Here is a 56,613-nt window from a genome sequence, read left to right on the forward strand (position 1 = left end):
TCACTGCCGTTACTGGCCCGAAACAAACGTAGGAGCGAGCCTTGCTCGCGATGCGCCGCGCGGGCGGCGCTCGATTTGCGCCCCCCACAAATCCCAAGCCAGCCCCAAGAGCAGCCCCACACCTCATGCCTGTTCGTCAGCCGGACGCGCCCCCTCCTGCACCAGCACCATACTCTGCGGCGAAGACAGGGAAATCCCTTCGTCACGCAAGCGGCCCAGGATGGTGAACAGCAGATCACTGCGCGTCCCCGACACCTGGCGCGGCCCCGCTACATAGCCACTGACCGCGATCACCATGCCGCTGGCCGTGAGATCCTTGAAGGTCACCGAACTGGCCGGCGCATCCAGAATCGACTCGTGCTCGCGATACGCCGCCAGCAACAACTCACGCACCCGATTGGCATCGGTCTCCAACGGCAGGGTCAGGCTGATGCCGACCACACCCAGGGCATTGCCCATGGTGACGTTACGCACGTTCTGCGAAATGAACTGCGAGTTGGGCACGATCACCGTCGAACGGTCAGACATCTGGATTTCGGTGGCGCGCACGTTGATACGGCGAATATCACCCTCGACCCCAGCCAAGCTGACCCAATCACCCACCTTGACCGGACGCTCGGTGAGTAGAATCAGGCCAGATATGAAGTTCTGCACGATCTGCTGCAAGCCGAAACCGATACCAACCGACAGGGCACTGACTACCCAGGTCAGGCTGGTCAGGTTGATGCGCAAGGTCGACATCACCAGCATGGCCAGGAACAGGAAGCCCAGGTAACCGACCAGGGTCACCAGGGACGCGCGCATGCCGGCATCCATGTCGGTCTCCGGCAGCAGGCGCTCGCTCAGCCAACGCTTGACCACGCGGATACCAAACAGGCCGCCGAAGAACATCACCAAGGCCAGCAGGATGTCTTGCGGCACGATGTTCAGGTTGCCCAGCACCTTGCCGCCCGTGCCATCCCAGTCGCCCAAGCTCAACAGCAGCTCGCCCGGGCTGGTGCCCGATGGCATCAGCGCCAGCAACAACGCCAGGAACAACAGCGCGGTGCGACCGATACCGGCCAGGATAGTGCTGGCCTGGGCCTGGTGACGCGGCGCAAGGCCCAGCGCCGAGGCCAGGGCCAGGCCGCCAGGCTGGCGTGGCGACAGCAAGGTTTCGCAGAGGTCTCCCAGGAATGTGGTCAGCAGGTAGGCGCAGGTGGCGACCACGCTGATCCACAGCAACTTGGCCGTGAGGAAATAGGCCAAGGTCAGGTAGCCGGCGAGCAGCGCCAACAGAATCAGCCCCACCCACACCACGATCACGAAGGGTATCAACCCGGCCAAGCCGGTCGGGCGCTCCAGCTCATGCTTGCGCAGGGTACGACGGTAGCGCAGCAGCGCTGCCGAGAAGATCAGCGCCACCACCAGCGCGGTCAGGCCGTTGGTGGCGACGGTCAGCGCCAGACTGGAGCCGATCACGCTGTTGATGCGCTCCTGGGTCAGCATCACCATCAGCGCCAGGGCCAGCAGCTTGGGGAACCAACCCAGGGCACTGGCGACTTCGTCGTGAATCGGCGGCAAGCGCCAGGACGGGCGCTGCAGCATCAACATGGCGCGGCCCAGTCCCGAAATGAAGGCGCTGAACACGACCAGGGTGAGAATATGATTGGTCAGGCTGGCCAGGTCCGCGCCCAGCTCGGCGCTGCTCTCAAGGCCCCAACGCAGCAGCGAGACGGAGCCTGCGATGGTGCCGAGGGTGGCCAGGCTCACACTCAAGGCCAACGCACTACGCCGCAGACGCCCTTCCGGCAACCAGCGGACCATGGCATCGGCAAGCAGACGTTCGAGTACGCGACGGACCAGCGTCCAGACCAGAATCGCAGCCACCAGACTGGTGATGAACAGCCAGCGATGCTCGGCGCTGAAGGCACTGGCCACCGCATCGGCCGCTTCGCTGCGCAGGTCGCGAAGGCGCAGTACGTCCTCTTCGGTGGGGCGGATCAGCGTTTGCCAGAAAGCCGGGCTCAGTGGGCTGGCAGCGCGACTGGTGACCTGCGAGTTGAACTGGCTGCGGCGCAGGTTGACGATCTGCGTGGACAGGTCACGGGCCGACTGGGTCAGCTTGGTGGCTTGCTCCTGCTCGGCGAGCACTGCCTTGTGCTCGGCTTCGAGCTGCTTGCGCTGCTGGGCAAGGCTCTGGGGTTCATCGGGTTGCGCGGGGCCGATGACCTTGAGCTGGTCGTCGAGTTTCTGCACATCGGTGGCCCGCTGAGAGCTCAGGACATCGGCTTGACGCTGGACCTGAATGGCCGCTTGGCGCAGCTGCGACAGCAAGTCATCGTTGGCGTTGCTGGTCACGCCCTGGCGAATGAAGTCGAGCCGTTCGTTCAATTGGTCAAGGCTGGCGTCTTCAGCCAACACCGGCAATTCACCGCCCGCCAGGTTCGAAACCGGCGTAGCCGGTGCCGACCAGGCTGGGGTGGCCAGCGCCAGCATCAGGGCGATTACGCCCAGGCAATAACGGGCAAGGCTTACACGCCTCATCGAAAATTCCTCTTCACAACGCGATTTGGCGGGGGATTCTACGCTGCTCCAGGCAATCAGGAGAGTGCCGTTTCTCGCGTCAACAACTGGACCTTGCGCTCCACTCCCCAGCGGTAGCCGCTGACATCACCGTCGCGGCGCACTACCCGATGGCACGGAATGGCCACCGCAATGCGGTTGGCGGCGCAGGCCTGCGCCACGGCGCGCATTGCCTTGGGCGCGCCAATGCGCTCGGCGATGTCGGTGTAGCTGACCCGGCTGCCCGCCGGAACTTCGCGCAGGGCCTGCCAGACCCGCTCCTGGAAGGCCGTGCCCTGGACGTCCAGGGGCAATGCCAGGCCGATGGAAGGGGCTTCGACGAACCCCACCACTTCAGCGACCAGTCGTTCGAATTCGCTGTCGCCGCCGATCAGGCTGGCCTTGGGGAACTGGTCCTGGAGCTCATGCAACAGCGCTTCGGGGTCGTCACCCAGCAAAATCGCGCAAATACCCTTCTCGCTTTGCGCCACCAGAATCGCCCCCAGTGAACATTCACCCAGCGCGAAGCGAATCGTCGCGCCAGCGCCGCCAGCCTTGTAGGCCTTGGGCAGCATGCCCAGGCGCTGCCCGGCGGTTTCGTAAAAGCGGCTGTTGGAGTTGTAGCCGGCCTCGTAGATGGCCTCGGTCACCGAGCGTTGCTCATCGCCCAGTTGCTCGCGCAAGGCGCGGGCACGAAATGCGGCGGCATAGGCCTTGGGAGTAAGGCCGGTCTCGGCCTTGAACAGGCGATGCAGGTGAAAAGGGCTGACGGCCAGTTGCGCGGCAAGCTGATCGAGGTTGGCGGCACTGTCGCCAGCTTCGATCAGGCGACAGGCCCGGGCGATCAGCTGGGTGCGCCGAGCCGCTGCAGCGTCATGGTCGACGCCGCAGCGGCGACAAGGTCGGTAGCCGGCCGCTTGAGCCGCTGCGGCATCGTCGAAGAACACGACATTCTCACGCTTGGCCATGCGCGATTTGCAACCAGGGCGGCAGTACACCTGGGTGGTGCGCACGGCATAGACGAAATCGTCGGCGGCTGCGCTGTCGCGGCTTTGAACGGCTTGCCAGCGTTGGGCATCGGTGATGTAAAGGCTCATGATTTCCTCTGTCTGTTCTTGCCTGCCGCTGGCTTTCAAGCCCGCCACAGGTACCACGCAGCTACCGTCCGATAGGGGCTCCAGGCGCCGCCGAGCGAGCGCAGCTGTGCGGGCGTCGGTGCCTTGTCCCAGCCTTTGAGCCGGCGGTAACCCTCGCGCACGCCGAAGTCGTCCACCGGCAGGATATCCGAGCGCTCCAGGCAGTAGATCAGCAACATTTCAACGGTCCAGCGCCCTACCCCACGCAAGGCGACCAGACGCTCGATCAACGCATCGTCGGTCAGGCTCAATGCTTCCTGCCGGTCAGGAATCACGCCGTCCATCCTGGCCTGTGCGATGCCATGGATGGTCGCCAGTTTGCTGGCAGAAAAACCGCATGCACGCATCGCCTCCGGCGTGGTCGCCAACAGTTGGCTCGGTTCCGGAAACGCCACATCGGGAAACAACGCCAGCAACCGCGCCAGAATCGCCTCAGCGGCGCGGGCATGCAGTTGCTGGTAGGCGATGGCCCGCACCAAGGCTTCATATGGCTCGCGTTCCGGTGTGGCCTGGTGCAAGCACGGGCCGGTGGCGGCAATGTGGCGTGCCCAGTCAGGGTCGAGCGATGCCAGGTAGTCGGTGGCCTCACTAAAGGCTTCGGGTGAAAGGTCGGCCAGAATCATTGGGGGCTCCAGAGGTCCGCTGCGGGTCCAGCTTAGTTCAACCGTCGATCAGGAAAACGCCGGATCTTGCGCGGCTAATTCCGGGACTGCCATTGCCCTGCGCCCAGATCCCCGCATAGAATTGAGAACCATTAACAGTCGCACCTCTTTCACGAGACCGGGCCTTCGTCACGATGCAGATGAACGACACGCTCAAGCCTACCGAGGTCGCGCTGCTCTATCAGTCGCACCATGCCTGGCTTCGCGGTTGGTTGCGCAGCCGGGTCGGTTGCCACGAACACGCCGCCGACCTGGCTCAGGACACCTTCGTGCGCCTGCTGCGTGCGCGCCAGGTTTCACCGCTCAAAGAACCCCGCGCCTACCTCAGCAGTATCGCCCGGGGCCTGATGATCGACCAGTTCCGACGCCGGGCATTGGAACGGGCCTACCTGGAAAGCCTGGCCACCCTGCCAGAGGCGGAAATACCCAGCGAAGAGCACCGGCTGGTCATCCTCGACACCCTCGAACGCCTCGACCGCGCTCTGCAGCAGCTCAAGCCCAGGGCGCGCCAGGCCTTCCTGTTGGCCCAGCTCGATGGCCTGAGCATTGCCCAGATCGCCCTGCGCCTGGACGTATCGCGTGCCACCGTCGAACGCGACCTGGCCAAGGCCCTGGGCGTTTGCTACCGGTTACGCTATGCCGACCTCTGACAGCACCCCGAATCAAGCCCAGGTCGACCAGGCCATCGACTGGCTGGTGCGTCTGCGCTTCGACACCCCCTCCCCGCGCACCCGGCAACGGTTCCAGCAGTGGTTGGCCAGCCATCCGCACAACGCCCATGCCTGGGAACGCGTCAGCCACCTCAGCGATGAACTGGCCGGGCTCCCCAGCGAACTGAGCCGCCGTACCCTGGAGGGCAGCCAGCGCATCAGCCGGCGCGACCACCTCAAGCTGCTGGCCGTTCTGGCGGTCGGTAGCAGCCTGGGCTGGGCCGCGCGCGAGCCCCTGGGCTTGCCGGCGCTGTTGGCCGACACCCACACCAGCACGGGCGAACGCCGTCAACTGCTGGGTAGCGATGGCAGCCGTATCCAGCTCAACACCGCCAGCGCCATCGACCTGCGCTACAGCGACACGCAGCGCGAACTGAAGCTGGTGCATGGTGAAGTCAGCCTGGCCTGCAACGCCAACGACAACCGTCCGTTCCTCCTCGGCACGCGGATCGGCGCCTTGTCCACCCGCGACGGGCACTTGCTGCTGCGGGAGAACGACCAAGGTGTATTGCTCGCCGTGCGCAGCGGCGAAGTGACGATGTTCCCCGATTCGAGCGCACCACGCCGGGTGCAGCCCGGCGAAGTGCTTCAGGTTGCTTCGGCGGCTAGCTACGCGCCGGCCACCCTGTATGCCGATCCGTGGGGCTGGACCGATGGCGTGCTGAGCGTGCAGCAGATGCCGCTTGGCGAGTTCGTCGCCGAACTGTCGCGCTATCGCCCTGGCTTGCTGCGCTGTGCGCCTGAGGTGGCGGGCCTGAAAGTGTCCGGCACCTATCAGTTGGCGGACACCGAGCGAATCCTGCTGCTACTGGCGCGCAGCCTGCCTGTGCGCGTCGTTTACCGCACGCGTTACTGGGTCAGCATCGGCGCCGTGTGAAAAAACTCAAAAAATAATGAGGTGGAATCTCATTCTCGTCCGGCCTGAAGGAACAAAAGCCCCAACAGTGGTCTGTGAAACCTTCAGGAGCCGTCCATGATTCACCCGTGTTCCCCTCGTAACGACAGGTTGCGCCATGCCGTGCGCGCCGCGGTGTTGGGCCTTGGCCTGGGCGCTGGCCTGGCCGCTTCGGTGACGGCATTGGCTGCACCGGCCAGCCAGCGCCAACAACTGGACTGGCGCATCGCGGCGGGCCCATTGGCACCGGCACTGGACCAACTGGCGCGCCAAGGCGGCCTGAACCTGTCGTTCGATGCGAACAGCCTGCAGGGAAAGACCACCCAAGGGGTGCAAGGCCGTCATGACGCCGCCCAAGCCCTGTCGATCCTGTTGCAGGGCAGTGATGTGCAAGTGCAGCAGGAAGGCGACAACAGTTTCCTGCTGATCCCGGCCATGGACGTGGGCGACGCGCTGGAGCTCGGTGCCACCAGCATTTCCAGCAATCGCCTGGGCGAGACCACCGAGAACACAGGCTCGTACACCACAGGCGCGGTCACCATCGGCAAGATCCCGCAGTCGTTGCGCCATACGCCGCAATCGGTGAGCGTGGTCACTCGCCAGCGGATCGACGACCAGAACATCACCAACCTGACCAACCTGCTGGAGCAGACTCCCGGCGTGGTGGTCAACTACACCGACAGCGAGCGGGTCCAGTATTTCTCCCGTGGTTTCCTGATCGATGCCATCCAGTACGATGGCGCCACCGTGGTGCAGAGCAGTGGCGGCGGCTCGTTCATCCAGAGCGATTCGGCCTTCATCGACCGTGCCGAAGTATTGCGCGGCGCCACCGGAATGCTGCGTGGCGCGGGTAACCCATCGGGGACCGTGAACCTGGTGCGCAAGCGCCCGACCCATGAGTTCCAGGCTTCCGGCACCGCCACCCTCGGCTCATGGAATGCCCAACGTTACGTCGCCGACATCTCCGGCCCGCTGACCGACACTGGCAACGTGCGTGGCCGAGTGATCGCCGTGCACGACGACCGCGACCTGTTCCAGGACTCGCGCATGGAGCGCAAGGAGGCCTTCGGCGGCTCCCTGGCCTTCGACCTCGATGACAGCACCACGCTGACCACCGGTTTCGAATGGACCAAGCTCGATGCCACCGGCGCCTGGGGCAACCTTCCCGCCGACTATGACGGCTCGCCCCTGCCACTGGGCCGCAGCACCTACCTGGGTGCCGACTGGAACCGCTGGGACCGCAGCAACCTCAACACCTACGCCGAACTCGAACACCATTTCGACAACGACTGGACGCTCAAGCTGATGGCGCTGCGCAGTCATTTCGAGCTGGATGACAATGGCTTCAAGCAAACCTACATGACGCGCGCGCCCGCTCGCTTGAACCCCACCAACAACCCTTACCTGATGCAGTACCAGGTGACCGAGGGCGATGGCGGCGAAAGCCTGCAAAACAACCTCAGCGCCACGCTCAACGGCCCGTTCGACCTGTTTGGCCGCACCCATGAGCTGATGCTCGGGGTCGAACGCATTCGCAACGACTCCTATGCCTCCGGGACCAATCGCGTGGTGTACTCCGACGTGGTCGATATTCGTGACTGGGACCCCAGGACCAGCCTCGACGAGCCGACCATCACCGATATCCCCCACCCGGTGCGCACCCGCACGACCCAGCAAGCCGTGCACGCCACCTGGCGCATTTCGCTGGCCGACCCGCTGACCGCCATCATCGGCGCGCGGGCCAACTGGTACGACTACGAGCAGGAGAACAATGCAGGCGCCAGCGGCAAGTTCAGCGTCGACGAAAAGATCGTGCCTTATGCCGCGCTGATCTACGACCTGAACGACAACTTCAGCGTCTATGCCAGCTACACCGAAATCTTCAACCCTCAGACGGTGGTGGACAAGAACAACAAGGTGCTCGACCCGATCGTCGGCGAAGCTTATGAAACAGGCATCAAGGGCGAGTTTTACGATGGCCGCCTGAACACCTCGCTGGCGTTCTTCCGGATCAACCAGGTGGGTACGCCCATCGACGACACGTCGGTCCCGATCGGCTGCAACGGCAGCACCGGCTACTGCAAGATCGCCTCTGGCAAGAGCCGCAGCGAGGGCATCGACCTGGAAATCTCCGGCGAAGTGCTGCCAGGCTGGCAAGTTACCGGGGGCTACACCTACAACACCACCGAATACGTGAAGAACACCGCCCAGACCAATGGCGACGCGATCCGCACCACCGACCCCGAGCATATGCTGCGCGTGTTCACCAGCTACCGCCTGCCAGGCACGCTCGATGCCTGGACCATCGGCGCCGGTGTGCAGGCACAAAGCGACATTTATTCGCAAAGCGGCAGCGCGAAGGCCACCCAGGCGGGTTATGCGGTGTACAACGGCCTGCTCAAGTACCGTATCAACGACAATTACTCGGTGCAGTTGAACGCCAACAACCTGTTCGACAAGCATTACTACCGCCAGATCGGCACTACCGCGACCGGCTACTACTGGGGCGACCCGCGCAACGTGTCGGTGACCTTGCGCGGAAGCTTCTGACCTGGCCTGCAAGACCTGATCGCTGACGCCTGCAGAACCTGCAGGCGCCGCCTTGCCGGCGACAGGTCCATCAATCAGCGAGCGCCCGCAGCTTCCCTGCCCGTCGGTACGACTGCCGGGCGAAGCACACGAACATACCGGCCATCAGCGCCAGCGCCATGGGCAAACCATGCGGTGCAACGTCCATCGCCGCGCCACTGACCAGCGGCCCGACCAGGCTACCGACACCCCACAGCAAGCCCACACTGGCATTGGCCGTCACCAGGTCCTGCCCCTTGAAGCGCTGCCCGATCAGCACCAGCGCCAGGGTGTAGATGCCCCCCGCCACCGCGCCCAGCAACACCAACAGCGGCCACAGCAACCAAGTCATCTGCAGCAACCACGGCAGCGCGATACCGATGGACATCGCCACCAGCCCACAGACCAGATGCAGCCCGGTACGCTCGACCCGGTCGGCAAGCCAGCCCAATGGCAGCTGGAAGACCATGTCGCCAGCGAACACCACCGTCACCATCAAGGCTGCCACGCCCACGGCAAAACCATGGCTGGTGGCATACACCGGCAGCAACGACAGCACCACGGCATCGAAGAACGAGAAGAACAGCACCGCCACGCACAGCGCCGGGGCGACGCGAAAGAAGCCGGCCAGGCCGAAGCTCTTCTCGCCTTCGTCGCCATGCTCGACGTGATCGTTGGGTACGGTGAGCAGAATGCACAGCAAGGCCAGGCCATAACAGGCGGTGACCACCCCGGTGATCCACGGGCTGTTGGCACCGATGATCGCCAGCATCGCCGGGCCCAGCACCTGGAATCCGGTGAAGCTGGTGGCGTACAGGGCCATGATCTTGCCGCGGTTGTGGTCCGGGCACAGTTCGTTGACCCACGACTCGCCCAGGATGATGGCGATGCCCATGCCGACACCCAGCCCCAGGCGCAGCAGCGCCAGCCACAGCATCGAGTCGAAGGCCCACTCCAGCAAGGCGATGCTCAGCGTGCACAGGCTGAAGCTGAGCAGGTAGATGACGCGACGGGTCAGGTGCCGGCAGCAGGCATCGACTAGGAACGCCGAGAGCATCATCCCCGCAGCGGGAATGGCCGAGATGATGCCGATCTCCAGGGTTCCGGCACCTGCTTCATGCAGGCGCAACGACACCAGCGGCAGGCTGGCCCCCAGGCTGAAGCCCACCACCGAAACGGCGAACAGAAGGCCCGCCAGCAAACGCATGTTCATGTACCACTCCTTGCAAACCGAAAAGACGCGCAAACGCAGGCGCCCAGGCGCACACCGGGACGGTGGACGACGCAGGGGCGCGGATCAGTTCAGTGCAGGGTGTGGCGAGAAGGTGAAGGCGAACAGCACACTGCGCCGACGCTTGAGCACCGTGTCGCTCGGCCACGCGCGACGCATGGCCTGAAAGGCAGGCGGGCGTGCATGAGGGAGGCTTTGGGTACGGCGCATTGCTGAGACTACTACGCAGGTGTGTCGAAAAAAGAGGCGGCACTCTAGGCCAAGGCGAGTTGGTTCGTCAAATACCCAGGTGGGAGAGGCCTTGTGTCGCGAAAGGGCTGCAACGCAGCCCCAGCGTTCTCAACGCTTACCGGTATTGGGCAAGAACACCGCCAACAACCCGAACAACGGCAGGTACGAGCACACGCCATACACATACTCGATACCGCGCAGGTCAGCCACATACCCCAGCAGCGCAGCGCCAATTCCACCGAAGCCAAACATCAGCCCGAAGAACACCCCGGCAATCATGCCCACGCTCCCCGGCACCAGTTCTTGGGCATACACCACGATGGCCGAGAACGCAGACGCCAGGATGAAACCGATCACCACACTCAGCACGGTGGTCCAGAACAGGTCGGCATAGGGCAACGCCAGCGTGAACGGCGCCACGCCCAGGATCGAGAACCAGATCACCGCCTTGCGCCCAATACGGTCGCCGATCGGCCCGCCAAAGAAGGTGCCAGCGGCCACCGCGCCAAGGAACAGGAACAGATGCAGCTGCGAGCTGGCCACCGACAGGTCGAATTTCTCGATCAAGTAGAAGGTGAAGTAGCTGGTGAAGCTGGCCATGTAGAAATACTTGGAGAACACCAGCAGGCCAAGCACGATCAGTGCCGCGATCACCCGCTGGCGCGAGATGCCATGGGCGGCCTGCACCGCCTTGCGCGCCTTGGCCTGACTGAGGTGGTCCTTGTACCAACGGCGCAGCATCAAGGTCACGCCGAAGAAGAACAGCCCCGCCAGGCCGAACCAGGCGACGTGACTCTGGCCGAAGGGAATGACGATGGCCGCTGCCAGCAACGGACCGAATGCAGAGCCTGCATTACCACCGACCTGGAAGGTCGACTGCGCCAGGCCGAAGCGTCCCCCCGAGGCCAGGCGGGCGATCCGCGAGGTTTCAGGGTGGAAGGTCGAGGAGCCGATACCTACCAGCGCCGAAGCCAGCAGAATCATCGGGAAGCTACCCACGAACGCCAGCATGACGATGCCCACCAGGGTACACAGTGTGCCCATCGGCAGCAGATTCGGCGTCGGCCTGCGGTCGGTGAAGAAGCCTACCCAAGGTTGCAGCAACGACGCGGTGATCTGGAACGTCAGGGTGATCAGGCCAATCTGCGCGAAGCTGAGGTCGTAATTGGCCTTGAGCATCGGGTAGATCGCCGGCAGTACCGACTGGATCAGGTCGTTGATCAGGTGCGCCAGGGCACAGAAGGCGATGATGCGCATCACCAGCGGATTGGCGTGGGAAGCCGAGCCGCTGGCAGAGGCGGTTGAGGCGCTGCTGGTGGCCATGAACTGGTGTCTCCGTCGGCAGGTTGGGATCCGATTATCAGGAAACGAATAGATACATAGCTACCTTTTTATCACCCTATCGGCGCACGCTTGTAAATGGTTCTCAATATATTTAGCATCCTCACGCTCTATCCCTGTATTCGTTGGGCGAACCCGCCCTCTTCGTGAACTGATCGACACCATGAGCCCGATGCCAGCCCAGCAGACCCAGCGCGAGGCCCAGCAACAAGCGCTGGAGTGGTTCTCGCGCATGCGCCAGCCTGGCTGCGACGACATCGAGCGCCGCGAATTCGCTGCCTGGTGCCAAGACCCGCTCAACGCCCATGCCTATGCCGAACTCGAGGCCCTCTGGCAGCACCTGCAACCACCACAGGTTCGCCCGCGCCCCCTGCCGGCGAAGCCCCGTCGCAGTCACCTGGGCAAAGCGATGGCGCTGTTGTGCCTGTTACTGGCCGGCGCCCTGGTCTACCTGTACTGGCCGTTGATGCAACGCTGGGGCAGCGAACTGCATACCGAGGCCGGCGAACGGCGCAGTGTGCGCCTGGCCGACGGTTCGACCCTGCACCTGGACAGCGCCAGTGCGATGAACGTCGACCTGCGCAGCCGTACCCGCCAACTGCAGCTGGTGCAGGGCCAGGTCTACCTGGAAGTGATGCTCGATGGCCGGGCCATGGACCTGCAGGTCGATGACGCGCGCATCCAAGTGTTCGGCAGCCGCCTGATGGTGGCGCGCCGCGCGGACCACGACGAAGTGGTGGTGATCAACGGCAAGGCCATGGTCATTCAGGGAGGGGACCAACGAATGGTCTCTTCGGGCGAGCGCGTGACCTTCAACCAGGCACGCATCGACACGGTGCAGAAGGTCGACATCGACCGCGCTACAGCCTGGCGCAGTGGGGCTTTGCGCGTCACCGACATGCCGCTGGGCCAGGTACTGGAACGTCTGGCCGGCTACCAGGGTAGGCGCGTGTGGTTGATGGACCAGCAGGCCGCCTATCGGCGCATCAGCGGCGACTTCAGCCTCGACCGTGCGCAAGACAGCCTGGACAAACTCGCCGCCGCGCAGCGATTGACGCTCAACGGCCTGCTTGGCCACTGGCTGATCGTCCGCTGAAACCGGGCTTTGCGGCTAAGTTTTTGAAAGCGTGCAAATTTTTTTTGAAATGAGTGTTGACACAGGGTCATCACAAGGGAATAATGCGCGCCATCGGCTACATAGCTCAGTTGGTTAGAGCATAGCATTCATAATGCTGGGGTCCGGGGTTCAAGTCCCTGTGTAGCCACCAAACAAGTGAAAGGGCTTACCGCAAGGTAAGCCCTTTTTCTTTGCCCGCGACACATCTCCCCGCTCAGCGCACACCGCTGATTGCAACCGCCAGCCCCAGCCCGATCAGCGCTACACCTATCATTCGGTCGACCATCCGCTGACGCTCGATCATCGCCCTGCGCAAACCTTCACTGGAAAAGAACACCGCCACCAGACTGAACCAAGCCCAGTGGGCGAACGACATGAACGCGCCGTAGGCAAAATCCAACTGCAATGCACTGCCCGGTTTCACCACCTGGGTATAGGCGCTGATCACAAACAGCAGGGTCTTGGGGTTGAAGGCGTTGGTCAGAAAACCAGTGCGCATGGCCTGCAGCATACCCGCACGACTGCTGCCACCTTCAAGACGGATCCGGCGGGTGTTGGTCAACGACTGGTAACCCAGGTAGATCAGGTACCCCGCCCCCAGCACCTTCATCCCCATGAACAGCGTTGGGCTGCGGCTGATGATCACCGCGATTCCCAGCACCGTGTACAGCACATGCACCTGTACGCCCAGGGCGATACCCAAGGCGGCGGCCAAGCCCGCCTTGCGGCCCTGTGCATAACTAGTGCGCGTGACCATGGCGAAATCAGCGCCAGGGCTGATGACTGCCAACACGGTGAACACGGCGATAGCGACCAATTCATTCACGGAACAACTCCTCGATAAGCGATGAAAATGCACGGATGCGCGATTATCGAGGCCTGATGCCCTGGCGAAAAATCGATTTATAGTGAAGGAAATCTGATAGTTTTCCTGTCAGATTTTTATGGCCTTTCATGAGCAACCGTCCTTCTACGGGGTCAGCGCCAACCTTATGAAGGGTGATGCATACGCCAAGGCGCAGGAATGGATAACGACCCTTCGATGAAACTGCCCCCACTCAATGCATTGCGTTACTTCGACATCGCCGCCGAAACCGAAAACTTCGTGCGCGCCGCCGAACGCCTGCATGTCACCCATGGCGCCGTCAGCCGCCAAGTACGCCTGCTGGAGGAAAGCCTGGGCATCGAGCTGTTCGAACGGCGCAACCGGGCCATCTTCCTCACACCTGCAGGCCGCGCGCTGCACGGCACCACCCAAGCCATCTTCGAGCAGCTCGAAGGCGCGGTGCAGCGCCTGCGGCAGCAGGAAAGCAACAACGTACTGGTGCTGTCCTGCGAGCCCACCATTGCCATGCGCTGGCTGATCCCACGCCTGCCCCGCTTCCACGCCGCCCACCCCGACCTGCAACTGCACCTGGTGGCAGCGGGCGGCCTGCCGGACTTCACTCGCGGGGGCATCGACCTGGCCTTGCGCCGCGACGACTTCCACTGGGACCACACGCTGCACAGCCTGAAAATCTGCGAGGAATGGATCGGCCCGGTAGGCCACCCCACCACTGCTGACAACCAGCGCCTGCTGCACAGCGGCACTCGCCCCAGCGCCTGGCCGACCTGGCTGCGCCTGAGCGGCCAGCGGCTCGGGCACACCGAGCGCAGTGACTACGAACATTTCTACCTGTCGATCCAGGCCGCCAGCGCAGGCCTGGGCCTAGCCATCGCCTCAGCCCTGATGGTGCAAGACGAACTGGAAAGCGGGCAGCTGAAAGCCCCCTTCGGCTTTCTGCGCGACGGCTCTGCCTATCACCTGCTCAGCCCCCATCCGCTCAACGCTGGCGGTAAACGCCAGCGCTTCGCCCAATGGGTGGCCGATGAGTGCCAGCGCGGCCTGACTCAACTGGGCTTGATGCAGAACGACGAACCGGCACCACCATCCCCACCCCAGGTGCGATAGCCTGCGGTGTCGATGTGGATACGCCCCGTCGGATAGCGCCCCAGGCCCATGTTCCAAGCCTGGCCATGCTGTTGCCAGAAGCGGCATAGCGGCTGGGGATCAGCCCAGCGCGGCAAGAGGATGTCGACCGCGAACGCACGGGTATGCGCACTGCCCACAGCGCCACCCGCACAGGCATTGAGGCCTGGCTCGCGGTAGGCCGAGACCACCTCGTACTGACGCAGGATGCCTTGCTGGTCGAGGGTCTTGAGCAGCGACAAGGTGGAGCGCACCGCCGGCCAGTGACTGATTGGCGGCACGGCGAAAGGCGACGCCCGGCATACCCGCCAGTCCGAGGCCGAGCGCAGCAACTGCGCGATCGGCACCACACCGTACAATCGGGCATCGACCAGCATCTCGCGAAACGGTCGGGTCTGATGATCCCCCGCCCATTGCGCGAACATCCACACGTCCCGCTCATCGGCCTGTGCCACGCCGCCCGCCATCGCCGCCATCAACACCCAACCTGCCCTTCTCATCGCCACGCTCCCTGCCCCAGTATTAGCACCGGCCGCCGGATCGGGCGGCAATGACAAGGAGTTAAGCATGCACAAGATTGCCTTATCGAGCCTCGCCGTCGTCGCCTTCAGCAGCCTGGCCCTGGCTGACGCGCATATCGACCTGGGCGATAGCCAGCGCGTCACCCGATTGTTCGCCTACCCCAACAACTGCAACGTGGTGTGCTACCGCAACTGGTCGCTGGAACAGACCGTCGAGCACTACCTGACCCAGAGCGTGCGCCGCGACGGCTATGCCGATGCAGGGGTGCACGTCAGTCGCGACAACGACAGGCTGTACGCCACTATCAGCAAGGTGCCCGCCAACTACGTCGCGCCACTGCGCCAGCTGCTCGACAGTGGTGAGCTGGCCTACGATGGCGCCACACAATTGAACAAGGACGGCAAATGGTCCTACGACTGGTACCTGTTCCTGCCGCTGGGCATGGCCCTGCAGAACCGTCGCAGCATCGAGCTGCTGCACTTCCCGCCTGACTATTCGCTGACCCAGGCCCAGGACTACCTGCGTTCGAACACCACCGACCGCTGGGCCGAACTGCTGACGTTCAACGGCGTCGCTACCAGCCAGACCCCGGCCTACCAGACCATCATCGACATCGCACCCATCGCCGCCCCCGCCAGCGCTGGCGAGTCATTGAAGGACACCTATAGCTACTTCAAGGACTACCAGGTCCGCATGGTCCGCGAGATGACCCTGCAAAACCCCGCCAAACCCCTGCCGATGGTCGCCTTCGGCGCCCCGGTGCGCAGCTGGATCCAGCAGCAGTACGGACCGCAGGTCGGCGTACTGGGCCTGGTCGGCATCAGCCCGCAAAAGGGCACGACGGTGCCGGTGCTGGGGGCCAACCACCCCAGTGCGATCTGGTATGCGGCGGACAAGGCCAGCCATGGTGGCGATCAGGATGCAGCCGATACGGCCGGGCTGAAAATGATGGGGCAGGACCTGACGGCGGCCTGCTGGCAGGCCGGGATGGGGCGCAACCCGGCGGCAGAGCCGAAACTGACACTCGAGGCCTGTGCCACCAAGTGGCAAGTCACGCAGAAGAAACAGACGTGCGAGCTGTTCTTCCGCACCGTACGCAAGTACACGCCGGAACAAGCAGCGGCGAAATGCAACAGCGCGGCGGTGACCCGATCGCTTCGGGACCTGAGCAAGCCCGTCGAGGCGCTGCCTCCAGCGCTGTGATCGACATACCGGCCTCTTCGCGGCGCGAGCCCGCGCCCCCAGGCTTCACGCCACGATCGAGGCCGGCTCAGGCCTGACCCAGGCTCACTCTTCGAGCAGGGTACAGGCCATCACCAGGGCATCTTCGCGCCCACCGGCGATCGGGTAGTAGTCACGTCGGCGGCCAATCTCGTTGAAGCCATAGCGCTCGTACAAGCGATAGGCCGACTGGTTGCTGGCCCGCACCTCCAGGAAACACTCCCGGCCATTGAGCTGGTAGGCACGTGCCATCAGGTGCTCCAGCAGGCGCAGCCCCAGGCCACGGCCCTGGTTCTCCGGCTTGACGGTAATGTTGAGCAGGTGCGCTTCGTCGATGATCACATTGATCACGCCATGGCCGACCTGCTGCTGGCCATCGAACATCAGCCAGACTTCGTACGACTTGAGCGCATCCTGAAAGATCCCACGGGTCCAGGGATGACTGAACGCTGCATATTCGATTTTAAGCACGGCATCCAGATCCGCCTCGGTCATCAGGCGGAAGCTGATCGAGTCACTCATTCAACGCTCTTCCAGCGCGCCATCAGCTGGCGCATCGCTTTCCAGACGTCCGCCTTGCGTTGCGGCTCGTCCATCAACAGTTCAAGGCCCGGCAACGCCCAGGCATCGCCCAGGCCTTCGACCTTCAGTACTTGGTAATACGCATCGGCGTCGGCATTGGCGGCAAAACGCAGCGCCGGCATGCCGACCAGCCAGAGGCAGGCGCCCGGCACTTCTTCGAGGCGCGCCTGGAGGAAGCCCTGGACGAAGTCCCGAGCGGCATCCGGGCCCTGATCCATGTTGCCGCGCACCAGCAGCGGCCAGCGTACCGGCTCGCCGATGATCTGCGGCGCATCGGGCAGACCGGCGGCACGCAGCATGTCCTTGAGCAGCAGGTAGGACGGATCGCGGCTCTGGAACGGTTGGCCGGTGGCCAACTCGATCAACAGCAGGCAACCGCCAGCGCGCAGCAACTGCAGCGAGAATCGTGGCGGCGGCACCGGAGCCGGACGTGGCGCCGGGGCGGCCTCTCCGGCCTCCACCGCCTTGGCGACAGGTTTGGGCGCACTGCCCGGCCGCGGAATTTCGATCTTCGGCCGCTCGACGGAACGGGCCTGGGGCGCAACCGGCGTCTCGCTGGCGACAGGCGCGGATGGCCTGGCTTCGAACTCGAGCGCCTCCACCGGCACCTGTGGCAATAACAGCTCTGGGCGCGACGGTGCGGCGAACGGCAGTTCGGCACGCGGCAGCCAGTGCACCACTTGCATGGCGGAGAGGTAGGCGCGGCGGCGGGGTTCGGTCAGCAAGGCACGGGTATCCGGGTCGAAACAGTGGGCCATTCTAACGTTGTTGGCAGGCATGCGCTGCAACTGGTCAGCGGATTTTTGTCGCCTGACCAGGGCCATCGCAGGTAAACCCGCGGCCACAGGTTTCCCCTGCATTTCGACTAGGCCGCAACACCTGCAGGCGCCGGCGTGCCGGCGAACTGGCCAGTGAAACCCCCAGAAAAGCCAGGGTTATCCCTCATTACAGACCAAGGGGTGAAATCCTCCCCCAAGGATGCAGTACAATCGCCCCCTTTTATTTGGCAACGAGTCGACGCCAATGATCGAACCCAAGCGCGTCCTGCGCGCCCTAGCCGAACACTGGGCCTTGATCGAGCCGCTGTGCGAGCGTTTCGACCAGGGCACCCTGAGCCTGGTCGAACTGCGCCAACAGCTGGCCCGCCAGCAGGTCGAGAGCACCCCGCAGGACATCACCCAGCTGCTCGACGTGTGGATCCGCCTGGATATCCTGGTCCCGGTGGCCAAGAGCCCGAACCGCTTCGAGCTCAACGCCCAGATCCACGACTTCCTCGCCTACCTGCGCCGCGAGCACCGCCTGGGCCTGTGCCTGGAGATCGAGGCTTACCTGCGCCACCTCGAACGCCTGGCCGGACATATCCAGGACGCTTTCGACAACCGCGACAGCGATGACCTGGCGCGCCAGTTGCGCCTGCTCGACATGCGCGTGCGTGACGTCCTCAAGAAGCTCGACAACGACGAACAGGCCCTGGTGGCCGTGGCCGAGCGGGCCAAGACCAGCAACCGCCAGATCCCGCTGCGCCAGCGCTATGCCGAGGTCCTGGCGACCTGGGACGAGTACGTCGAGCCAATGATCCAGTTGGTCAACGCCGACGGTGCCTTCGAACAGGGCGTGCGCAAGGTCGAGACCGTGCTGCTGAAACTGCTCGGCGAGCAAGCCCGCCTCGGTCACCTGGTCGACGACGACATGCTGCTGCGCACCCATGCGCGCATTCTGGAAATGCAGACCAGCGCCCAGCTGACGCTGCGTCATGCCCGCGAATTGCTGCTGCCGCTGCGCGAAGAAGCACGTCGGCACAACGCCGTGACCCGTGGCGCGGCCCTGGCGCTGTCGGTGATCCGCCGCAAGGGCATCGACGCCGTGCCCCACGCCGCCATGCCACTGTTCACCCGGCCGCAGAGCACTTTCCTGGGCAGCGCCAGCCAGGTCGAAGCGTATGTCTACGCCCTGGCCCGTTTCGAGCCCAAGCCGGCGCGCTTCCCCAAGGCGCACAAGACCCAGAAAGGCCCGCTGCCGCGCGCGCCACGCACGGTCAAGGAAATGCTCGAACGCTGCGAAGACGCCCTGCCGCTGCCCGACCTGATGGTCTGGTTGTTGGAGCAGGAGCCCGAAGGCGCCACCGACGAATTGCTGTACTGGTTCTCGCGCCTGTCGCGGGAAAAACGCTTCAAGCGTGAGCGCCTGGAACGGCGCGAGTACACCACCCAAGAACACCTGGTCAGCCTGCGCTCGTTCGCCCTGACATCCAGCCGCGAACCATCGCCTGAAACCAACGCGAGCCCAGCCAATGCATCTTGATCTTTCCGAACTGTCCCAGCTCGCGCCGATCTTCCGCGAGCTGTTCAAGGGCTTCCACGTCAGCCGCCGTGACCCTGAAATGTACGGCCAGCTGTCGAACTTCCAGGACCAGTACCGCACCCTGTTCAAGGCCCTGGGCTTCGAGCTGGTGTGCGACACCCGTGGTTTCTACTACTTCGTCCCCGAGCAGGCCGCCGCGCAGGTCAACAAGACTGCCCAGCGCTTGTCGCTGTTCACCTTCATCCTGGTCGAGCACCTGGCTGACCAGGGCCGCGACCCGATGGCCGTGCTTGACGGTGGCAGCATCGGTCGTGACGAACTGCCCTCGCTGCTGGACAAGTACCGCGACCTGTTCCTGCAGGCCGAAGTGCAGACCGTCGACGAGCTGGAAGAAAAGATCATGCGCCGCATGACCCAGCTTGGCTTCGCCCACGAGGAAGGCGGTATCTACCGCTTCCTGCCGCCCATGCACCGTTTCCTCGACGTGTGCCTGTCGGTCCAGCAGGACCGCGACCTGGCGGCCAGTCTGCACAGCGACTTGCCACTGCCGACGCCGGTGCTGGTCGAGGAAGAGAGCCCGGAAGCACTCAACCGCACCGACGACCCGCTGGATCTGGCGCCGTTCGACGACGAGGAAAGCGAGGAACAGGCCCTTGCCCGGGCCATCCGCGAAGAGCAACAGGAGAATGAAGCATGAGCCAGGAACGCTACGGCATCCGCCGCTTCGCACTGCTCAACACCGCCGGCTACAGCCTCGGCCTGTTCCCGCTGGAACACCCGCTGTCGGTCTACGGTGCCAACAACCTGGGTAAATCAGCGTCGATCAACGCGCTGCAGTTCCCGATCCTGGCGCGCATGTCGGACATGAGCTTCGGCAAGTACAGCCTCGAACAGTCGCGTCGCTTCTACTTCGCCAGCGACACCTCGTATATCCTCTGCGAACTGAACCTGCCCCATGGCCCCCACGTGATCGGCGTGGTCGGCCGGGGCCCGGGCGGCGGCTTCGGCCACCAGTTCTTCGCCTACAAGGGCGAGCTGGACCTGGCCCATTACCAGAAGAACGACACCTGCCTGCGCCAGAAAGAGCTGTTCACCAACCTCGAGCGTCTGGGCCTGAAGGCCTACGAGCTTAAGCCGGACGAACTGCGCCGGCTGCTGGTCGGTGGCCACACCTCGGTACCGCTGGACCTGACCCTGATTCCGCTGCGCTCGACCAGCGAGCAGAGCCTGAAAACCTTCCGCGCACTGTTCATCAACCTGCTGCACATGCGTGAAATCACTGCCGCCAAGCTCAAGCAGCTGTTCCTCGATGCTTTCGAGCACAGCCTGCGCTCAGGCAGCGTCGACTACATCGCCGCTTGCGAAGAGGCGTTCCGCGATGTGCGCCGTATGGAGCAGGACTACAACGCGCTGGTCGCGGCCGGCCCACTGGTCGAAGCCCTGGCCGGCGGCGTGGCCCAGCGCGACATCCTGCGCGGCAAGCTGCACCGCCTCTCGCCCCTGCTCGACAACCTGCTGGGCACCTGGCAGGACTACGCCATGGCGCGCAAGGAAGAGCTGGTCATCCAGGCCGAGCACTACCGCAGCGAGCAGGACAGCCTGCAGAACGACCAGCGCAGCGGCACCCAGGAATTGATGCGCCTGGAGCGCGAGATCACCGGTATCCAGCGTTGGCTCGGTGAGCTGTCGGTGCTCAAGCACCGCTTTGCCCTGGTCGATGACGTCAAGGTCCTGGAACAGCAGCTGCTGGCGGCCAAGGACGCCCACGACGAGCTGGCCGGTGCCCTGGCCCAGTCGCGCCAGTTCTCCGCCGAAGACCTCGACGAGCGGGTGCGTGACCTGGAAAAACGCCTGAAGCAGGTCAAGCAGCAGCTCGAGCACGCCGACAACAACAGCTACGCCCGCCTGCGCGAGGAGTTCTCGCAGCAGGATGTCGACCGCCTGATGCGCCTGTTCAACGGCGCGCTGTTCAGCCTGCCGCTGGGCGAGCGCGGCATCGAGCTGGACGACAGCAACCTGTGGGTGAAGTCCCTCGAAGCCGTGCTCGATGGCTTCAAGGGCGAGCGTTTCGAGGCCCCTGGCCTGTCCATCGACCTCTCCCACATCGAACCGCCAGCCCTACAGGCCCTGGCCGACCGCGCCGCCCTGCGCGACCAGAAGGACCGACTGGAGCGTGAGCTCAAGCAGCTCAAGACCCAGCAGGCCGTCGCCGCCGACCGCTTGGCTTCGAAAGCCCAGACCGAAGCCCTGTACCAGCAGGTGCTGGATGCCCAGAAAGCCCTGGAAGACTTCCGCCGCACCGAGACGCTGAGCGCCGAAGAGCCCGAGAAGATGGAGCAGTTGGCGCAACTGGAAGCCGCCCAGGACGAACTCAAGCGCTCCAGCGACGCCTTCACCGAACGCGTCCAGCAGCTGTCGGCCAAGCTGCAACTGGTCGGCCGCCAGATCGCCGACCTCGAAGCCAAGCAGCGCACCCTGGAAGACGCCCTGCGCCGCCGCCAACTGCTGCCCGCCGACCTGCCCTACGGCACGCCGTTCATGGAAGCGGTCGACGACTCCATGGACAACCTGCTGCCGTTGCTCAACGACTACCAGGACAGCTGGCAGAGCCTGCAGCGCGTCGACAACCAGATCGAGGCGCTGTACGCCCAGGTTCGCCTCAAGGGCGTGGCCAAGTTCGACAGCGAAGACGACATGGAGCGCCGCCTGCAACTGCTGGTGAACGCTTACGCGCACCGCACCGACGAAGCCCTGACCCTGGCCAAGGCACGCCGCGCCGCAGTCACCGACATTGCCCGGACCCTGCGCAACATTCGCAGCGACTACGACAGCCTCGAGCACCAGCTGGCTTTGTTCAACCGCGAGATCAACCGCCGCCAGGTCTCCAACCTGGAGAGCTTCCGCGTGGTGCTGGCGCCGAACAAGGAAGCGCTCAAGCACATCGACCAGATCATCCACAGCGCCGGCCAGTACGAGGAGGGCGAGACTCTGTCGGTGTTCGACCTGACCCAAAGCGCCGAGCAGGATCACAAGAACGAAGAGGCCAAGGAGTACCTGGCGCGGTTGGTGGCGGCCAACCACAACCAGCTGGGCCTGAAAGACCTGTTCGAGCTGGCCTTCGAGATCACCAAGGTCAACAGCCAGCCAGTGATCCATGCCGACATCGACGGCGCCGCCTCCAACGGCACCACCATGACCATCAAGGCGCTGACCAACATGTACCTGTTGCTGCACCTGATGGACCGTGACCTGGCCGGCCGCATTCGCCTGCCCTACTACCTCGACGAGGCAGCGGACATCGACGAACGCAACCAGGCCGCGCTGCTGGAGACCAGCCTGCAGCTGGGCTTCGTGCCGATTCTGGCGAGCGTGAAGCCGCAGGTATCGGCGCGAGTTGCGATCGACCTGGAAGGTGGCAGCGGGCCGAATGGCATCTACATCGACGAGGCGGACTGGAAGTTCATCAGCCGTCTGGATGTGGAAAAGGCGATCGTGCGTGAGGATCAGGCCGAAGAGTTGGCCTGATTCGGTGTGACGGGGCCGCTTTGCGGCCCCTACGCGGGTTTTGCACACGCCCCAACGGCAGTGGAGTGCGTGCAGGAGCGGGTTTACCCGCGATGGAGGCCAAAGGCCTCCCAACTACATCAATGCGCCCAAGGCAGGATCGGGATCGCCGTCACCGCATTCTGCGGGCTGCCTTCGATCATGCGGTCGCTGTACACCAGATACACCAGCGTATTGCGCTTCTTGTCCAGGAAGCGCACCACCTGCATGGTCTTGAACACGAGCGAAGTGCGCTCCTTGAACACCTCCTCGCCATCCTTCAACTCCCCTTTGAAGTTGATCGGCCCAACCTGGCGGCAGGCAATCGAAGCTTCCGCCCGATCCTCGGCCAGCCCCAAACCACCCTTCACACCGCCTGTCTTGGCACGCGAGAGGTAACAGGTCACCCCCTCGACCTTAGGATCGTCGAACGCCTCGACCACGATACGATCGTTCGGCCCAAGGAACTTGAACACAGTGGACACCTGGCCGATTTCCTCGGCGCCGGCGAGCACGGGCAGCGCCAGCGCCGCCACGGCTACAAACCGCTTGAGCAATCTCATACCAGCACCAGGTTGTCGCGGTGCACCAGTTCGGGCTCGGCAATATAGCCAAGCACGGCTTCGATGGCGTCGGACGGCTGGCCAATGATCTTCTGGGCCTCCAGTGCACTGTAGTTGGCCAAGCCACGGGCGACTTCAACACCATCCGGGCCGACACAGACCACCATCTCGCCACGGCGGAAGCTGCCCTGCACGGTCTTCACGCCCACCGGCAGCAGGCTCTTGTTGGCCTCGCGCAGCGCCTGCACGGCGCCTGCGTCGAGTACCAGCGTGCCGCGCGTCTGCAGGTGGCCGGCCAGCCACTGCTTGCGCGCGGCGAGCATGCCGCGCTCAGGTGACAGCAGCGTGCCCAGGCGTTCACCGGCCTTCAGACGGTCGAGCACGCGCTCGATGCGCCCACCGATGATGATGGTGTGCGCGCCAGAACGGGCCGCCAGGCGCGCGGCGCGCAGCTTGGTCTGCATGCCCCCACGGCCCAGGGCACCACCGGTACCCCCGGCCACGGCATCGAGCGACGGGTCATCGGCGCGGGCCTCGTAAATCAGTTGCGCCTCGGGGTTGTTGCGGGGGTCGGCGTCGAACATGCCGTCGCGGTCGGTGAGGATCACCAGCAAGTCGGCCTCCACCAGGTTGGCCACCAACGCCGCCAGGGTGTCGTTGTCGCCAAAACGGATCTCGTCGGTGACCACCGTGTCGTTTTCGTTGATCACCGGTACCACGCCCAGGTCGACCAGGGTGCGCAAGGTGCTACGGGCGTTCAGGTAACGCTTGCGGTCGGACAGGTCGTCATGGGTCAGGAGAATCTGCGCGGTGTGCTTGCCGTGCTCGCCGAAGCTCGACTCCCAGGCTTGTACCAGGCGCATCTGGCCGATGGAGGCCGCGGCCTGCAGCTCGTTCATCGCGCTCGGTCGCGAGGTCCAGCCAAGCTGGCTCATGCCGGCAGCCACGGCCCCGGAGGAGACCAATACCAACTCCACGCCCGCTTCGCGCAGCGCCACCATCTGCTCGACCCAGACAGCCATGGCGCCGCGGTCGAGGCCCTTGCCATCGGCCGTCAGCAGCGCACTGCCGATCTTCACGACCCAGCGCTTGGCGCCTGTCACCTTGCTTCGCATCTTCTCTTCCAACCTATGTCGAATCTGTAGATACCGTAGATACCAAAACGCCGCTTGAAAAAGCGGCGTTTAGTGTACTGCAACCGGTCAGTCGCGCACGTAAATGATTTCCGGACCGTCTTCGTCGTCCTCGAAATCATCATCCCAATCGTCATCGTCGCCGATGTCGTGCACGCTCTTGACGCCGGTGCGACGCAGGGTACGGGCGTCGTCCAGGGCCTGCAGCTGAGCACGGGCTTCGTCTTCGATACGCTGATCGAGGTCGGCCAACTCTTCGGCGTAGGCCGGGTCGTTCGCCAGGCGATCGGCGCGCTCTTCGAGGTAGCGCATCAGGTCGTGGCTGAGCTGCTCGGTACCCTGCTTGGCGATGGCCGAGATCATGTAGACCGGCCCCTCCCATTGCAGGCGCTCGATCACGGCCTTGGCCCGCTCGTCGCGCTCGTCGTCCATCAGCATGTCGCACTTGTTCAGCACCAGCCAACGCTCGCGCTCGATCAGCGACGGGCTGAATTGCGCCAGCTCGTTGATGATGACTTCGGCAGCATCGGCAGGGTCGCTGTTGTCCAGCGGTGCCAGGTCGACCAGGTGCAGCAGCACGCGGGTACGGGCCAGGTGCTTGAGGAAGCGGATACCCAGGCCAGCACCGTCGGAGGCACCTTCGATCAGACCGGGGATGTCGGCGATGACGAAGCTCTTCCAACGGTCGACGCTGACCACGCCCAGGTTCGGCACCAGGGTGGTGAACGGGTAGTCGGCGACTTTCGGCTTGGCGGCCGAAACCGAGCGAATGAAGGTGCTCTTGCCAGCGTTTGGCAAACCGAGCAGGCCAACGTCGGCCAGCACTTTGAGCTCCATCTTCAGGTCACGTTGCTCGCCCGGCTTGCCCGGCGTGGTCTGGCGTGGCGCACGGTTGGTGCTGGACTTGAAACGGGTATTGCCCAGGCCATGCCAGCCGCCCTGGGCGACCATCAACTTCTGGCCCGGAGCGATCAGGTCACCGATCACTTCCTGGGTCGAGGCGTCGATCACGGTGGTGCCGACCGGCACCCGCAGGATCAGGTCATCGCCCTTCTTGCCGGTGCAGTCGGTGCTGCCACCGTTGGAGCCGCGCTGGGCTTCGTGGTGACGGGTATAACGGTAGTCGACCAGGGTGTTGAGGTTTTCGTCAGCCACCATGTAGACCGAACCGCCATCGCCACCGTCGCCGCCGTTGGGGCCGCCGTTCTCGATGAATTTCTCGCGGCGGAAGCTCATGCAACCGTTACCGCCGTCACCGGCCTTGACCCGAATGGATACTTCGTCAACAAACTTCATTCAAAACCGCCTCTCGTCGGACGACGAGCTGAATACTAAAAAACCTGAGGCTCTTGCAAAAATGAGCGCGGCGGCCCCGTACGACCGTAGAAACCAACGCCGGCAGCCCATACAAACAGCTTTGCAAGAGGCTCACCACAAACGAAAAAGCCCCGTCGCATGACGGGGCTTCTGGAGCGACGTCGCGATTAGGCTGCGACGATGCTCACGTAACGGCGGTTGAACTCGCCTTTCTTCTCGAACTTGATCACGCCTTCGATCTTGGCGAACAGAGTGTGATCCTTGCCCATGCCAACGCCGTAGCCGGCGTGGAACTGGGTGCCGCGCTGGCGGACGATGATGTTGCCGGCCTTGATGACCTGGCCGCCATACATCTTCACGCCAAGGCGTTTCGATTCTGAGTCGCGACCGTTACGAGTACTACCACCAGCCTTTTTGTGTGCCATGGTTCAATTCTCCAATAAATTCAGGGGATCGAGGGGATTAAGCCTGGATACCGGTGATTTTGATTTCGGTGAACCACTGGCGGTGGCCCATACGCTTCATGTGGTGCTTACGACGACGGAACTTGATGATGCGGACCTTGTCGTGACGGCCTTGCGAAACGACTTCGGCTACAACTTTAGCACCAGCGACGACTGGAGCGCCGATGGTGACGTCGTCACCATTGGCAACCAGCAGAACGCGATCGAAGGTCACGGATTCGCCAGTAGCGACTTCCAGTTTTTCGATCTTGAGGAATTCACCTTCAGCGACTTTGTACTGCTTGCCGCCGGTAACGATTACTGCGTAAGACATGGGTATTTCTCCGATAATCCTGCTCACCCAGCGCTTTATATGATGAGTATTGGCTGGCATGGCTGCATGGGGCTGGAACGGCCCTGTGCAATTGCGTAAGGCAGGTGCTGCCCAGGAAGTTAGGGTGCGCGATTGTACGCAACCCAGGTTTTGCTTGCAAGTGCCGCCCCAGGCCCGCAGGTACCGCGCCTTGACACACCGGGACCCGCGACCTAGCATGCCGCGCAACCTCAATGGAGCAGCCGATGCAACCCCAATCCTTCTACCGCGCGGTGGCTGACGATTTCAGCGCCGTCGACGAGATCATCAAGAAGCAGCTGACCTCGCGCGTGCCGCTGGTATCGAAGATCGGCGACTATATCACGTCCGCTGGCGGCAAGCGCCTGCGCCCCCTGCTGGTGCTGCTGTGCGGCAAGGCGCTGGGCCGTGAAGGCAACGACCTGCGCCTGCTGGCCGCCACCATCGAGTTCCTGCACACCGCCACCTTGCTGCATGACGATGTGGTCGACATGTCCGGCATGCGCCGTGGCCGCTCCACCGCCAACGCCCTGTGGGGCAACGCACCGAGCGTGCTGGTGGGCGACTTCCTTTATTCGCGCTCGTTCGAAATGATGGTCGAGCTGGGCTCGATGCCGGTCATGAAGATCCTGTCCCAGGCCACCCGCGTCATCGCCGAGGGTGAGGTGCTGCAGCTGTCGCGCGTCCGTGATGCCAGCACCACCGAGGAAATCTACATGGACGTCATCCGCGGCAAGACCGCGATGCTGTTCGAAGCCTCGACCCACAGCGCAGCGGCGCTGGCGGGCGCCACCGAGGAGCAGCGCGAAGCACTGCGCACCTTCGGCGACCACCTGGGCGTAGCTTTCCAACTGGTCGACGACCTGCTCGACTACGAAGGCGATGCGCAAGCCCTGGGCAAGAACGTCGGCGACGACCTGGCCGAAGGCAAGCCGACCCTGCCGCTGATCTACACCATGCGCGAAGGTACGCCCGAGCAGGCGGCCCTGGTGCGCAAGGCGATCCAGAAGGGTGGCCTCGATGATCTGGAGCAGATCCGTGAAGCGGTCAGTGCATCGGGCGCCCTCAAGTACACTGCCGAGCTGGCCCGTGACTACGTCAAGCGTGCCATTGCCTGCCTGGAAGTGCTGCCTGCCAGCCAATACCGGGATGCCCTGGTCGAGCTGAGCGAATTCGCCGTCGCACGCACGCACTGAACACCGCTTCGCCCTCCTTCGCGGGTAACCCGGCTCCGATGCTGTATCGGGAGCGGGGTTACCCGCGAAGGCATTTGTACGGACAGAAACACTTGCCGCACAAAACCTTATACAATATGGGCCTTTAACCGTCCGTCTGTTTAAGGAACCGAAGTGAGCACTCTGCCACCCTGCCCCAAATGCAACTCCGAATACACCTACGAGGATGGCACCCAGCTGATCTGCCCTGAGTGCGCCCACGAGTGGTCGGCCAGCGGCGAAGCCGAGGCCGCCAGCGATGACGTGGTGAAAAAGGATTCTGTCGGTAATGTCCTGCAGGACGGCGACACCGTTACCGTCATCAAGGACCTCAAGGTCAAAAGCTCCTCCCTGGTCGTCAAGGTTGGCACCAAGGTCAAGAACATCCGCCTGTGCGACGGCGACCACGATATCGACTGCAAGATCGACGGCATCGGCGCGATGAAGCTGAAGTCCGAGTTCGTGCGTAAGGTCTGATGACGCGCCTGTCCGGCAATTGGCGCTTGCTATTTAGATAATAAGAATTATTCTCATTGGAACCGCTATCCAAGGAGAATAGCCATGACTTATCTGATCGACGCCTGGCTGGACCGCCCTCACCCCTACCTGCGCATACTTCATCGCGAAACCGGCGAAGTGTGCGCGTTGCTTGAAGCAGAAGCGCTCGATGAACTGCGTGACCAGGGCGACCTGGACATGAGCGGGTTGAATTCGAGCGAGCCGATGGTGCTCAAGGAGCTGGTGCGAAATGTGTTTCTGTTCTGCTATGCGCGGGCGTTGCGCCCCGGTGGGACAGACTGGATGTGAAGCTCGCAGGTCTTTGAGTATTCGCGGGTAAACCCGCTCCCACAGGCCCTGTAGGAGCGGGTTTACCCGCGAATGGCATCAGCAGGTCTTACAGAACGTCGAGCAGCTCGACGTCGAACACCAGTACGCTGTGCGGCGGGATGCTGCCCACGCCTTGAGCGCCGTAAGCCAGTTCGCTCGGCACGTACAGACGCCATTTGCTGCCAGCGTTCATCAGCTGCAGGGCTTCGGTCCAACCCGCGATCACACCGCCCACCGGGAATTCAGCCGGCTGACCACGCTCGTACGAGCTGTCGAACACGGTGCCGTCGATCAAGGTGCCGTGGTAGTGGGTACGCACGTTGTCTTCGCGGGTCGGCTTGGCGCCTTCACCTGCGGTCAACACTTCGAACTGCAGGCCCGAAGCCAGGGTGGTGATGCCTTCACGCTTGGCGTTCTCGGCCAGGAATGCCTTGCCTTCGGCAGCGGCGGCTTCAGCCTTGGCGGCCGCTTCGGCTTGCATCACTTCGCGGATGACTTTGAAGCTGGCCGACAGGTCGGCTTCGCTGACGCGGCTTTCAGCACCGTTGAAGGCGTCGGTCAGGCCGGCCAGGATCGCTTCCAGGCTGACGCCGGGTGGCGGGTTGTCACGCAGCTGGCCGCCCAGCTGACGGCCGATGCCGTAGCTGACGCGAGATTCGTCGGTGGTCAGGTTGAGTTCGGACATTGTCGTGCTCCACTGCAGGGCGCAGTGAAGCCGCGCCCTTGATGAAAAGGGCGAGCAGCCTAGCACACTGGGACGCTGCGAGCAGCTACCAGGCCGAACGCTGGGAAATCGGAACCTTGAGGTCTTCTTCAGGATGGGTGCCCATGCCGACCATTTCATCCTGGACGGACCAGTGCACCAGGTTCATGGAGACCATCGGAATGGTTTGCAGCAACTTGCGCGCATCCTCCACCGAATGCACCCGCAAGCGTTCTCCCCGCGTGTCGGACAAAGGATGGGCATGCCCCTTGACCCGAGCCTCGAGCAGGTAATCGCCACCTTCGATGGCGATCAGGTTGACTTCATCGACATGGCCGGCCCTGGCCTCGGAATTGAGCTGATGCAGGTTCATGAGAGCACCTCGCAATGGGAACCACGCATGACTGCTCATTTTTTGTACGGAAAAGGGCAATACACAAGGCATTACCGCCGCCGCTCGTCCGTTAGTGTGCATTTGCCGTGGGAGCAAGGGCGGCTCCCACAGCGCCAGCCGTCAATGCTTGGTGACTTTGTCCAGGTAACCCATGACGAACGCCGAGATGACGAAAGTCATGTGGATGATCACGTACCACATCAGGTAGTCGGTGGAGATGTTCTGCGCATCCATGAACACCCGCAGCAGGTGGATGGAGGAGATCGCCACGATGGACGCCGCCACTTTCATCTTCAGCGACGAAGAATCCATCTTGCCCAGCCAGTTGAGCTTCTCCTTGCTTTCGTCGATGTCCAGCTGCGAGACGAAGTTCTCGTAGCCCGAGATCATCACCATCACCAGCAGGCCGCCAACCAGCGACATGTCGATCAGCGACAGGATGACCAGGATCAGGTCCGCCTCGGCCAACGAGAACACGTTGGGCAGGACGTGGATGATTTCCTGGAAGAACTTCAACGCCAGGGCGAGCAAGCCCAGGGACAGGCCGAAATAGATAGGAGCGAGCAGCCAGCGAGAGGCATACATCGCGTTTTCGAGAATACGTTCCATGGAGGGATTGGGACTCGTCAGGTGACTAAAAAAGCGAGGGCGAGTATAGCCAGCCACCTGTGACAGCAAAAGCCTTGGGCAGTTGCGCGAGCCAATCGCCAGCGCCTTCCGAAACGAGCAGCGGCGGCGGCTCAGGTTTCAGGATGGAACTGGTAATCCCCAAGGTTGCGACAACGCTCGCCGTTGATCCGTCGCAACTGCGCCTGCAGGTGCAGCGCCCAGATCTGTGGATCGTGCGCCACCTGATACCCGTGCAAGGTCAGGCTGTCGACGATGGCATGGAGCACCGACTCGGCCACCGCGGGCCCATGGAACGGTCCCTGCGCCTTGATGGCCGACGGTTGTTCACCGGCCATGCCGGCAGCGAACAGCAGGGTCCACATGCCGTTGTCACCGGCCAGTGGGCGAATGCTGCATTCAATGCGGGTCACCAGGCCCAGGCACTGGCGAGTAAGGCTGAGGTTGCGCATGGCCGCGTCCCCTCCAATGAGCCCTGTTCAGCCTGGAATCACAGGCTGTTTCCATCCTGAACCCTGATACCGTCCTACGTTCCAGCATAGAATAGCGACGGAAAAAGATGGAAAACCGGCGCTGAACGGTAGCACATCGCCTTCAGCGCCGTTTTCTTGACTCAAGCCGGCTTGGCTTGGGCAATCATGTCCTCCAGACGTTCTTTTTCTGCCTCTTTGATGTCTTCTTCGCTGATCATCTCGGCGATTTCCCGCAGGCGCTCCACCACCCGGGCATTGACGCTGCCTTCGGTGAACTGGCCCTTGTCGTCCAGTACGCCGGCCTCCTCACCCACCAGCAAGCTCAACGCCTCGTCGGCCTGGCTCACCGCGTAGACGTGGAACTGCCCGGCCTCGACCGCCTGCAACACCCGCTCGTCGAGCATCAGCGTGGCGACGTTGGCCCGCGGGATGATCACGCCTTGGTCGCCCGTCAGGCCTCGGGCATCGCACAGGCGGAAGAAGCCTTCGATCTTCTCGTTGACCCCACCCACAGCCTGCACTTCACCGAACTGGTTGATCGACCCGGTGATGGCGAAGCACTGCTTGAGCGGCGTGCGCGACAAGGCCGAGATCAGCGTGCACACCTCGCCCAGCGAAGCACTGTCGCCGTCGACATAGCCGTAGGACTGCTCCAGGGCGATGCTTGCCGAGATCGCCAGCGGGAACTCCTGGGCGTAGCGGCTGCCGAGGTAACCGGTGAGGATCATCACCCCCTTGGAGTGAATCGGCTGGCCCAGGTTGACCTCGCGCTCGATATCGACGATGCCGCTGCCACCGGGGTACACCGTGGCCGAGATCCGCGCCGGCATACCGAACGCCGAGTCACCGACCTCCAGCACCGTCAGCCCGTTGCACTTGCCGATGGCCGCGCCCTCGGTGTCGATCAAGATGATGCCGGCGAGCATGTCGTCCAGCACCCGCTGCGAAACCCGACCGGTACGGGTGGCCTTGGCCTTGAGCGCACGTTCGATGTGCCCCGCGTCGGTCATGGTGTCGCTGGCCAGCTGGCGAATGAAATCGGCCTCGCTGACCAACTGGAAGAGATCGCCGATACGCGCCGACAGCCGCGACTGGTTTTCCGCCAGGCGGGCGCTGTAGGTGGCCAGGCGTGCCACCGCATCGCTGGTCAGCGGCGCCATGCCCTCTTCGTTGGTACGGGTACGCAGCAACTGGGCGAACTGCTCCAGGTTCTCGTCGACCATGGGCATGTCTTCGTCGAAGTCCACCAGCACCCGGAACATCTCCTGGAAGTCCGGGTCGTGGTCCTGCAACGCGTAGTACAGCTGACGCGAACCGATGATCACCAGCTTGACGTTCAGCGGGATCACCTGCGGCGTAAGGCTGACGGTGGCCACGCGGCCCAGTTCGCCCAGGGGCGACTCCATCTTCAGCTTGCGCGATTGCAGGGCGCGCTTGAGCGCGTCCCACACGAACGGCTCACCCAGCATTTTCTCGGCTTCCAGAATCAGGAAGCCGCCGTTGGCGCGGTGCAGCGCACCGGGGCGCAGCTGGCGGTACGAGGTGTACAGGGCCCCCTGGTCGGTGCTGTATTCGATACGGCCGAACAAATTGTCGTAGGTCGGGTGCGGCTCGAACACTACCGGCGCGCCGCCATCGGCATGGTGGCCGACCACCAGGCTGGGGGCGTATTGCTCTTCCAGCAGCTTACGCGCGGCGGCATCCGTCTTGCTGTCGTCGACCAGTTGCTCGACCACAGTTCGCAGCAGGTTCAGCTGCATGGACTGCAGGTAGGCGCACACGGCCGCATTCTCGGCGTACTTCTGCGACAACGGCGCCAGCAGCGGCTGCAAGGCCAGGGTGATGGTTTCTTCGTTGAGCTGGCGCAGCTGGTTGTTCGACTCACGCTTCCATTGCGGCAAGCTGGCGAGTTCTTCGTTCAAGCGCTCTTCCAGCAGGGCGATGTCTTCGTGGAACTGCTCGCGAACCTCTTCTGGCAACTGGGCGAATTCGGCTTCATCCAGTGCCTTGCCGTCGGCCATGGGGGTGAAGGCGACGTTGCTGGCGTCGCGGTACAGGGCCACGTCCTTCTCGAGCGAGGCACGTTCGATCACGTCCAGGGCGCGGTCATAGCGCTGGTTGAAGGCGCGGTCGATGGCGCCTTTCTTCTGCTGGTAGGACGGGTGCTCGAACACCGCCGGGAAGGTGGACAGCAGGTTGTCGATCAGCCCCCCCATGTCGGCGATGAACTCGGCGGCGCTGCCCGACGGCAGCTCCAGCGCACGCGGCTCGCGGGTGTCGTCGAAGTGGTTGACGTAGACCCAGTCGGACGGGGTCTGCTGACGCTTGCCCTCGGCCTTGAGGTAGCGTTTGACGAACGAGAAGCGGCCAGTGCCCGGCTCGCCCATCACATACACGTTGTAACCAGGGCGCGGCATCGCCACGCCAAATTGCAGGGCCTCTACAGCGCGCTCCTGGCCCAGTACTCCGCGAAACGGCTCCAGATCGTCGGTGTTGGTGAATGCAAACTGCTCGGGGGAAAAACGCCGGGTCAGGGCTTCGGGCGCGAGACGCAGGCGCGCAGCGACAGGATCGGGCATTGTGTTTCCTTACTTCGGCGGGCGGATAGCAGCATTCTGGCGCTGCCCGCGCGCGCCTTGCAAGGCTCGGCGGGACTTTATGTCGCAGCCGCATCGCCCACCGAAGGCAAGCAAATTTTTCGCAATCAGCGACGCAACCTTTAGATCGTGCCTAAACTCCAAGCTGCGCGGGTGGGTGAAAAGCTTTCCCGACCTGGCAACCGAGTTGCCAGATAACCCTGACCCTTGGTTTAGACAAAGAGAACAAATGCTATGAAACGGATTCTTCTGGGTACTCTGTTCACCGTGGTCTCCATCAACGCCATGGCCGAAGCGCCAGGTGGCCCGAACTGCGGCTGGGGTAACCTGCTGTTCGAAGGCCAACGCGGCACTCCGGCGCACTTCCTGGCCTCTACCACCAACGGCACCTCCGGCAACGCCACCTTCGGTATGACTTCCGGTACCAACGGCTGCTCGACCAAGGCGGCACTGACCTATGGCGGCAAGTCGTGGTTCGCCATGAATGGCATGATGAACGAGCTGTCCGAAGACATGGCCAAGGGCCAGGGCGAAGCCCTGACCACCTATGCCGTGGTACTCGGCGTGGCTCCGGAAGACCGCGGCTACTTTGCATCGGTCACCCACCAGCACTTCGACCAGATCTTCAGCAGCGCCGACGTCACTGCCGAGACTGTCCACAACAACACCCTGGCCGTTCTGAAGAACGACCCACGCCTGGCCAAGTACGCCACCGAGGCCTAAGCGCAGCTGCTCCCGCCCCTTCTCGGGGCGGGTTTCGCCTTTTCTTTCGGCATCGTTGAGAAGTAGTTGCCCGACATGCTCAAACGCCTCGCTTACCTGGCGCTGGTTGCCTGCGCCCCTGTTCATGCCATGCCTGCGCTGGAACAAGGCCGTATCCAGCAACTGGCCAATACCCCTTACTGGATTGCCCTGGGCCATTACGAAACCGCCAAGCTCGGCGGCTGGCGCAGCTATGTCGACGATGACGCGTTCTTCCTCGCCGAGGACGGCGCGCACCACCCCGACCAGGAGCTCAAGGCCACCGTCGAAGCGCTGTATGCCCCGGCCAGCCAAGGCGACAAGCACGCCCAGTGCGTATTCCCCGCCCGCACCCGCTGGCTGCGCGAGCAACTCGACCTGCAAGACCTGCCGCAACCGGACTGCCAGGCGTTCAAGACCTGGTACCAGTCGATCGACCCGCACAGCGCAGCGTTGATCTTCCCGGCGGCCTACCTGAACAGCCCATCGTCGATGTTCGGCCATACCCTGCTGCGCATCGACCAGTCCCACACCCGCAGCGACGACACCACGCTGCTGAGCTATGCGATCAATTTCGGCGCCTACATCGAAGGCAGCGACAACAGCATCCTGTATGCCTGGAAAGGCCTGATGGGCGGTTACCCAGGCCTGTTCGCGCTGATGCCTTACCAGGAGAAACTGTCCGAATACCGCAGCCTGGAAAACCGCGACCTGTGGGAATACCAGCTGGACCTCACGCCCGAAGAAACCGGGCGCATGGTCGAGCACGTGTGGGAACTCAAGCAGATCCAGTTCGATTACTTCTTCTTCGATGAAAACTGCTCCTACCGCCTGCTCGAACTGCTGCAAGTGGCCCGCCCAGGCCTGGACCTGACCTCGCAGTTCCCCCTGACCGCCATCCCCACCGACACGGTCAAGGCCGTCAAGCAGTCTGGTTTGGTCAGCAGCATCAACTACCGCCCCTCGCGCGAGCGAGAACTGCTGGCCCGGGCCGAGCCCCTGGATCACGACGAAAAGCGCCAGGTGCTGGCCGTCAGCGCCGACACGGCACAGCTGCAAAGCCCTGGGTTCACCGCCCTGCCCCGCGAGCGCCAAGCCCTGGTGCAGGATGCCGCGTACCGCCTGGAGCGTTACCGCGCCAACGGCCAGCAACGCGACCCCGCACAGGCCAAGCGCAGTTTCGAGCTGCTGCGGGCGATCAACCGCAACCCGCCGCCGGCGCTTGAAATAGAGCGACCCGGCCTGCCGGAGGATGGCCACGACTCGCGTACCTGGCAACTGGGCGTCGGCACCCGCGAGGACCGGGCCTTTGCCGAGTACGGCCTGCGCATGGCCTACCACGACCTCAACGACAACGCCTACGGCTTCCCGCTGGGCGCACAGATCGAAATCCTCCAGCTCAAGCTGCGCCAGTACGAAGGCAACGACTGGCAGGTGCAGCGCCTGGACCTGGCCACCATTCGCTCGCTGACGCCTCGCAACGCGCTGCTCAAGCCGTGGTCATGGCAGGTTGCCGGTGGTCTGGAACGGGTGCCGGGCAAGCATGACGACGAAGTGCTGGTCAGCCACGTGAACGGCGGCGCCGGTGGCACCTGGCAGTTGTCCGACGGCTTGCTGGGCTTTGCCCTGGGCACGGTGCGGGTCGAGCACCATAACGACTTCGCCCCGTTCATCGCCCCGGCAGCGGGCTTCAATGGCGGGCTGTTGTGGCGCAATGGGCTGGGCAACATGACGCTGGAGGCCAAGGGCGATTACTTCACCCATGGCGAAGTGCGGCGCAGCGTGAGCCTGAACCAGCAATGGGAGATCAGCCAGAACCTCGGGTTGCGCCTGAGCGCCTCGCGGGCATTCAGCCACCTGGCCACGGCGCAGAATGAGGTGATGCTGGAGTTGAAGTGGTATCACTATTGAGTCCTCTCAGCGCGCCTGCAGGCATCGGCTGGCCCTGCAGGCGCGACTTTACCCGCGACCAACGTGACCCAACCGACTCTTTGACACTGTTTTGACGACTCCCCGACAAAACGCCACCTAGACTTTCCACGATCGTTGGGAGGTGTTGTGGATATGTCGCGGTACTGGTTTGGGTTGTGCATCGCCTTGCTGCTGACAGGTTGCGAAACCACCCATGAGCAAATGGTCAAGCAAGGTTATCCCCCCGCCTACGCCGACGGCTTCCAGGATGGCTGCAGCAGCGGTCGCCAGGCTGCCGGGCTGATGGTCGGCGATTTTCGCAAGGACGTGCCCCGCTACCTGCACAACCGGCAGTATGAAAGTGGCTGGGACGATGGCTTTCGCCAGTGCCACGCCATGCAGGACAGCGAAGACCTGCGCCAGTACCGCGAGCGCTATTGGGATGAGCGTGACCGTGAATGGCAGCAGGAGAAAGACCGCGACGCGGGACGTGCCTATCGGCGCAACTAGGTCGCAAACGGACATCCCCCGAAACCACTGACCTGTCACCATGGTCCCCTGCATAAGGAGGCCCCAGCATGAGCCGAGCATTCGTCAACGAAGACCAGGCCGCCGCCCAGGCAGACCCGCCGGTAGAGCGCCTGGTGAGCGAGCAGCCCAACTACGTCACTGCCAACGGCCTGAACCAGCTGCACCAGCGGGTGGCCGCGCTCAATACCTTGCGCAGCGAACTACAGGCTCAAGGCGAGCGTGCCGACCAGCAACGCCTGGCCGATACCGAACGGGACCTGCGTTATTTCAGCGCGCGCGTACAGAGCGCGCAGGTGGTGCCTGCCGCGACCTCGCGCAGCAAGGTGCAGATCGGGAGCCGAGTGACGTTCGCCGATGAGCAGGGCCAGGAGCATTCGGTGCAACTGGTCGGGGAGGACGAGGCGGATGCCAGCCAAGGGTTGATCAACTGGGGCTCGCCGCTGGGACGGGCATTGTTGGGTTCAGCGCCTGGGGATGAAGTGTTGTGGCGACGGCCAGCGGGGGATCAACTGATCGAGGTCGTCGACATCGAAGGCGAACGGTAGGGGCCGCGCTGCGGCCCCCGGGCCTGCGATCAGACCACGCCTTGCGCCAGCATCGCGTCAGCCACTTTCACGAAGCCTGCGATGTTCGCGCCTTTGACATAGTTGACCTTGCCATCGGCCTCTTCACCGTAGTGCACGCACGCATGGTGAATCGACTGCATGATGTTGTGCAGCTTGCTGTCCACCTCGCCGGCGGTCCACAGCAGACGCATCGCATTTTGCGACATCTCAAGACCCGACACGGCCACGCCACCGGCGTTGGACGCCTTGCCCGGCGCGTACAGGATACCGGCGTCCAGGAAGATATCCACGGCTTCGAGGGTGGTCGGCATGTTGGCGCCTTCGGCTACGCAGATGCAGCCGTTTCGCAGCAAGGTGCGAGCGTCTTCGCTGTCCAGTTCGTTCTGCGTGGCGCATGGCAGGGCGATATCGCACGGCAGGCTCCACGGTGTCTGGCCCTTGCGGAACTCCAGGCCGAACTGGCTGGCCAGCTCGCTGATGCGGCCGCGCTTGACGTTCTTGAGCGCCATCAGCGCCTCCCACTGGGCATCGGTCAGGCCCGCTTCGGCGTACAGCGTGCCTTCGGAGTCGGACAACGAGATCACCTTGCCGCCCAGGTCCATGACCTTGCGCGCCGCATACTGGGCAACGTTGCCGGAACCGGAGATCGCCACGCGACGGCCGTCGATGCGCAGGTTCTGGCGCTTGAGCATTTCCTCGGCAAAGTACACGCAGCCATAGCCGGTGGCTTCCGGACGAATCAGGCTGCCGCCGTAGGTCATGCCCTTGCCGGTGAGTACCGAGGTGAACTGGTTGGCCAGGCGCTTGTACTGGCCGAACATGTAGCCGATTTCGCGTGCGCCGACGCCGATATCACCGGCCGGCACGTCGAGGTCGGCGCCGATGTGGCGGTAGAGCTCGCTCATGAAGGCCTGGCAGAAGCGCATGACTTCGGCATCGCTCTTGCCCTTGGGGTCGAAGTCCGAGCCGCCCTTGCCGCCGCCCATGGGCAGCGAGGTGAGGGAGTTCTTGAATACCTGTTCGAAGGCCAGGAACTTCAGCACGCCGAGGTTCACCGACGGGTGGAAGCGCAGGCCGCCCTTGTAAGGGCCAATGGCACTGCTCATCTGGATGCGGTAACCGCGGTTGACCTGGACCTTGCCCTGGTCATCGACCCACGACACTCGGAACAGCACCGCGCGCTCCGGCTCGACCATGCGCTCGAGAATCCCGGCCTGCAGGTAGCGAGGGTTGGCTTCGAGGAACGGCCACAGGCTGCGCAGCACCTCTTCCACCGCCTGGTGGAATTCGGGTTGGGCCGGATCGCGCTGTTTCAGGCGCGCGAGGAAATTGTCGACGGATTCGATCATGGTAGACATCTCACCAAGAGGGATTGGGCTTATTGGTTTTTTCTGGAATGTACCAAGAAGCAATCGCACTGGAACAGGGCGAAATGTCGTTTTTATGAAATTTTTTGGTGCGTATTATATAACTGTATACAAAATAGCCCTTCGGCGGCGGTCGCTCCGCGGCTACCCCACCCCCACAAGGAGCCTGCAAGTCCTGAGGTTAGCGCCGCATCTCCAGTAGCAGGAATGCCCGCGCATGAAGCCAACATCGCTTCCCAATCAGGCACAAAAATGGGGCCGCTAGGGCCCCATTCTTGTGCATCAAAAGACCGGCTTACTGGGCCAGTTTCTTGTGGCGTACACGGTGCGGCTGGGCAGCTGCGTCACCCAGGCGCTTCTTGCGATCGGCTTCGTACTCGGTGTAGTTACCTTCGAAGAACACCACGTTCGAGTCGTCTTCGTACGCCAGGATGTGGGTCGCCACACGGTCCAGGAACCAACGGTCGTGGGAAATCACGATGGCGGCGCCTGGGAAGTCCAGCAGGGCTTCTTCCAGCGAACGCAGGGTTTCGACGTCGAGGTCGTTGGACGGTTCGTCGAGCAGCAGGACGTTGCCGCCCTCTTTCAGGGTTAGCGCCAGGTGCAGACGGCCACGCTCACCGCCGGAGAGGTCCTTGACGAACTTCTGCTGGTCGCCACCCTTGAAGTTGAAGCGGCCAACGTAGGTGCGAGACGGGATCTCGTAGTTGCCGATGCGGATCATGTCGGAACCGTCGGAAACCTGCTGGAACACGGTCTTGTTGCCGTCCAGGTCTTCACGGCTCTGGTCGACGCAGGCCAGTTGCACGGTTTCGCCGATCTCGATGCTGCCCGAATCTGGCTGTTCCTTGCCCATCAACATGCGGAACAGGGTCGACTTACCGGCACCGTTACCGCCGATCACGCCAACGATGGCGCCCTTGGGCATGGAGAACGACAGGTTGTCGATCAGCACGCGGTCGCCATAGCCTTTGGTGACGTTCTTGAACTCGATGACCTTGTCGCCCAGGCGCGGACCGGCCGGGATGTAGATCTCGTTGGTCTCGCTGCGCTTCTGGAATTCCTGCGACTGCATTTCTTCGAAGCGTGCCAGACGGGCCTTGGACTTGGACTGGCGGGCCTTGGCGCCTTTGCGCACCCACTCCAGTTCCTCCTTCATGGCCTTCTCGTGGGCGCTCTGCTGCTTGGACTCTTGCGCCAGACGCTCGGACTTGGCCTCCAGCCAGCCCGAGTAGTTGCCTTCGTACGGGATACCGGCACCGCGGTCCAGTTCGAGGATCCAGCCGGCGACGTTGTCGAGGAAGTAACGGTCGTGGGTGATCGCCACCACGGTGCCGGGGAAGTCGTGCAGGAAGCGCTCCAGCCAGGCCACCGAGTCGGCGTCCAGGTGGTTGGTCGGTTCGTCGAGCAGCAGCATGTCGGGGGCCGACAGCAGCAGGCGGCACAGCGCCACGCGGCGCTTCTCACCACCGGACAGGTGCTCGATGCGGGCGTCCCAGGCTGGCAGACGCAGGGCGTCGGCGGCGACGTCCAGCTGACGCTCCAGGTTGTGGCCGTCGGCGGCCTGCAGGATAGCCTCCAGCTTGGCCTGTTCGGCGGCCAGCTTGTCGAAGTCGGCGTCGGGTTCGGCGTAGGCCGCGTACACTTCGTCCAGGCGCGCCTGGGCGTCCTTGATCACGCTGACCGCTTCCTCGACCACTTCACGGACCGACTTGGTCGGATCCAGTTGCGGCTCCTGCGGCAGGTAGCCGACGTTGATGTCAGGCATCGGACGGGCTTCGCCGTCGAATTCCTTGTCGACGCCCGCCATGATCCGCAGCAGGGTCGATTTACCCGCACCGTTCAGGCCGAGTACGCCGATCTTGGCGCCTGGGAAGAACGACAGGGAAATATTCTTGAGAATTTCCCGCTTCGGCGGCACGACCTTGCTCAGCCGATGCATGGTGTAGACGTATTGAGCCAAAACCAAGCCCTCTATCAGATAGGTAAAGACATCGACGTACGCCCCGGCCTTGTGACCAGGGGGATGTGTTTACGGGGGTGTCATTGAACAAAGTCGACCATTCTACGCCAAGACGCGGCATTGCGCAGGGTGGTCGGATGGTGGGATGAAGTTGCAGGGATCGAGCGCCGCTTCCAGCGTCCGTGACGGCCCTTTCGCGGGTAGAGCCCGCCCCCACAGGTTCGATCGTTTGCCGGACCGCACCCGCTTGGGGGCAGCCCATTGCTGTGGGAGCAGGTTTACCCGCGCATTGGCCCTTACCGGCTCGATAAGGGTGTCAGACGTGACGCTGCTTGGCCTTGCCCCGCGGCAAGCGGCAACGGTCGCCCTGCTCGGCAAGACGCGCGGCCCAGGCGGCCTTGACGCTGAAGCCACCGCGACGGGCAGGCTGCTCGGCGGCCTTGGCCGGCTTGCCGACCGGCGCGCTCACGACCTTGGCGGCTGGCTTGGCAGCGACGGACTCGACGGCCGGCTCTGCAACCGCCTTGGCAGTTTTGCGCAGCTCGGCCAGCGACGGGCTCTTGCTCTTCGGCGCGCTAGCCGCGCCAGATTTGTCCAGCGAACGCTGGCAAGACTTGCAGGATACGTCCTCGGTCACGGCAGTGCTGACAAGGGTCTGACTGCTGCGCCCGCAGGCGGAATCGAGGCCATTGGTGGAATAGTGGGTAACCAAAACCGAACATCTCCGATGCGTTGTCATTGAAGCGGCCGGCATTCTCGCACAGGTTGCAGGGGCTTGCCGAACCCCCCCAGCGGGCGACGACCGTCGGCACAGGACAGCAGCGCTGGCACTTTGCCATAATGATTGGCATGCTAGCCCCTTTCCGGTGTCCCGCCGTATAGTGCGCCACGCCAGCACGGCCACGGCCTTGCGGCACACACCGTGCATGATCAAACCCTGCCATCGCCAGCCCAATTGCAGGACCACCGCTTGACCGATCTCACACACTCGCCCTCGCTGCGACCTGCCTCCTCCGCTCCGGCTGCGTCCGTGCGCGGCTCGGTCAAAGGTGCGCTGGCCCTGCTGGCCCTGGTTCTGCTGGGTTTGCTGCTGTGGCAGCTGTTCGCCCAGTTCCATCACACGCAGGCGGAGCTGCGTCAACAAAGCCTGGCGACCAGTGCCGACCTGGCGGACCACCTGGGCCTGAACATGGCGCTCAAAGCCCAGGAGGCTGTGAATGTGGTCCAGCCCTATGTCAAAACGCCGATGCCCGCAGCACTGCCCAGCCTGCTGCAAACCCTGCGCGAACGCCTGCCCGAGCTGCGGGAACTGGCCTGGCTCGATGCTGCCGGTAACGTGCGCGGCGACAGCCTGGCGGGCAGCCCAGACCGCCAGTGGATTGACGAGCTGGTCGAACTGGCCAAGGGCCGCGCCTACTTTTTCTCCAACTCGGACGATAACCGTACCGTCTACCTGCTGTTGCGCCAGTCGACCGAGCAGGATCGCGGTTACTGGCTGCTGCGCCTTGCGCCCTCCTACTACAGGACCCTGACGATTCACCTCGATGGCGTAAGCCACCCCTTGTGGCTGCTGGAAAACAGCCGCAGCGGCGATATGCTGGAGCGCCATGCCCCGGTGCAAACCAGCAATGAGCCGTTGCAAAGCGTCATGCTGGCTTTCATCGACAACAGCGCATGGCAGTTGCGCGGGCTGTTCGATGCCGGCCTGGCCCGGCAGAAGCTGCTGCCGGCGCTGATCGGCAAATGCATGCTGGTGCTGTTCTGCGCGCTGCTGCCGGTGCTGGCATTGATCAACATGCGCCGACGCCAGCAGGCCCTGCAGGAGGACCGCCGCCGCTACCAGGACATCTTCGAGGGCACGGGCGTGGCCTTGTGCGTGCTCGACCTCTCCAGCCTGCCCGGCCAGCTCGACCGCTACCACCTGCGCAACCTGGCCGCGCTCAAGCAAAGCCTGGCGCTGGACCCGAACCTGCGCCGCGCCCTGCTGCTGGAACTGAAAATCACCGAAATCAACCAAGTGGCGCGCCAGTTGCTCAATGTCGACTGCAACGAAGGCGCCTGGCAGCGCCTGATCGACGGCAGCGGCGATGGCCGCGACAGCGTTGGCATGCAACTGATCGACGCGCTGATCGAACAGCGCCCTGTGCTGGAACTCGAAGTCCGCCTGCCCGCCCCGCTCGGTGGAGAACTGCACCTGTGGCTGATGGCCCGCCTGCCGCAGCAGCGGCGCAACTACCAGGCGGTCATCCTCAGCATCAGCGACATCACCAGCCGCAAGCAGGTAGAGCTGTCGCTGCTCGAACGCGAAAGTTTCTGGTCGGACGTGGTACGCACCGTACCCGACCAACTGTATGTGCAGGACGTCTTCAACAAGCGGATGATCTTCAGCAACCGCCACCTCGGCCAGACCCTGGGCTATGACCGCAGCGAGCTGGCGCAGATGGGCGACCGCTTCTGGGAGCTGCTGCTACACCCCGAAGACGCCGAACACTACAAGGCACTGCTTCAGCATCAACGCGAGACCGGCCACAGCGAGTCGCTGCATTGCCAACTGCGCTTCCGCCACCGCGACGGCAACTGGCGCTGCTATGAGATTCGCGAACAGGTGCTGACCCGCGACGCCGATGGCGTCGTCACCCGTATCATCGGGGTGGGCAAGGACGTGACCGTGCAGATCGAGGCCAGCCAGTCTCTGCGCGACAGCGAACAACGCTACCGCATGCTCGCCGAGAGCATCAGCGATGTGATCTTCTCCACCGACAGCCAGCTGCAGCTCAACTACGTCAGCCCGTCGGTGCATGCCGTGCTGGGCTACCGGGCCGAGTGGATCTTCGAGAACAGCTGGCAGTCGATCGTCGCCAACCCGGCCCAGCTCACCGGCATCTATAGCCTGATGGAACGGGTCAGCAAAGCCATGGGCGACCGCGAACAGCTGGCGCAGCTGCGCAGCCAACTGCCCTCCCAGCTGTTCCTGTTCGACTGCCTGCGTGCCGATGGCCGCAAGATTCCCATCGAACTGCGCCTGGTACTGGTGTGGGACGAGCACGAGCGCTTCGAGGGGGTACTGGGGGTTGGCCGCGACATCAGCCAGCAGCGCCGCGCGGAAAAAGACCTGCGCATGGCCGCCACGGTATTCGAGCACTCGACTTCGGCCATTCTGATCACCGACCCGGCCGGCTACATCGTCCAGGCCAACGAAGCGTTCAGCCGCGTCAGCGGCTATGCGGTGGAGGAAGTACTCGACCAACTGCCCGGCATGCTGACCGTCGATGAGCAGCAGGAAGGCCACCTTGCCTACGTGCTCAAGCAATTGCACCAGCGCGGCAGTTGGGAAGGCGAAGTGTGGCTCAAGCGTCGCAATGGCGAGCCGTACCCGGCATGGGTCGGCATCACCGCCGTGCTCGACGACGAAGGCGACCTGGCCAGCTACGTGTGCTTCTTCACCGACATCAGCGAGCGCAAGGCCAGCGAGCAACGCATTCATCGCCTGGCCTACTACGATGCCCTGACGCACCTGCCCAACCGCACGTTGTTCCAGGACCGCCTGTACAACGCGCTGCAGCAGGCCGATCGGCAGAAGGCCTGGGTGGTGCTGATGTTCCTCGACCTGGACCGCTTCAAGCCGATCAACGACTCCCTCGGCCACGCCGCGGGCGATCGCATGCTCAAGGACATGGCCCTGCGCCTGCTGGCGTGCGTCGATGACGACGACACCGTGGCGCGCATGGGCGGCGACGAATTCACCCTGTTGCTGCAACCGCGCGCCACCCGTGAAATGGCGCTCAACCGCGCCATCCACGTGGCCGAAAACATCCTCGCGAGCCTGGTGCGGCCGTTCGTGCTGGAAAACCGTGAGTTCTTCGTCACCGCCAGTATCGGTATCGCCCTCAGCCCGCAGGACGGCAGCGAACTGAGCCAACTGATGAAGAACGCCGACACGGCCATGTACCACGCCAAGGAGCGCGGCAAGAACAACTTCCAGTTCTACCAGGCCGAGATGAACGCCAGTGCCCTGGAGCGCCTGGAACTGGAAAGCGACCTGCGCCATGCCTTGGAGCAGAACGAATTCATTCTGTACTACCAGCCGCAGTTCAGCGGCGACGGCAAGCGCCTGACCGGTGCCGAAGCGCTGCTGCGCTGGCGCCACCCCACCCGTGGCCTGGTGCCGCCGGGCGATTTCATTCCGGTGATCGAGGAGCTGGGCCTGGTGGTGGATGTGGGTGACTGGGTGCTGCGCGAGGCCAGCCGCCAACTGAAGGCCTGGCACAAGGAGAAAGTCCGTGTGCCGAAGGTGTCGGTGAACATTTCCGCACGGCAGTTCTCCGACGGCCAACTGGGCACGCGCATCGCCACCATTCTGGAAGAGACCGGCCTGCCGCCGGCGTGCCTGGAGTTGGAGCTGACCGAAAGTATCCTGATGCGCGAGGTCAACGAGGCGATGCAGATTCTCGACAGCCTCAAGAACCTTGGCCTGAGCATTGCCGTCGACGACTTCGGCACTGGCTACTCGTCGCTCAACTACCTCAAGCAGTTCCCCATCGACGTGCTGAAGATCGACCGCACCTTCGTCGATGGCCTGCCCGAAGGCGAACAGGATGCCCAGATCGCCCGGGCGATCATCGCCATGGCCCATAGCCTCAACCTGGCGGTGATCGCCGAAGGCGTGGAAACCCATGAGCAGTTGGAGTTCCTGCGTGAGCACGGCTGCGACGAAGTGCAGGGCTACCTGTTCGGACGGCCGATGCCGGCCAACCAGTTCGAGGCGCAATTCAGCAACGAAACGCTGTTCATGTTCCAGTGATCCGATGCCAGCACAGAGGCGGCGGGAAACGGACTTTCGAGTCAACTCACGCCCCCAGCCAGCCCAGACACGGCGCGGGATCCAACATGAAGGCCATTGGTCCGCGACTTGATGCCACTTCATATGCCAGGCGCGAATCAATCGGTTAGAATGCCCCCCCAATTCACCCCGATCCTTGAGGACCGCCATGTTCAGCCGTGATTTGACCATTGCCAAGTACGACGCCGAGCTCTTCGAAGCCATGCAGCAAGAAGCTCTGCGCCAGGAAGAGCATATCGAGCTGATCGCTTCGGAAAACTACACCAGCCCGGCAGTCATGGAAGCCCAGGGCTCGGTCCTGACCAACAAGTACGCCGAAGGCTACCCAGGCAAGCGCTACTACGGTGGCTGCGAATACGTCGACGTGGTCGAGCAACTGGCCATCGACCGTGCCAAGCAGCTGTTCGGCGCCGACTATGCCAACGTCCAGCCGCACGCCGGTTCCCAGGCCAACGCTGCCGTCTACCTGGCCCTGCTGTCGGCCGGTGACACCATCCTGGGCATGAGCCTGGCGCACGGTGGCCACCTGACCCACGGTGCTTCCGTGAGCTCTTCGGGCAAGCTGTACAACGCCATCCAGTACGGCATCGACGCCAACGGCCTGATCGACTACGACGAAGTCGAGCGCCTGGCCGTCGAGCACAAGCCGAAGATGATCGTTGCCGGCTTCTCGGCCTACTCGCAGGTTCTGGACTTCGCCCGCTTCCGCGCTATCGCCGACAAGGTCGGTGCCTACCTGTTCGTCGACATGGCCCACGTTGCCGGCCTGGTTGCCGCTGGCGTGTACCCGAACCCGGTTCCGTTCGCCGACGTGGTCACCACCACCACCCACAAGACCCTGCGTGGTCCGCGTGGCGGCCTGATCCTCGCTCGCAAGAACGAAGAGATCGAGAAGAAGCTGAACTCCGCCGTCTTCCCAGGCGCCCAAGGCGGCCCGCTGGAGCACGTCATCGCGGCCAAGGCCATCTGCTTCAAGGAAGCCCTGCAGCCTGAGTTCAAGGCCTACCAGCAGCAAGTGGTGAAAAACGCCCAGGCCATGGCCAGCGTGTTCATCGAGCGTGGTTTCGACGTCGTTTCCGGCGGCACCCAGAACCACCTGTTCCTGCTGTCGCTGATCAAGCAGGAAATCTCCGGTAAGGACGCTGACGCCGCGCTGGGCAAAGCCTTCATCACCGTCAACAAGAACTCGGTACCGAACGACCCACGTTCGCCGTTCGTCACCTCGGGCCTGCGTTTCGGCACCCCAGCCGTCACCACCCGTGGTTTCAAGGAAGCCGAGTGCCGCGAGCTGGCCGGCTGGATCTGCGACATCCTGGCTGACCTGAACAACGAAGCGGTCATCGATGCCGTGCGTGAGAAGGTCAAGGCCATCTGCAAGAAGCTGCCGGTTTACGGCAACTGATTGGCGATTGCCTGATGTGAAGAAGCCCGGCCTCGTGCCGGGCTTCTTCGTTTCTGCGCCCTGTACGGAACCCGTTCCGCGTGGGCTCGCCCGGCAAAGCCCCCTAGCCTGAGGCCTCCCCAACCTAGTGGAGCCTCCCATGACCGATCACGTCGCACACTCGTTCACCGCCACCCTGGAAGTGGCCGAGTCGCCCATCAACACGCTCGGCAGCATGACCACAGGGCAGGTAGCCCTCGACAGCCCACAGCAAACGCCAGGGTATGCCGTGCAAGGGAACCGCACCCTTGGACTGCTCAATGGCTCGGACGCCGACTGGCAGCACGGCCAAGAGCTGGGGCTGGTCAATTTCGACAAAGGCGAGCAGCCGGTCGCGCTGGTGCTGTATTTCCGCCATAGCGACGCCGGTTATCGGCTGTACGTTCGCAGCGGCCCCCACTTCGGTGAAGGGGTGTTCACCACCTCCGACGGTTTGGTCAATGTCGAACCCATTGGCAGCCAGGACCCGGCGCTGTGGACTTTGACCGATGTGCAGCTGGGCGAGCCGTTCGATGTCACGCAACTGGAAGAAGGGCGTCGGGAAATCCAGTTGGTCAATGCCAAAGGGCATGGCCTGGAGATCCACAACCTGTATCCAGTGGGTGGGTTCCTGGCGTGCCATCAGGCTGCGGAGCACAGCACCGTGAGCCTGGTGATCAAGGCGCGTGGTGTGGATTGGGCGAACCTTGGTTGAGCGTGTGCTCATCGCCGGCAAGCCGGCGCCAACAGGCGGCATGTCACCTGCGGGCGCTGGCTTGCCAGCGGCCAGACCCGCACAATAGCCACGCCTTGCGTACCCGCGATCACAGGACCTCGCCTTGACCAGAGAGCAACTCGAAACCCAGCAGATTCCGATCTACTTCGCCACCGTCGCCGTCGCCCTCACCTTCGGCCTGCTGGCCCCCGACACCGCTCACCCTCTGCAAGCGCTGGTTACCCCGGCCATTGCGGTATTGATGTATGCGATGTTCCTGCAAATCCCCTTCCTCGACCTGCGCCAGGGCCTGGGCAACCGCTGCTTCATGGCCGCGCTGCTGCTCGCCAACTTCGTTTTCGTCCCACTGCTGGTCTGGGCGACTACCCGGGGGTTGGTCGAGCATCCGGCAATTCTTGTCGGCGCCCTGCTGGTGCTGCTCACCCCCTGCATCGACTACGTCGTGGTGTTCACCCACATTGGCCAGGGCGATTCGCGCCTGACCCTGACCGCCACCCCCCTCCTGCTGCTGTTACAACTGGTGCTGCTGCCGGTTTACCTGACGTTGATGCTCGGTGCTGGCGCACGGGTGACGATCGCCATCGCCCCGTTCATCGAAGCCTTCGTACTACTGATCGTGCTGCCGATGGTACTCGCCGTGCTCACCAGCATCGGCGCCCGTCGCTCCCGTGCCGTGGCGACATGGAACGACGCCTGGGCGTGGATGCCGGTGCCGGCGATGGCGTTGGTACTGCTGGTGGTGATCGCTTCGCAGATCACGGTGGTGATGCGCGACTTCGACAGCCTGTTGCCGGTGATTCCGGTGTATATCGGCTTCATGCTGCTGGCGCCGGCCCTCGGCTTGGTGTCTGCGCGACTGTTCCGCTTGCCAGTGGCCGAGGCGCGCTCGGTGACCTTCAGCGCATCGACCCGCAACTCGCTGGTGGTGCTGCCTCTGGCATTGGCGCTGCCCGAGGAAATACGCGCATTGGCAGCGGCTGCCGTGATCATGCAGACCCTGGTGGAACTGGTGAGCGAGCTGATCTACGTCAGGGCCGTGCCACGGCTGGTGCGGTGAGCCCAGCTCGACGCCAACTCAGGCCACTGCCGGTGTGGCACCGCCCTCCCGCCAGGCAGCAGGCAATCCACGAAAGCCTCCAGGCAAACCGATGCCTGGACACCCGGGCCTCAGCGATCCGCGCCCCGATGGCCGAGTGCGGGCGTACGTTGCCTGTACAGCAGCCGCCCGCCCTTTTCAGCTTCAGGCCAGATGGCGTTTCAGCTCGGCGATGTGCTCCGGGCCGATGCCACAGCAGCCACCGATCATGCTCGCACCGCGCTTGCGCCAGTCATTGGCCCAGGCCAGGTAGCCGGGCGGGTCAAGGTCTTCGCGCAGTTCATCGAGGCCGTCGTTGGCGGTGGCTTCCTTCGGCTGCGGCGGGAAGGCATTGGCATAGGCGCCAATGACGATATCGGCAGTGTGTCGCTCGATCACCGAGCGCGCGACATCCACCGCCGCGCCAATCACCTCAGGCTGGCTGCAGTTGAACAGCACCGCGTCGGCCCCCAGGCCAACCACGGCTTCGATGGCATCGGCCACCGGCTCGCCGGAACGCAGGCGCGGGACGTCGTCGACTTCTTCGTCCTGCAAGGTGAACGAGACCCAGAACGGCTTGCCGTCTTCCGGCAGGTGGGCATGGATGGCCCGCACTTCGGCAACCGAGCTTTGGGTTTCCGCCAGCCACAGGTCGACATGCGGGGCCAGGCCCTGCAGCAGCGGGGACAGCAGTTCCTCTACTCGCTCGGGCTGGAACAGGTCTGGGCGATACGAGCCGAACAGCGGCGGCAGCGAACCGGCCACCTTGACCGGATGCGCCCCTGTATCGGCGGCGTGACGTGCCAGCTGGCCGGCGATCGTGGCCAGTTGGCGGCCTTCCTTGGCAAAACGCTCCTCGCCGATGTGGAACGGCACCACCGCATAACTGTTGCTGGTGATGACCTGGGCCCCTGCGGCAATGAACGCTGCGTGCACGCCCACCACCGCTTCGGGCGCCTCGCTCAGCGCCAGCGCCGACCACTCCGGCTGGCGAAACGGCGCGCCACTGCGCTGCAGTTCACGGCCCATGCCACCGTCCAGAATCACCATCGCTCGCTGTTTCATATAACTACTCTGAAGGTTCTTATGAATAAAATTCATTATGAGAGGAACATTTATAACTATTAAATACCCTTTATCTCCTTTGTCCAACATTTCAGGTATGTACATGCGATTTTCTACTCTGCTCGGTGCGGGCCTCGTGCTGCTCGCGACTGCTTCCCAGGCCTTGGCCGGCGCCACGCTGGAGCGGGTCGAATCGCGCAAGGAACTGGTCAACGTGCTGATGGAGAGCTACCCGCCGTTTTCTTTCCTCAACGACCAGAACCAACTGGACGGTTTCGACGTGGATGTCGCAAAGGCCGTGGCAGACAAACTGGGCGTCAAGCTGCGCCTGGAAACCCCTTCGTGGGACGTGATCGCCGCGGGCCGCTGGAGCGGCCGCTACGACATCTGCATCTGCTCGATGACGCCGAGCAAGGCCCGCGCCGAGGTGTTCGACTTCCCGGTGGAGTACTACGCATCGCCGGCGGTGATCGTGGTCAACGCCAAGGATGACCGGATCCATGGCGCGAAGGACCTGGACGGCCGCAAGGTAGGCCTGACCAGTGCATCGAGCTACGAGAGCTACCTGAACAAGAACCTGGTGATCGAAGGCAACGAAGACAAGAAGATCGAATACCCCTTCGACTTCGTGCAGATCGCGCCGTACGACACCGACAACGTTGCCTTCCAGGATTTGGGCCTGGGCGCCGGCGTGCGTCTGGATGCCATCCTCACCAACCTGGTGACAGCGCAGCCGCGCCTGGATCAGGACAAACGCTTCAAGCTGGCCGGCGCCCCGCTGTACGAAGAGCCGAACTCGGTGGCCATCGAGAAAGGCGACCCCGAGTGGGATGCCAAGGTGCGCCAGGTGTTTGCCGAACTGAAGGCTGATGGCACCCTGGCCAAGCTGTCGCAAAAATGGATTGGCGCCGACATCAGCAAATGAGCACCTTCCCTCCCTCCCCCAAGCCCGTGGTGAAGGCCACGGGCGCCGGCCTGTTCGGCTTTCGCACACGGTTACTGCTGACCTGGCTGGCGCTGTTCGGCCTGTTCGTCGCGTTTTTCCTCAGCTTCGACCTGAAATTCTCGATCATCCTGGAGAAGTTTCCGAACCTCGCCGGTTTCAGGCTGGGGCCCAACGGCTTTCTGCAAGGCGCGGCACTGACCTTGTTCCTGTGCCTGTGCTCGATGGTGGTGTCGGTGCTGTTCGGCTTTGCCGCCGCCCTGGCCCGCTTGTCGAACAGCGCAGTGCTGGTGGGTGTCGCCAGCTTCTATACCTCGTTCTTCCGCGGCACACCGCTGTTGATCCAGATTCTGCTGATCTACCTGGGGCTGCCACAGCTGGGCTTGGTGCCGGGCGCCATCAGTGCCGGCATCATCGCCTTGTCGCTGAACTACGGCGCCTACCTGAGCGAAATCTTCCGCGCCGGCATCCTCGGCGTCGCCCGGGGGCAACGTGAAGCGGCGCTGGCGCTGGGCATGCGCCCACGGCAGATCTTCTGGCACATCGTCCTGCCCCAGGCCATGCGGGTGATCATTCCGCCCAGCGCCAACCAGTTCATCTCGATGCTCAAGGATTCATCGCTGATATCGGTGATGGGGGTGTGGGAGGTGATGTTCCTGGCGCAGTCGTATGGGCGGTCGAGCTATCGGTATCTAGAGATGCTGACCACGGCGGCGGTGATCTACTGGCTGCTGTCGATCCTGCTCGAACTGGTACAGGCGCGGCTGGAGCGCCACTATGGCAGGGCTTATCAGCGCTAGCCACCGGACACTCCCCCCCCCCAGGGGCGCCGAACGCGCGATCAGATCGAACGCTGGTTCACGCGCGCAGAAAGCGGTTCGGCGCTTTCCTTACGCTCGGAATAACGATCGACCAGAAACGCCGCACGGTCGCGCAGCAGCACGGTGAACTTCACCAACTCCTCCATCACGTCCACGACACGGTCGTAATAAGGCGAAGGCTTCATGCGGCCCGCATCGTCGAACTCTAGATACGCCTTGGGCACCGATGACTGGTTGGGGATGGTGAACATGCGCATCCAGCGGCCCAGCACCCGCAGCTGGTTGACCACATTGAACGACTGCGAGCCGCCGCACACCTGCATCACGGCCAAGGTCTTGCCCTGGGTGGGACGCACGGCCCCAAGAGCGAGGGGAATCCAGTCGATCTGCGCCTTGAACACGGCCGACATCGCGCCATGACGCTCTGGCGAGCACCACACCTGCCCCTCCGACCACAGCACCAGCTCACGCAGCTCCTGCACCTTGGGATGCTCGACCGGCGCATCGTCTGGCAGGGGCAGGCCAGAAGGGTTGAAGACTCGCACCTCGGCACCGAAATGCTCCAGCAGGCGCGCCGCTTCTTCGACCAGCAGGCGGCTGAAGGAACGTTCGCGGGTCGACCCATAAAGCATCAAGATACGCGGCTTGTGGTCGCTAACGCGGGTTTCGGCAGGCGGCGCCTCGAACAGGGAAAGGTCCAGATTGGGGAGTTGCTCAGACATAGGTCCTCCTGGAGCAGGCCAACGCGGTCCAGCGTGCGTGGGCAGCGGCGGCATCGGTCGCTCCTCTACGTGGTAACAGGCTTCAGAGGCTCAGGCGCAGGGCCAGGGCCGACAGGGTGATCAACAGCACCGGCACCGTCAGCAGGATGCCGACCTTGAAGTAGTAACCCCAGGTGATGCGCATACCCTTGCGCTCCAGTACATGCAGCCACAGCAGCGTGGCCAGGCTGCCGATGGGGGTGATTTTCGGGCCCAGGTCACAGCCGATGACGTTGGCGTAGATCATCGCCTCGCGCACCAGCCCCTCCACCCCGCTGGCATGGATCGACAGCGCGCCGACCAGCACGCTGGGCATGTTGTTCATCACCGACGACAGCAAGGCCGAGAGCAAACCCGTACCGATGGCCGCACTCCACAGCCCCTGCCCGGCCAGCCGTTCGAGCAGCATGCTGAGAAAGTCGGTGAGGCCGGCGTTCTTGAGCCCATACACCACCAGGTACATGCCCAGGGAGAAAATCACCACCTGCCAGGGCGCCTCGCGCAGCACACGGCGGGTGGAAATTCGGTGACCACGGGCAGCCACCGCGAACAGAATCGCCGCACACACCGCCGCCACCGCACTGACCGGCACGCCCAAGGGTTCCAGCACGAACAGGCCCGCCAACAGCACCAGCAGCATCCAGCCACCGACGATGAAGGTGGCACGGTCATGGATAGCGGCCTTCGGCGCTTTGAGCGCCGCCAGCGAATACTGCACCGGCAGGTCGCGGCGGAAGAACAGGAACAGCACCAGCAGCGTGGCGGCCACGCTGGCCAGGTTCACCGGCACCATCACCGACGCATATTCGGCAAAGCCCAGCCCGAAGTAGTCCGCCGAAACGATGTTGACCAGGTTGGACACCACCAGCGGCAAGCTCGCCGTGTCGGCGATGAAGCCCGCGGCCATGACGAAGGCCAGGGTCGCAGCCGGCGAAAAACGCAGGGCCAGCAGCATCGACATGACGATGGGCGTAAGAATCAGCGCCGCACCATCGTTGGCGAACAACGCCGACACCGCCGCCCCCAGCAGCACGATGAAGGCGAACAACCGGCGCCCATCGCCACCGGCCCAGCGCGCCACATGCAGCGCCGCCCACTCGAAGAAACCGGCCTCATCCAGCAGCAGGCTGATGACGATGATCGCGATGAACGTCGCCGTGGCGTTCCACACAATGGCCCAGACCGCAGGAATGTCGTGCAGCGATACCGCGCCGACCGCCAGGGCGATGATCGCCCCCAGGGCCGCGCTCCAGCCTACGCCGAGGCCTCTGGGCTGCCAGATGACCAAAATGAGGGTGAAGATGAAGACAGCAGCAGCAACCAGCATGGGAGCGACCTCGAAGTTCAGCAGCAAGCGCTGGCGCGCACGGGGCGGTCATTCATGTTCTGCAGGCGCGAGGTGTTGTCCTGCAGCCACGCGGCGTTGGCCTTGAGCGTAACCTGCAGCATCTCGTGCACCCAGGCGGGCAGTTGCGGGTTGAGGCGGTAATACACCCACTGGCCCTGGCGGCGATCCAGCAACAGACCACTGCTGCGCAGTTGCGCCAGGTGGCGGCTGATCTTGGGTTGGCTGTCGCGCAAGGCGCACATCAGCTCGCAGACGCACAGCTCGCCGAGGCTGGCGATCATCAAGGTGGCGCGGGCGCGGGTCTCATCGGCCAGGCTTTTGAAAACCTCGGTGGGCGCGATCATGGGGGCTGCCTTTTACATATGGATAATCGAATATACGGATTTCCATATGCAAAGCACAACCCCCAAGGGCTATCAGAAGCGGAAGCGCTTCATCATGTCGTTCAAGCCAATCGACAGGCTGGCCAGCTCCTGGCTGGCGCTGCTGATCTGACTGGCGCCGTCGGAGGTTTGCAGCGACAGGTCACGGATGTTCAGCAGATTGCGATCGATCTCGCGCGCGACCTGCACCTGCTCTTCAGTGGCGCTGGCCACCACCAGGTTGCGCTCGTGGATGGTGCTTGCGCCCGAGGTGATCTCATCCAGGGCCTGCCCGGCCAGCTCGGCCACTTCCAGGGTTTCGCGCACCTGCTGGCTGTTGCTCTGCATCGAGGTCACCACACGGGCGGTGCCATTGCGGATGGCGTTGACCATTTCTTCGATTTCCAACGTCGAGCTTTGGGTACGCGCCGCCAGCGCCCGCACTTCGTCAGCCACCACCGCGAAACCACGCCCGGCCTCGCCCGCCCGCGCCGCCTCGATGGCAGCGTTGAGCGCCAGCAGGTTGGTTTGCCCGGCAATGGCCCCGATCACGTCCAGCACCTTGCCCACCTCCTGGGACTGTTCGGACAGCTCGCCGATCTGGCGGCAGGCCTCGCCGACATTTTCGTTCATCTTGTCGATCGAACTGATGACCTGCCCTACCCGCTCGCGGCCCAGGCGCGCGGCGTCTTCGGACTGGCGCGACACCTCGGAGGTGCTGACGGTGTTGTGCGCGACCTCCTCCGCCGCGGCGCTCATCTCGGTCACCGCCGTGGCCGCCAGCTGGATCTCGTCGCTTTGGCGATTGAGGTCGCTGGACGTCTGCCGGGTGATGGCCGACATCTGCTCACTGGCCGCCGCCAGTTGCTGGGACGAGTCGGCGATCAGACGCAGGGCATCCTTGAGGCTGTCCTGCATCGCCGCCAGCGCCGTCATCAATTGCGTCGCTTCGTCACGGCCATCGGTGCGCACCACCCGGGCCAGGTTGCCACCGGCGATGCCCTGGGCCACGTCGATGGCCTCGCGCAGCGGGCTGACGATGCTGCGGGTCAGCAGCCAGGCCAGGCCAACCGTCAGCACCACCACCAACCCCAGAATCGAGTAGGTGAGGTACAGCGCGCGCTGGTATTCGGCGCTGGCATCGGCGGTGTAGCGCGCAGCGACATCGCGGCTGGATTTCACCAGCGTGTCGTAGAGCTCGCCGATACGGTTGGAAATGTCCTGCATCTCACCGCTGAGCATGGCCTGCATCTGCGGTACCTGGTTCTGGTCGGACAGCAGTTTGTACTGGTCGATGAGCACACGGTACTTGCCGATCAGTTGCTGCATTTCCACGAAAGCAGGTTGCGCCGAGGGCGGCGCCACGGCGCCGAAGTCCTTCATCCCGGCGTCCAGCAGCCCCTTCAACTCCTCCAGCCGCGCCAGCGTCGGCGCCAACTGCGCCGGGGCACGGGCCAGGGTCATGCGCATGGTGATGACCCGCAGGCCCAGCATGTGGCTGCGGATCTCGCCCAGGTAGCGCGTGCCGGCGTTGGTGACCTGCTCGGTGTACACCACCGCTTCGCGCATGGAAGAGATTTTGTTGATGGAGAACAGGCCCAGGAAGACCACCAACACGGCGATCAGGCTGAAACTCAGGTAGGAGCGAGTGGCGATGTTGAGACTGCGTACGGACATGGCAGGTTACCGGAGGCTGGTGGACTGCTCGTACGATCGGCAGGAAGCGCGCAGTGTTTACCTCGGGTTGGTGGGCTTTGTGCGGTGATCGAACACAATTATCGGGCGGGGGCGCTGGTGGGGTGAGGCGGCGCGCAATGGGACTTGGGCACACGCTGGCTTCGGTCGGTGTCGCCTGGGTTTGGCCGAGCCAGCATGGCGGTGGTTTTTTTATTCGGTTGGAGGGTGTGTGCCGGTGTCGCTCTGCTGGAGGACTTTTCCGCATTGCTCACTGGCCAGGCGGCTGATGATCCGGATGGCCTGGTGGATGCCAGCGGTGTTGCGGAAGCTCAGGCGTGGGTTGTGTTCGCATTCCAGCATTTCGTCGTGCTGGACCAGCGCTTCGCCGAGGAGTTCGAGGGTCCAGGCGTAGCTTTGCAGGTTGGAGAGGCGTTCTTGGTCAGTCATGGGGCACCTGCTTGGGTGCGGGGGTGGGTTGGGTGTGGATGGGGTAGAACGTTGGAGGGGTGTGGGCCGGTTTGGGGCGGCGGCGGAGAGCGGATGCGAGGATCCTTATCGGATTTTTGGTGGGCATGCATGAGACTCCAAGTTTTGGTTGGAGCTACCACGATCCTTCCTACGGGATTGGGTGGCAGCTGTGTATGGGGTAGGAATACCGGGGAACTTGGGAAACCCGGCCAGGCCGAAGCCCGCCCACACACAGCCGCCATTACACAGCACGGCAGGCACAAAAAAAGCGCCAGCTGTGGTGCAGGGGGCGCCTAGTGCGTGCGCCAAGTTTACCAACGGGTTCCTACGCCCGGTCACGGAATTTGCCGCGACTTAGGAAATTTATCCTTGCGGCTTGGATGGGACAAGGTTTAAAGCTGTAGGAAACGTCTCTGATTTTTATAGGAAAGGCGTCGATAGTGCTGGATTGTGCGGAAAATGGTGATTTTGTCGTTTGGCGGTGGGGCCGAAGGCGAGCAAATCTGTAATGGACTAACTGTGGCGGAGACAGACGGACGGTTCTTGGGCGTGAGGGGCCGGTTTTCGCGGGTATGGAATTTGGTGGATTTCTTGACGTACCTAATAGGGTATCTATAAACAAATCAGCTAGTTATGGCTTTCGGTGGAATCGAATCGGGAGCTGGGGGTAAGAGCTGCGCCCGCCAAATGCTAGGCTCCGTCTGAAATCCCAAGAAACTGAAATGTGGCCCCGGAACAGCCGGGGTTCTGTACAGTCGCCGGCCATCTGCGGAAAGGAATTCTGTGATGGCAAAGCGTTAT

The 56,613-nt window shown here is 63.4% G+C and carries 51 protein-coding genes and 1 tRNA gene; 23 read left to right on the plus strand and 29 right to left on the minus strand.

Annotated features, from left to right (window positions below; all coding sequences use genetic code 11):
- Positions 1-123: 123 nt before the first annotated feature.
- The 3 genes from H620_RS0116055 to H620_RS0116065 are packed head-to-tail and all read right to left on the minus strand — an operon-like array spanning position 124 to position 4,303.
- Positions 124-2,526: a DUF3772 domain-containing protein gene (locus H620_RS0116055; protein WP_023382373.1), complete on the minus strand. Its 2,403-nt coding sequence runs from the start codon at positions 2,524-2,526 to the stop codon at positions 124-126.
- A 56-nt stretch (positions 2,527-2,582) separates the two neighbouring features.
- Positions 2,583-3,641: a bifunctional DNA-binding transcriptional regulator/O6-methylguanine-DNA methyltransferase Ada gene (gene ada / locus H620_RS0116060; RefSeq protein WP_023382374.1), complete on the minus strand. Its 1,059-nt coding sequence runs from the start codon at positions 3,639-3,641 to the stop codon at positions 2,583-2,585.
- Between the two features lie 35 nt (positions 3,642-3,676).
- Positions 3,677-4,303 (minus strand): DNA-3-methyladenine glycosylase family protein, encoded by a 627-nt coding sequence (locus H620_RS0116065; RefSeq protein WP_023382375.1) that lies wholly within the window; start codon positions 4,301-4,303, stop codon positions 3,677-3,679.
- Positions 4,304-4,476: 173 nt separating this feature from the next.
- On the opposite strand from H620_RS0116065, the gene H620_RS0116070 reads away from it, so the two are divergent.
- The 3 genes from H620_RS0116070 to H620_RS0116080 all read left to right on the plus strand — a co-directional run bounded on the left by H620_RS0116070 (position 4,477) and on the right by H620_RS0116080 (position 8,497).
- Positions 4,477-4,992, plus strand: coding sequence for a sigma-70 family RNA polymerase sigma factor (locus H620_RS0116070; RefSeq protein WP_023382376.1), 516 nt, complete (start codon positions 4,477-4,479; stop codon positions 4,990-4,992).
- Positions 4,979-5,929 carry a DUF4880 domain-containing protein gene (locus H620_RS0116075; protein WP_023382377.1) on the plus strand — a complete coding sequence of 317 codons (951 nt, stop codon included), beginning with the start codon at positions 4,979-4,981 and terminating at the stop codon, positions 5,927-5,929. Before H620_RS0116070 ends, H620_RS0116075 begins: the two co-directional genes overlap by 14 nt.
- A 96-nt stretch (positions 5,930-6,025) precedes the next feature.
- A complete protein-coding gene (locus H620_RS0116080; protein WP_027907635.1) occupies positions 6,026-8,497 on the plus strand; it encodes a TonB-dependent siderophore receptor in 2,472 nt (823 codons plus the stop codon).
- Between the two features lie 70 nt (positions 8,498-8,567).
- Here the strand turns inward: H620_RS0116080 and H620_RS0116085 are convergent, their stop codons facing one another.
- From H620_RS0116085 to H620_RS0116095, 3 genes are all read right to left on the minus strand, one after another.
- The gene (locus H620_RS0116085) at positions 8,568-9,728 is read right to left on the minus strand and encodes an MFS transporter (protein WP_023382379.1); all 1,161 of its coding nucleotides are present in this window, start codon (positions 9,726-9,728) and stop codon (positions 8,568-8,570) included.
- An 84-nt stretch (positions 9,729-9,812) separates the two neighbouring features.
- Positions 9,813-9,956, minus strand: a complete 144-nt coding sequence (locus H620_RS27210) for a hypothetical protein (protein WP_167332800.1) — start codon at positions 9,954-9,956, stop codon at positions 9,813-9,815.
- 129 nt (positions 9,957-10,085) lie between these two features.
- Positions 10,086-11,300, minus strand: a complete 1,215-nt coding sequence (locus tag H620_RS0116095; protein ID WP_023382381.1) for an MFS transporter — start codon at positions 11,298-11,300, stop codon at positions 10,086-10,088.
- Positions 11,301-11,481: 181 nt separating this feature from the next.
- Between H620_RS0116095 and H620_RS0116100 the strand changes: the two genes are divergently transcribed.
- Both H620_RS0116100 and H620_RS0116105 read left to right on the plus strand, forming a co-directional pair.
- Positions 11,482-12,414, plus strand: a complete 933-nt coding sequence (locus H620_RS0116100) for a FecR family protein (protein ID WP_027907636.1) — start codon at positions 11,482-11,484, stop codon at positions 12,412-12,414.
- Positions 12,415-12,509: 95 nt separating this feature from the next.
- Positions 12,510-12,586, plus strand: a tRNA-Met gene (locus H620_RS0116105).
- Between the two features lie 63 nt (positions 12,587-12,649).
- Here the strand turns inward: H620_RS0116105 and H620_RS0116110 are convergent.
- Complete coding sequence (locus H620_RS0116110) at positions 12,650-13,261, minus strand: LysE family translocator (protein WP_027907637.1); 612 nt, start codon at positions 13,259-13,261, stop codon at positions 12,650-12,652.
- 216 nt (positions 13,262-13,477) lie between these two features.
- Between H620_RS0116110 and H620_RS0116120 the strand changes: the two genes are divergently transcribed.
- Positions 13,478-14,386: a LysR substrate-binding domain-containing protein gene (locus tag H620_RS0116120; RefSeq protein WP_023382384.1), complete on the plus strand. Its 909-nt coding sequence runs from the start codon at positions 13,478-13,480 to the stop codon at positions 14,384-14,386.
- Here the strand turns inward: H620_RS0116120 and H620_RS0116125 are convergent.
- Positions 14,326-14,904, minus strand: coding sequence for a D-Ala-D-Ala carboxypeptidase family metallohydrolase (locus H620_RS0116125; protein ID WP_027907638.1), 579 nt, complete (start codon positions 14,902-14,904; stop codon positions 14,326-14,328). The genes H620_RS0116120 and H620_RS0116125 overlap by 61 nt on opposite strands.
- A gap of 67 nt (positions 14,905-14,971) precedes the next feature.
- On the opposite strand from H620_RS0116125, the gene H620_RS0116130 reads away from it, so the two are divergent.
- A complete protein-coding gene (locus H620_RS0116130; protein WP_027907639.1) occupies positions 14,972-16,129 on the plus strand; it encodes a hypothetical protein in 1,158 nt (385 codons plus the stop codon).
- Positions 16,130-16,213: 84 nt separating this feature from the next.
- Here the strand turns inward: H620_RS0116130 and rimI are convergent, their stop codons facing one another.
- A complete protein-coding gene (rimI, locus tag H620_RS0116135) occupies positions 16,214-16,669 on the minus strand; it encodes a ribosomal protein S18-alanine N-acetyltransferase (RefSeq protein ID WP_023382387.1) in 456 nt (151 codons plus the stop codon).
- Positions 16,666-17,454, minus strand: coding sequence for a hypothetical protein (locus tag H620_RS0116140; protein WP_027907640.1), 789 nt, complete (start codon positions 17,452-17,454; stop codon positions 16,666-16,668). The genes rimI and H620_RS0116140 overlap by 4 nt, the downstream gene beginning before the upstream one ends.
- A 298-nt stretch (positions 17,455-17,752) precedes the next feature.
- On the opposite strand from H620_RS0116140, the gene mksB reads away from it, so the two are divergent.
- From mksB to mksF, 3 genes are read left to right on the plus strand one after another with little or no spacing between them, the layout of a single operon-like run.
- Positions 17,753-19,030: an Mks condensin complex protein MksB gene (mksB, locus tag H620_RS0116145; RefSeq protein ID WP_023382389.1), complete on the plus strand. Its 1,278-nt coding sequence runs from the start codon at positions 17,753-17,755 to the stop codon at positions 19,028-19,030.
- Positions 19,020-19,727: an Mks condensin complex protein MksE gene (mksE, locus tag H620_RS0116150; protein WP_023382390.1), complete on the plus strand. Its 708-nt coding sequence runs from the start codon at positions 19,020-19,022 to the stop codon at positions 19,725-19,727. Before mksB ends, mksE begins: the two co-directional genes overlap by 11 nt.
- Complete coding sequence (mksF, locus tag H620_RS0116155) at positions 19,724-22,555, plus strand: Mks condensin complex protein MksF (protein ID WP_027907641.1); 2,832 nt, start codon at positions 19,724-19,726, stop codon at positions 22,553-22,555. Before mksE ends, mksF begins: the two co-directional genes overlap by 4 nt.
- A gap of 119 nt (positions 22,556-22,674) precedes the next feature.
- Here mksF and H620_RS0116160 read toward each other — a convergent pair whose 3' ends face one another.
- The 5 genes from H620_RS0116160 to rplU form a co-directional block, all read right to left on the minus strand.
- Entirely contained in the window at positions 22,675-23,136 is a 462-nt protein-coding gene (locus tag H620_RS0116160) for a CreA family protein (protein WP_023382392.1), read from the minus strand.
- Positions 23,133-24,251: a glutamate 5-kinase gene (gene proB / locus H620_RS0116165; RefSeq protein ID WP_023382393.1), complete on the minus strand. Its 1,119-nt coding sequence runs from the start codon at positions 24,249-24,251 to the stop codon at positions 23,133-23,135. The genes H620_RS0116160 and proB overlap by 4 nt, the downstream gene beginning before the upstream one ends.
- Positions 24,252-24,338: 87 nt before the next feature.
- On the minus strand, positions 24,339-25,565 hold the full coding sequence (cgtA, locus tag H620_RS0116170; RefSeq protein ID WP_023382394.1) for an Obg family GTPase CgtA: 1,227 nt from the start codon (positions 25,563-25,565) through the stop codon (positions 24,339-24,341).
- Between the two features lie 188 nt (positions 25,566-25,753).
- On the minus strand, positions 25,754-26,011 hold the full coding sequence (gene rpmA / locus H620_RS0116175; protein WP_023382395.1) for a 50S ribosomal protein L27: 258 nt from the start codon (positions 26,009-26,011) through the stop codon (positions 25,754-25,756).
- Between the two features lie 37 nt (positions 26,012-26,048).
- Positions 26,049-26,363 (minus strand): 50S ribosomal protein L21, encoded by a 315-nt coding sequence (gene rplU / locus H620_RS0116180; RefSeq protein ID WP_011532169.1) that lies wholly within the window; start codon positions 26,361-26,363, stop codon positions 26,049-26,051.
- Between the two features lie 245 nt (positions 26,364-26,608).
- On the opposite strand from rplU, the gene H620_RS0116185 reads away from it, so the two are divergent.
- From H620_RS0116185 to H620_RS0116195, 3 genes are all read left to right on the plus strand, one after another.
- Positions 26,609-27,577: a polyprenyl synthetase family protein gene (locus H620_RS0116185; RefSeq protein ID WP_023382396.1), complete on the plus strand. Its 969-nt coding sequence runs from the start codon at positions 26,609-26,611 to the stop codon at positions 27,575-27,577.
- Between the two features lie 153 nt (positions 27,578-27,730).
- Positions 27,731-28,072 carry a zinc ribbon domain-containing protein YjdM gene (locus H620_RS0116190; protein ID WP_027907642.1) on the plus strand — a complete coding sequence of 114 codons (342 nt, stop codon included), beginning with the start codon at positions 27,731-27,733 and terminating at the stop codon, positions 28,070-28,072.
- 84 nt (positions 28,073-28,156) lie between these two features.
- Positions 28,157-28,402: a PA4570 family protein gene (locus H620_RS0116195; RefSeq protein WP_027907643.1), complete on the plus strand. Its 246-nt coding sequence runs from the start codon at positions 28,157-28,159 to the stop codon at positions 28,400-28,402.
- An 88-nt stretch (positions 28,403-28,490) separates the two neighbouring features.
- Here the strand turns inward: H620_RS0116195 and bamJ are convergent, their stop codons facing one another.
- The 5 genes from bamJ to H620_RS0116220 form a co-directional block, all read right to left on the minus strand.
- On the minus strand, positions 28,491-29,108 hold the full coding sequence (bamJ, locus tag H620_RS0116200) for a BamJ family beta-barrel-assembly machinery protein (RefSeq protein WP_023382399.1): 618 nt from the start codon (positions 29,106-29,108) through the stop codon (positions 28,491-28,493).
- An 85-nt stretch (positions 29,109-29,193) separates the two neighbouring features.
- Positions 29,194-29,499, minus strand: a complete 306-nt coding sequence (locus tag H620_RS0116205; RefSeq protein WP_023382400.1) for a DUF6482 family protein — start codon at positions 29,497-29,499, stop codon at positions 29,194-29,196.
- A gap of 141 nt (positions 29,500-29,640) precedes the next feature.
- Entirely contained in the window at positions 29,641-30,129 is a 489-nt protein-coding gene (locus H620_RS0116210; protein WP_023382401.1) for a TIGR00645 family protein, read from the minus strand.
- A 131-nt stretch (positions 30,130-30,260) separates the two neighbouring features.
- Positions 30,261-30,599, minus strand: coding sequence for a PA4575 family protein (locus tag H620_RS0116215; RefSeq protein WP_023382402.1), 339 nt, complete (start codon positions 30,597-30,599; stop codon positions 30,261-30,263).
- Between the two features lie 161 nt (positions 30,600-30,760).
- Positions 30,761-33,199 (minus strand): Lon protease family protein, encoded by a 2,439-nt coding sequence (locus H620_RS0116220; RefSeq protein ID WP_023382403.1) that lies wholly within the window; start codon positions 33,197-33,199, stop codon positions 30,761-30,763.
- A 252-nt stretch (positions 33,200-33,451) separates the two neighbouring features.
- On the opposite strand from H620_RS0116220, the gene H620_RS0116225 reads away from it, so the two are divergent.
- The 4 genes from H620_RS0116225 (at position 33,452) to H620_RS0116240 (ending at position 36,945) form a co-directional block, all read left to right on the plus strand.
- The gene (locus H620_RS0116225) at positions 33,452-33,940 is read left to right on the plus strand and encodes a DUF3015 domain-containing protein (protein ID WP_023382404.1); all 489 of its coding nucleotides are present in this window, start codon (positions 33,452-33,454) and stop codon (positions 33,938-33,940) included.
- Positions 33,941-34,015: 75 nt separating this feature from the next.
- On the plus strand, positions 34,016-35,869 hold the full coding sequence (locus H620_RS0116230) for an Lnb N-terminal periplasmic domain-containing protein (RefSeq protein WP_027907644.1): 1,854 nt from the start codon (positions 34,016-34,018) through the stop codon (positions 35,867-35,869).
- A 153-nt stretch (positions 35,870-36,022) separates the two neighbouring features.
- Positions 36,023-36,379 (plus strand): hypothetical protein, encoded by a 357-nt coding sequence (locus tag H620_RS0116235; protein ID WP_023382406.1) that lies wholly within the window; start codon positions 36,023-36,025, stop codon positions 36,377-36,379.
- Between the two features lie 68 nt (positions 36,380-36,447).
- The gene (locus H620_RS0116240) at positions 36,448-36,945 is read left to right on the plus strand and encodes a GreA/GreB family elongation factor (protein ID WP_027907645.1); all 498 of its coding nucleotides are present in this window, start codon (positions 36,448-36,450) and stop codon (positions 36,943-36,945) included.
- A 29-nt stretch (positions 36,946-36,974) separates the two neighbouring features.
- Here the strand turns inward: H620_RS0116240 and gdhA are convergent, their stop codons facing one another.
- The 3 genes from gdhA to H620_RS0116255 all read right to left on the minus strand — a co-directional run bounded on the left by gdhA (position 36,975) and on the right by H620_RS0116255 (position 41,008).
- Complete coding sequence (gdhA, locus tag H620_RS0116245) at positions 36,975-38,315, minus strand: NADP-specific glutamate dehydrogenase (RefSeq protein ID WP_023382408.1); 1,341 nt, start codon at positions 38,313-38,315, stop codon at positions 36,975-36,977.
- Positions 38,316-38,628: 313 nt separating this feature from the next.
- On the minus strand, positions 38,629-40,296 hold the full coding sequence (gene ettA, locus H620_RS0116250; protein ID WP_023382409.1) for an energy-dependent translational throttle protein EttA: 1,668 nt from the start codon (positions 40,294-40,296) through the stop codon (positions 38,629-38,631).
- A 316-nt stretch (positions 40,297-40,612) separates the two neighbouring features.
- Positions 40,613-41,008, minus strand: a complete 396-nt coding sequence (locus H620_RS0116255) for a hypothetical protein (RefSeq protein WP_023382410.1) — start codon at positions 41,006-41,008, stop codon at positions 40,613-40,615.
- Positions 41,009-41,266: 258 nt separating this feature from the next.
- Between H620_RS0116255 and H620_RS0116260 the strand changes: the two genes are divergently transcribed.
- From H620_RS0116260 to H620_RS0116275, 4 genes are all read left to right on the plus strand, one after another.
- Positions 41,267-45,097, plus strand: a complete 3,831-nt coding sequence (locus H620_RS0116260) for a sensor domain-containing protein (protein ID WP_027907646.1) — start codon at positions 41,267-41,269, stop codon at positions 45,095-45,097.
- A 187-nt stretch (positions 45,098-45,284) separates the two neighbouring features.
- Complete coding sequence (gene glyA / locus H620_RS0116265; RefSeq protein ID WP_023382412.1) at positions 45,285-46,538, plus strand: serine hydroxymethyltransferase; 1,254 nt, start codon at positions 45,285-45,287, stop codon at positions 46,536-46,538.
- Between the two features lie 139 nt (positions 46,539-46,677).
- Positions 46,678-47,271 (plus strand): hypothetical protein, encoded by a 594-nt coding sequence (locus H620_RS0116270; RefSeq protein ID WP_023382413.1) that lies wholly within the window; start codon positions 46,678-46,680, stop codon positions 47,269-47,271.
- A gap of 124 nt (positions 47,272-47,395) precedes the next feature.
- The gene (locus tag H620_RS0116275) at positions 47,396-48,349 is read left to right on the plus strand and encodes an arsenic resistance protein (RefSeq protein ID WP_027907647.1); all 954 of its coding nucleotides are present in this window, start codon (positions 47,396-47,398) and stop codon (positions 48,347-48,349) included.
- 183 nt (positions 48,350-48,532) lie between these two features.
- Here the strand turns inward: H620_RS0116275 and H620_RS0116280 are convergent, their stop codons facing one another.
- On the minus strand, positions 48,533-49,417 hold the full coding sequence (locus H620_RS0116280) for a homocysteine S-methyltransferase family protein (RefSeq protein ID WP_027907648.1): 885 nt from the start codon (positions 49,415-49,417) through the stop codon (positions 48,533-48,535).
- A gap of 118 nt (positions 49,418-49,535) precedes the next feature.
- Here H620_RS0116280 and H620_RS0116285 point away from each other — a divergent pair, with 118 nt between their 5' ends.
- Together H620_RS0116285 and H620_RS0116290 are read left to right on the plus strand one after the other, a co-directional pair.
- The gene (locus tag H620_RS0116285; protein ID WP_023382416.1) at positions 49,536-50,357 is read left to right on the plus strand and encodes an ABC transporter substrate-binding protein; all 822 of its coding nucleotides are present in this window, start codon (positions 49,536-49,538) and stop codon (positions 50,355-50,357) included.
- On the plus strand, positions 50,354-51,175 hold the full coding sequence (locus H620_RS0116290; protein WP_023382417.1) for an amino acid ABC transporter permease: 822 nt from the start codon (positions 50,354-50,356) through the stop codon (positions 51,173-51,175). The genes H620_RS0116285 and H620_RS0116290 overlap by 4 nt, the downstream gene beginning before the upstream one ends.
- A 41-nt stretch (positions 51,176-51,216) precedes the next feature.
- On the opposite strand, the gene arsH is transcribed toward H620_RS0116290, so the two are convergent.
- From arsH to H620_RS0116315, 5 genes are all read right to left on the minus strand, one after another.
- Entirely contained in the window at positions 51,217-51,918 is a 702-nt protein-coding gene (gene arsH / locus H620_RS0116295; RefSeq protein WP_027907649.1) for an arsenical resistance protein ArsH, read from the minus strand.
- 82 nt (positions 51,919-52,000) lie between these two features.
- Positions 52,001-53,284: an arsenic transporter gene (locus H620_RS0116300; RefSeq protein ID WP_023382419.1), complete on the minus strand. Its 1,284-nt coding sequence runs from the start codon at positions 53,282-53,284 to the stop codon at positions 52,001-52,003.
- Positions 53,285-53,301: 17 nt separating this feature from the next.
- A complete protein-coding gene (locus H620_RS0116305; RefSeq protein ID WP_027907650.1) occupies positions 53,302-53,649 on the minus strand; it encodes a metalloregulator ArsR/SmtB family transcription factor in 348 nt (115 codons plus the stop codon).
- A gap of 72 nt (positions 53,650-53,721) precedes the next feature.
- Positions 53,722-55,344 carry a methyl-accepting chemotaxis protein gene (locus H620_RS0116310; protein ID WP_027907651.1) on the minus strand — a complete coding sequence of 541 codons (1,623 nt, stop codon included), beginning with the start codon at positions 55,342-55,344 and terminating at the stop codon, positions 53,722-53,724.
- A 210-nt stretch (positions 55,345-55,554) separates the two neighbouring features.
- The gene (locus H620_RS0116315; RefSeq protein ID WP_023382422.1) at positions 55,555-55,791 is read right to left on the minus strand and encodes a hypothetical protein; all 237 of its coding nucleotides are present in this window, start codon (positions 55,789-55,791) and stop codon (positions 55,555-55,557) included.
- Between the last annotated feature and the right edge of the window lie 822 nt (positions 55,792-56,613).

Origin of the sequence: Pseudomonas taiwanensis DSM 21245, from assembly GCF_000425785.1 — a bacterium.
In the GTDB taxonomy this organism is placed as follows: Bacteria; Pseudomonadota; Gammaproteobacteria; order Pseudomonadales; family Pseudomonadaceae; genus Aquipseudomonas; species Aquipseudomonas taiwanensis.

Bases quoted from the DNA above. Each gene is read 5' to 3' on its own strand.
- H620_RS0116055 (WP_023382373.1), bottom strand. From the start codon at position 2,526: ATGAGGCGTGTAAGCCTTGCCCGTTATTGCCTGGGCGTAATCGCCCTG.
- ada (WP_023382374.1), bottom strand. From the start codon at position 3,641: ATGAGCCTTTACATCACCGATGCCCAACGCTGGCAAGCCGTTCAAAGC.
- H620_RS0116065 (WP_023382375.1), bottom strand. From the start codon at position 4,303: ATGATTCTGGCCGACCTTTCACCCGAAGCCTTTAGTGAGGCCACCGAC.
- H620_RS0116070 (WP_023382376.1), top strand. From the start codon at position 4,477: ATGCAGATGAACGACACGCTCAAGCCTACCGAGGTCGCGCTGCTCTAT.
- H620_RS0116075 (WP_023382377.1), top strand. From the start codon at position 4,979: ATGCCGACCTCTGACAGCACCCCGAATCAAGCCCAGGTCGACCAGGCC.
- H620_RS0116080 (WP_027907635.1), top strand. From the start codon at position 6,026: ATGATTCACCCGTGTTCCCCTCGTAACGACAGGTTGCGCCATGCCGTG.
- H620_RS0116085 (WP_023382379.1), bottom strand. From the start codon at position 9,728: ATGAACATGCGTTTGCTGGCGGGCCTTCTGTTCGCCGTTTCGGTGGTG.
- H620_RS27210 (WP_167332800.1), bottom strand. From the start codon at position 9,956: ATGCGCCGTACCCAAAGCCTCCCTCATGCACGCCCGCCTGCCTTTCAG.
- H620_RS0116095 (WP_023382381.1), bottom strand. From the start codon at position 11,300: ATGGCCACCAGCAGCGCCTCAACCGCCTCTGCCAGCGGCTCGGCTTCC.
- H620_RS0116100 (WP_027907636.1), top strand. From the start codon at position 11,482: ATGAGCCCGATGCCAGCCCAGCAGACCCAGCGCGAGGCCCAGCAACAA.
- H620_RS0116120 (WP_023382384.1), top strand. From the start codon at position 13,478: ATGAAACTGCCCCCACTCAATGCATTGCGTTACTTCGACATCGCCGCC.
- H620_RS0116125 (WP_027907638.1), bottom strand. From the start codon at position 14,904: ATGAGAAGGGCAGGTTGGGTGTTGATGGCGGCGATGGCGGGCGGCGTG.
- H620_RS0116130 (WP_027907639.1), top strand. From the start codon at position 14,972: ATGCACAAGATTGCCTTATCGAGCCTCGCCGTCGTCGCCTTCAGCAGC.
- rimI (WP_023382387.1), bottom strand. From the start codon at position 16,669: ATGAGTGACTCGATCAGCTTCCGCCTGATGACCGAGGCGGATCTGGAT.
- mksB (WP_023382389.1), top strand. From the start codon at position 17,753: ATGATCGAACCCAAGCGCGTCCTGCGCGCCCTAGCCGAACACTGGGCC.
- mksE (WP_023382390.1), top strand. From the start codon at position 19,020: ATGCATCTTGATCTTTCCGAACTGTCCCAGCTCGCGCCGATCTTCCGC.
- mksF (WP_027907641.1), top strand. From the start codon at position 19,724: ATGAGCCAGGAACGCTACGGCATCCGCCGCTTCGCACTGCTCAACACC.
- H620_RS0116160 (WP_023382392.1), bottom strand. From the start codon at position 23,136: ATGAGATTGCTCAAGCGGTTTGTAGCCGTGGCGGCGCTGGCGCTGCCC.
- proB (WP_023382393.1), bottom strand. From the start codon at position 24,251: ATGCGAAGCAAGGTGACAGGCGCCAAGCGCTGGGTCGTGAAGATCGGC.
- cgtA (WP_023382394.1), bottom strand. From the start codon at position 25,565: ATGAAGTTTGTTGACGAAGTATCCATTCGGGTCAAGGCCGGTGACGGC.
- rpmA (WP_023382395.1), bottom strand. From the start codon at position 26,011: ATGGCACACAAAAAGGCTGGTGGTAGTACTCGTAACGGTCGCGACTCA.
- rplU (WP_011532169.1), bottom strand. From the start codon at position 26,363: ATGTCTTACGCAGTAATCGTTACCGGCGGCAAGCAGTACAAAGTCGCT.
- H620_RS0116185 (WP_023382396.1), top strand. From the start codon at position 26,609: ATGCAACCCCAATCCTTCTACCGCGCGGTGGCTGACGATTTCAGCGCC.
- H620_RS0116195 (WP_027907643.1), top strand. From the start codon at position 28,157: ATGACTTATCTGATCGACGCCTGGCTGGACCGCCCTCACCCCTACCTG.
- bamJ (WP_023382399.1), bottom strand. From the start codon at position 29,108: ATGTCCGAACTCAACCTGACCACCGACGAATCTCGCGTCAGCTACGGC.
- H620_RS0116205 (WP_023382400.1), bottom strand. From the start codon at position 29,499: ATGAACCTGCATCAGCTCAATTCCGAGGCCAGGGCCGGCCATGTCGAT.
- H620_RS0116210 (WP_023382401.1), bottom strand. From the start codon at position 30,129: ATGGAACGTATTCTCGAAAACGCGATGTATGCCTCTCGCTGGCTGCTC.
- H620_RS0116215 (WP_023382402.1), bottom strand. From the start codon at position 30,599: ATGCGCAACCTCAGCCTTACTCGCCAGTGCCTGGGCCTGGTGACCCGC.
- H620_RS0116220 (WP_023382403.1), bottom strand. From the start codon at position 33,199: ATGCCCGATCCTGTCGCTGCGCGCCTGCGTCTCGCGCCCGAAGCCCTG.
- H620_RS0116225 (WP_023382404.1), top strand. From the start codon at position 33,452: ATGAAACGGATTCTTCTGGGTACTCTGTTCACCGTGGTCTCCATCAAC.
- H620_RS0116230 (WP_027907644.1), top strand. From the start codon at position 34,016: ATGCTCAAACGCCTCGCTTACCTGGCGCTGGTTGCCTGCGCCCCTGTT.
- H620_RS0116235 (WP_023382406.1), top strand. From the start codon at position 36,023: ATGTCGCGGTACTGGTTTGGGTTGTGCATCGCCTTGCTGCTGACAGGT.
- H620_RS0116240 (WP_027907645.1), top strand. From the start codon at position 36,448: ATGAGCCGAGCATTCGTCAACGAAGACCAGGCCGCCGCCCAGGCAGAC.
- gdhA (WP_023382408.1), bottom strand. From the start codon at position 38,315: ATGATCGAATCCGTCGACAATTTCCTCGCGCGCCTGAAACAGCGCGAT.
- glyA (WP_023382412.1), top strand. From the start codon at position 45,285: ATGTTCAGCCGTGATTTGACCATTGCCAAGTACGACGCCGAGCTCTTC.
- H620_RS0116270 (WP_023382413.1), top strand. From the start codon at position 46,678: ATGACCGATCACGTCGCACACTCGTTCACCGCCACCCTGGAAGTGGCC.
- H620_RS0116280 (WP_027907648.1), bottom strand. From the start codon at position 49,417: ATGGTGATTCTGGACGGTGGCATGGGCCGTGAACTGCAGCGCAGTGGC.
- H620_RS0116285 (WP_023382416.1), top strand. From the start codon at position 49,536: ATGCGATTTTCTACTCTGCTCGGTGCGGGCCTCGTGCTGCTCGCGACT.
- H620_RS0116290 (WP_023382417.1), top strand. From the start codon at position 50,354: ATGAGCACCTTCCCTCCCTCCCCCAAGCCCGTGGTGAAGGCCACGGGC.
- arsH (WP_027907649.1), bottom strand. From the start codon at position 51,918: ATGTCTGAGCAACTCCCCAATCTGGACCTTTCCCTGTTCGAGGCGCCG.
- H620_RS0116300 (WP_023382419.1), bottom strand. From the start codon at position 53,284: ATGCTGGTTGCTGCTGCTGTCTTCATCTTCACCCTCATTTTGGTCATC.
- H620_RS0116305 (WP_027907650.1), bottom strand. From the start codon at position 53,649: ATGATCGCGCCCACCGAGGTTTTCAAAAGCCTGGCCGATGAGACCCGC.
- H620_RS0116310 (WP_027907651.1), bottom strand. From the start codon at position 55,344: ATGTCCGTACGCAGTCTCAACATCGCCACTCGCTCCTACCTGAGTTTC.
- H620_RS0116315 (WP_023382422.1), bottom strand. From the start codon at position 55,791: ATGACTGACCAAGAACGCCTCTCCAACCTGCAAAGCTACGCCTGGACC.